Origin of the sequence: Pseudomonas sp. HN11 (assembly GCF_021390155.1) — a bacterium.
GTDB lineage: Bacteria > Pseudomonadota > Gammaproteobacteria > Pseudomonadales > Pseudomonadaceae > Aquipseudomonas.
The window spans coordinates 342,530-400,200 of the sequence record NZ_CP089985.1 but is presented as its reverse complement, the minus strand read 5'-3'; the positions used below and the strand labels follow the sequence as shown (position 1 = coordinate 400,200).

The 57,671-nt window shown below is 60.6% G+C and carries 47 protein-coding genes and 1 pseudogene (2 of these 48 running past the window's edge); 14 read left to right on the top strand and 34 right to left on the bottom strand.

Annotation, left to right across the window (positions count from 1 at the left end; all coding sequences use genetic code 11):
* From LVW35_RS29040 to LVW35_RS01825, 3 genes and pseudogenes are all read left to right on the top strand, one after another.
* Positions 1-1,038, top strand: a pseudogene (locus LVW35_RS29040) (methyl-accepting chemotaxis protein); its annotated part reaches 21 nt to the left of the window's first position; the annotation flags it as partial.
* Positions 1,024-1,896, top strand: a complete 873-nt coding sequence (locus LVW35_RS29035) for a methyl-accepting chemotaxis protein (protein ID WP_392396927.1) — start codon at positions 1,024-1,026, stop codon at positions 1,894-1,896. The pseudogene LVW35_RS29040 and the gene LVW35_RS29035, both read left to right, overlap by 15 nt.
* Positions 1,897-2,002: 106 nt before the next feature.
* A complete protein-coding gene (locus LVW35_RS01825) occupies positions 2,003-3,910 on the top strand; it encodes a methyl-accepting chemotaxis protein (protein WP_233893431.1) in 1,908 nt (635 codons plus the stop codon).
* On the opposite strand, the gene LVW35_RS01820 is transcribed toward LVW35_RS01825, so the two are convergent.
* The 22 genes from LVW35_RS01820 to hutC form a co-directional block, all read right to left on the bottom strand.
* Complete coding sequence (locus LVW35_RS01820; protein WP_233893430.1) at positions 3,905-4,639, bottom strand: amino acid ABC transporter ATP-binding protein; 735 nt, start codon at positions 4,637-4,639, stop codon at positions 3,905-3,907. The genes LVW35_RS01825 and LVW35_RS01820 overlap by 6 nt on opposite strands.
* The gene (locus LVW35_RS01815) at positions 4,632-5,591 is read right to left on the bottom strand and encodes an amino acid ABC transporter permease (protein ID WP_233893429.1); all 960 of its coding nucleotides are present in this window, start codon (positions 5,589-5,591) and stop codon (positions 4,632-4,634) included. The genes LVW35_RS01820 and LVW35_RS01815 overlap by 8 nt, the downstream gene beginning before the upstream one ends.
* 141 nt (positions 5,592-5,732) lie before the next feature.
* Positions 5,733-6,530 carry a transporter substrate-binding domain-containing protein gene (locus LVW35_RS01810; protein WP_233893428.1) on the bottom strand — a complete coding sequence of 266 codons (798 nt, stop codon included), beginning with the start codon at positions 6,528-6,530 and terminating at the stop codon, positions 5,733-5,735.
* A 219-nt stretch (positions 6,531-6,749) separates the two neighbouring features.
* Positions 6,750-7,550 (bottom strand): transporter substrate-binding domain-containing protein, encoded by an 801-nt coding sequence (locus LVW35_RS01805; RefSeq protein WP_233893427.1) that lies wholly within the window; start codon positions 7,548-7,550, stop codon positions 6,750-6,752.
* Positions 7,551-7,736: 186 nt separating this feature from the next.
* Positions 7,737-10,307 (bottom strand): glucans biosynthesis glucosyltransferase MdoH, encoded by a 2,571-nt coding sequence (mdoH, locus tag LVW35_RS01800; protein ID WP_233893426.1) that lies wholly within the window; start codon positions 10,305-10,307, stop codon positions 7,737-7,739.
* Positions 10,300-12,036 (bottom strand): glucan biosynthesis protein G, encoded by a 1,737-nt coding sequence (locus LVW35_RS01795; RefSeq protein ID WP_326489598.1) that lies wholly within the window; start codon positions 12,034-12,036, stop codon positions 10,300-10,302. Before LVW35_RS01795 ends, mdoH begins: the two co-directional genes overlap by 8 nt.
* A gap of 267 nt (positions 12,037-12,303) precedes the next feature.
* Positions 12,304-12,741 (bottom strand): D-aminoacyl-tRNA deacylase, encoded by a 438-nt coding sequence (dtd, locus tag LVW35_RS01790; RefSeq protein ID WP_233893425.1) that lies wholly within the window; start codon positions 12,739-12,741, stop codon positions 12,304-12,306.
* The gene (gene pip, locus LVW35_RS01785; protein ID WP_233893423.1) at positions 12,738-13,709 is read right to left on the bottom strand and encodes a prolyl aminopeptidase; all 972 of its coding nucleotides are present in this window, start codon (positions 13,707-13,709) and stop codon (positions 12,738-12,740) included. The genes dtd and pip overlap by 4 nt, the downstream gene beginning before the upstream one ends.
* Positions 13,710-13,812: 103 nt before the next feature.
* Positions 13,813-14,742: an alpha/beta hydrolase gene (locus LVW35_RS01780; protein WP_233893422.1), complete on the bottom strand. Its 930-nt coding sequence runs from the start codon at positions 14,740-14,742 to the stop codon at positions 13,813-13,815.
* Positions 14,743-14,879: 137 nt separating this feature from the next.
* Positions 14,880-15,815 (bottom strand): choline ABC transporter substrate-binding protein, encoded by a 936-nt coding sequence (locus LVW35_RS01775; protein WP_233893421.1) that lies wholly within the window; start codon positions 15,813-15,815, stop codon positions 14,880-14,882.
* Between the two features lie 129 nt (positions 15,816-15,944).
* On the bottom strand, positions 15,945-16,745 hold the full coding sequence (gene hutG / locus LVW35_RS01770) for an N-formylglutamate deformylase (RefSeq protein WP_233893420.1): 801 nt from the start codon (positions 16,743-16,745) through the stop codon (positions 15,945-15,947).
* Positions 16,746-16,756: 11 nt separating this feature from the next.
* Positions 16,757-17,962: an imidazolonepropionase gene (hutI, locus tag LVW35_RS01765; protein WP_233893419.1), complete on the bottom strand. Its 1,206-nt coding sequence runs from the start codon at positions 17,960-17,962 to the stop codon at positions 16,757-16,759.
* A gap of 15 nt (positions 17,963-17,977) precedes the next feature.
* Positions 17,978-19,387, bottom strand: coding sequence for an amino acid permease (locus LVW35_RS01760; RefSeq protein WP_233893418.1), 1,410 nt, complete (start codon positions 19,385-19,387; stop codon positions 17,978-17,980).
* Between the two features lie 98 nt (positions 19,388-19,485).
* Positions 19,486-21,024 (bottom strand): histidine ammonia-lyase, encoded by a 1,539-nt coding sequence (hutH, locus tag LVW35_RS01755; RefSeq protein WP_233893417.1) that lies wholly within the window; start codon positions 21,022-21,024, stop codon positions 19,486-19,488.
* Between the two features lie 32 nt (positions 21,025-21,056).
* The gene (gene hutH, locus LVW35_RS01750; protein WP_233893416.1) at positions 21,057-22,565 is read right to left on the bottom strand and encodes a histidine ammonia-lyase; all 1,509 of its coding nucleotides are present in this window, start codon (positions 22,563-22,565) and stop codon (positions 21,057-21,059) included.
* A gap of 127 nt (positions 22,566-22,692) precedes the next feature.
* Entirely contained in the window at positions 22,693-23,517 is an 825-nt protein-coding gene (locus LVW35_RS01745) for a quaternary amine ABC transporter ATP-binding protein (protein WP_050572407.1), read from the bottom strand.
* A complete protein-coding gene (locus LVW35_RS01740; protein ID WP_233893414.1) occupies positions 23,514-24,365 on the bottom strand; it encodes an ABC transporter permease in 852 nt (283 codons plus the stop codon). The genes LVW35_RS01745 and LVW35_RS01740 overlap by 4 nt, the downstream gene beginning before the upstream one ends.
* 72 nt (positions 24,366-24,437) lie before the next feature.
* Complete coding sequence (locus tag LVW35_RS01735; RefSeq protein WP_233893413.1) at positions 24,438-25,403, bottom strand: ABC transporter substrate-binding protein; 966 nt, start codon at positions 25,401-25,403, stop codon at positions 24,438-24,440.
* 69 nt (positions 25,404-25,472) lie between these two features.
* The gene (locus LVW35_RS01730) at positions 25,473-26,918 is read right to left on the bottom strand and encodes a purine-cytosine permease family protein (RefSeq protein ID WP_233893412.1); all 1,446 of its coding nucleotides are present in this window, start codon (positions 26,916-26,918) and stop codon (positions 25,473-25,475) included.
* 80 nt (positions 26,919-26,998) lie between these two features.
* Positions 26,999-28,669 (bottom strand): urocanate hydratase, encoded by a 1,671-nt coding sequence (gene hutU, locus LVW35_RS01725; protein ID WP_233893411.1) that lies wholly within the window; start codon positions 28,667-28,669, stop codon positions 26,999-27,001.
* Between the two features lie 344 nt (positions 28,670-29,013).
* Positions 29,014-29,574 carry a HutD/Ves family protein gene (locus tag LVW35_RS01720; RefSeq protein ID WP_233893410.1) on the bottom strand — a complete coding sequence of 187 codons (561 nt, stop codon included), beginning with the start codon at positions 29,572-29,574 and terminating at the stop codon, positions 29,014-29,016.
* The gene (gene hutC, locus LVW35_RS01715; protein ID WP_232920667.1) at positions 29,571-30,281 is read right to left on the bottom strand and encodes a histidine utilization repressor; all 711 of its coding nucleotides are present in this window, start codon (positions 30,279-30,281) and stop codon (positions 29,571-29,573) included. The genes LVW35_RS01720 and hutC overlap by 4 nt, the downstream gene beginning before the upstream one ends.
* Before the next feature lie 146 nt (positions 30,282-30,427).
* Between hutC and LVW35_RS01710 the strand changes: the two genes are divergently transcribed.
* A complete protein-coding gene (locus tag LVW35_RS01710) occupies positions 30,428-31,792 on the top strand; it encodes a formimidoylglutamate deiminase (RefSeq protein WP_233893409.1) in 1,365 nt (454 codons plus the stop codon).
* 54 nt (positions 31,793-31,846) lie between these two features.
* On the opposite strand, the gene LVW35_RS01705 is transcribed toward LVW35_RS01710, so the two are convergent.
* From LVW35_RS01705 to LVW35_RS01680, 6 genes are all read right to left on the bottom strand, one after another.
* Positions 31,847-32,416, bottom strand: a complete 570-nt coding sequence (locus LVW35_RS01705) for a lipocalin family protein (protein ID WP_038841684.1) — start codon at positions 32,414-32,416, stop codon at positions 31,847-31,849.
* 30 nt (positions 32,417-32,446) lie between these two features.
* Positions 32,447-32,701, bottom strand: a complete 255-nt coding sequence (locus LVW35_RS01700) for a lipoprotein (protein ID WP_033897714.1) — start codon at positions 32,699-32,701, stop codon at positions 32,447-32,449.
* A gap of 176 nt (positions 32,702-32,877) precedes the next feature.
* Positions 32,878-33,888, bottom strand: coding sequence for a class 1 fructose-bisphosphatase (locus LVW35_RS01695; RefSeq protein WP_003187818.1), 1,011 nt, complete (start codon positions 33,886-33,888; stop codon positions 32,878-32,880).
* Positions 33,889-33,997: 109 nt separating this feature from the next.
* Positions 33,998-35,341, bottom strand: coding sequence for a DUF3999 domain-containing protein (locus LVW35_RS01690; RefSeq protein ID WP_233893408.1), 1,344 nt, complete (start codon positions 35,339-35,341; stop codon positions 33,998-34,000).
* On the bottom strand, positions 35,341-38,412 hold the full coding sequence (locus LVW35_RS01685) for a DUF2339 domain-containing protein (protein WP_233893406.1): 3,072 nt from the start codon (positions 38,410-38,412) through the stop codon (positions 35,341-35,343). The genes LVW35_RS01690 and LVW35_RS01685 overlap by 1 nt, the downstream gene beginning before the upstream one ends.
* 154 nt (positions 38,413-38,566) lie before the next feature.
* Positions 38,567-41,017: a glycogen/starch/alpha-glucan phosphorylase gene (locus LVW35_RS01680; RefSeq protein WP_233893405.1), complete on the bottom strand. Its 2,451-nt coding sequence runs from the start codon at positions 41,015-41,017 to the stop codon at positions 38,567-38,569.
* Positions 41,018-41,255: 238 nt separating this feature from the next.
* On the opposite strand from LVW35_RS01680, the gene LVW35_RS01675 reads away from it, so the two are divergent.
* Positions 41,256-41,690 (top strand): YkgJ family cysteine cluster protein, encoded by a 435-nt coding sequence (locus tag LVW35_RS01675; RefSeq protein ID WP_017529542.1) that lies wholly within the window; start codon positions 41,256-41,258, stop codon positions 41,688-41,690.
* A 139-nt stretch (positions 41,691-41,829) separates the two neighbouring features.
* On the opposite strand, the gene typA is transcribed toward LVW35_RS01675, so the two are convergent.
* Positions 41,830-43,650 (bottom strand): translational GTPase TypA, encoded by a 1,821-nt coding sequence (gene typA, locus LVW35_RS01670; RefSeq protein WP_058423717.1) that lies wholly within the window; start codon positions 43,648-43,650, stop codon positions 41,830-41,832.
* A 139-nt stretch (positions 43,651-43,789) separates the two neighbouring features.
* A complete protein-coding gene (gene thiI / locus LVW35_RS01665; RefSeq protein WP_233893404.1) occupies positions 43,790-45,244 on the bottom strand; it encodes a tRNA uracil 4-sulfurtransferase ThiI in 1,455 nt (484 codons plus the stop codon).
* A 334-nt stretch (positions 45,245-45,578) separates the two neighbouring features.
* On the opposite strand from thiI, the gene glnA reads away from it, so the two are divergent.
* The 5 genes from glnA (at position 45,579) to ntrC (ending at position 50,978) form a co-directional block, all read left to right on the top strand.
* A complete protein-coding gene (gene glnA, locus LVW35_RS01660; RefSeq protein WP_233893403.1) occupies positions 45,579-46,985 on the top strand; it encodes a type I glutamate--ammonia ligase in 1,407 nt (468 codons plus the stop codon).
* 148 nt (positions 46,986-47,133) lie between these two features.
* Positions 47,134-47,670: a chorismate mutase gene (locus LVW35_RS01655; RefSeq protein WP_233893402.1), complete on the top strand. Its 537-nt coding sequence runs from the start codon at positions 47,134-47,136 to the stop codon at positions 47,668-47,670.
* Positions 47,671-47,746: 76 nt separating this feature from the next.
* Positions 47,747-48,172 carry a cupin domain-containing protein gene (locus tag LVW35_RS01650; protein WP_233893401.1) on the top strand — a complete coding sequence of 142 codons (426 nt, stop codon included), beginning with the start codon at positions 47,747-47,749 and terminating at the stop codon, positions 48,170-48,172.
* Between the two features lie 287 nt (positions 48,173-48,459).
* On the top strand, positions 48,460-49,545 hold the full coding sequence (gene glnL, locus LVW35_RS01645) for a nitrogen regulation protein NR(II) (protein WP_016979130.1): 1,086 nt from the start codon (positions 48,460-48,462) through the stop codon (positions 49,543-49,545).
* Positions 49,542-50,978, top strand: a complete 1,437-nt coding sequence (ntrC, locus tag LVW35_RS01640) for a nitrogen regulation protein NR(I) (RefSeq protein WP_233893400.1) — start codon at positions 49,542-49,544, stop codon at positions 50,976-50,978. The genes glnL and ntrC overlap by 4 nt, the downstream gene beginning before the upstream one ends.
* Positions 50,979-51,374: 396 nt before the next feature.
* Here the strand turns inward: ntrC and LVW35_RS01635 are convergent, their stop codons facing one another.
* Positions 51,375-51,815: a hypothetical protein gene (locus LVW35_RS01635; protein WP_233893399.1), complete on the bottom strand. Its 441-nt coding sequence runs from the start codon at positions 51,813-51,815 to the stop codon at positions 51,375-51,377.
* Here LVW35_RS01635 and LVW35_RS01630 point away from each other — a divergent pair.
* Positions 51,814-52,269 carry a tRNA (cytidine(34)-2'-O)-methyltransferase gene (locus tag LVW35_RS01630; RefSeq protein ID WP_010213874.1) on the top strand — a complete coding sequence of 152 codons (456 nt, stop codon included), beginning with the start codon at positions 51,814-51,816 and terminating at the stop codon, positions 52,267-52,269. The two genes, LVW35_RS01635 and LVW35_RS01630, sit on opposite strands and share 2 nt — an antisense overlap.
* A 121-nt stretch (positions 52,270-52,390) precedes the next feature.
* On the opposite strand, the gene secB is transcribed toward LVW35_RS01630, so the two are convergent.
* The 3 genes from secB to LVW35_RS01615 are packed head-to-tail and all read right to left on the bottom strand — an operon-like array spanning position 52,391 to position 53,581.
* Positions 52,391-52,870, bottom strand: coding sequence for a protein-export chaperone SecB (gene secB, locus LVW35_RS01625; RefSeq protein ID WP_233893398.1), 480 nt, complete (start codon positions 52,868-52,870; stop codon positions 52,391-52,393).
* A 41-nt stretch (positions 52,871-52,911) separates the two neighbouring features.
* Positions 52,912-53,166 (bottom strand): glutaredoxin 3, encoded by a 255-nt coding sequence (grxC, locus tag LVW35_RS01620; RefSeq protein ID WP_010213876.1) that lies wholly within the window; start codon positions 53,164-53,166, stop codon positions 52,912-52,914.
* 1 nt (position 53,167) lies between these two features.
* On the bottom strand, positions 53,168-53,581 hold the full coding sequence (locus LVW35_RS01615) for a rhodanese-like domain-containing protein (RefSeq protein WP_034108758.1): 414 nt from the start codon (positions 53,579-53,581) through the stop codon (positions 53,168-53,170).
* Between the two features lie 151 nt (positions 53,582-53,732).
* Here LVW35_RS01615 and gpmI point away from each other — a divergent pair, with 151 nt between their 5' ends.
* The 3 genes from gpmI to LVW35_RS01600 all read left to right on the top strand — a co-directional run.
* Positions 53,733-55,259: a 2,3-bisphosphoglycerate-independent phosphoglycerate mutase gene (gpmI, locus tag LVW35_RS01610; protein WP_233893397.1), complete on the top strand. Its 1,527-nt coding sequence runs from the start codon at positions 53,733-53,735 to the stop codon at positions 55,257-55,259.
* A 164-nt stretch (positions 55,260-55,423) separates the two neighbouring features.
* A complete protein-coding gene (locus LVW35_RS01605; protein WP_061434945.1) occupies positions 55,424-56,719 on the top strand; it encodes a murein hydrolase activator EnvC family protein in 1,296 nt (431 codons plus the stop codon).
* Between the two features lie 30 nt (positions 56,720-56,749).
* Positions 56,750-57,671, top strand: the 5' portion of a protein-coding gene (locus tag LVW35_RS01600; RefSeq protein ID WP_233893396.1) for a S41 family peptidase. It continues 395 nt past the right edge of the window; 922 of the gene's 1,317 nt are visible here — the first part of the coding sequence; the start codon lies at positions 56,750-56,752; its stop codon lies beyond the right edge, outside the window.

The window sequence follows — 57,671 nt, the reverse complement described above, 5'->3', positions numbered from 1 at the left end:
AAGCTGGGGAATGTCAGCGTCAAAACCAAACTCGGCGTGGGCTTCGGCCTGGTGTTACTGCTGACATTAATGATCACCTTCACCGGCTGGACCGGCCTGGGCGATGTGATCAGTCGCGGTGACAAGCTGGGCTATATTTCCAGCCTCAACGGGATGACCAAGGACCTGCGCCTGGCGCGCCTGGACTTCGAAATGCGTCGCGGCGAACAAGGCACGGACGCGGTCAATAACCTGATCGCCAAACTGGATAGCGGCCTCAAAACCGCCGCCGACCTGATTGAGCAACCCGACGACAAGGCTCTGGTGGAACAGCAACAGGACGCCCTGAACCAATACAAAAAAGCCTTCGGCGCCATGGTCCAGGCCGGACTCAAGCGCGAAGGCGCGCGCAGCAGGCTGGGCGACACGGCCGACAACGCGGTGGCCAAGATCAGTGAGGTAGAAAAGTCCCTGCTGCAAGGCGACAGCGTCACGCAGTTCAACAGCGTGGTCGACCTGAGCAAACTGATCCAGCAAGCGCGCTTCCAGGTGCGTGGCTACACCTACAGCGGCAAGGTTGAGGCCGAGCAACCGGCCCTGGATGCCATCGACAATGCCCTGAAGAAAATCACCGAACTTGAAGGGCAACTGCCGGCGCAGTACCAGGCCAACCTGCAAGAGGCCGGCACCTCGCTGCAAGCCTACCGCGCTGCCGTCAGCCAGTACCGCGACTCCCAGACGGCCGCCGCTGCCGCGTTGAAGATCATGAGTGCCCAGGGCGACACCCTGCTGAGCCACAGCGAACAACTCACCACGTCGCAAACCGTGGTACGCGACACCGACGCCGCGCACGCCAAACAACTCTTGCTGCTGGCGACCGTGCTGGCGCTGATCTTTGGCCTGGTGGCTGCCTGGGCGATCACGCGCCAGATTATCATCCCGCTGAACCAGACCCTCCAGGTGGCCGAGCGCGTGGCCTCGGGTGACCTGAGCCACAACCTCACCTCCATGCGCCAGGATGAGCTGGGCCAACTGCAACGCGCCATGCAAAGCATGACCGTCGGCCTGCGCGAGCTGATCGGTGGGATCAGCGACGGCGTCACCCAGATCGCCAGCGCTGCCGAGCAATTGTCGGCGGTCACCGAGCAGACCAGCGCCGGGGTCAACAGTCAGAAGGTCGAAACCGATCAGGTCGCCACCGCCATGAACGAAATGGCCGCAACCGTGCAAGAAGTCGCACGTAATGCCGAGGAAGCCTCCGAAGCTGCCGTAGCCGCTGACCAACAGGCCCGTGAAGGTGACAAGGTCGTCGGCGAAGCCATCGCGCAGATCGAACGACTGGCCACCGAAGTGGGTAACTCCACGGTCGCCATGGGCGATCTGAAGCGTGAAAGCGACAAGATCGGCAGCGTGCTCGACGTGATCAAATCGGTGGCCCAGCAAACCAACCTGTTGGCCCTCAACGCTGCGATTGAAGCCGCACGCGCAGGCGAAGCCGGGCGTGGTTTTGCAGTGGTGGCCGACGAGGTGCGCAGCCTGGCCCAACGCACGCAAAAGTCCACCGAAGAGATCGAAGAGCTGATCGTCGGCCTGCAAAACGGCACCCAGCAGGTCGCCACCATCATGGACAACAGCCGTGGCCTGACCGACAGCAGTGTCGAGCTGACCCGCCGGGCCGGCAGTGCCTTGGCGAGCATCACCCGGACAGTCTCGACCATCCAGGCGATGAACTCGCAGATTGCCACCGCCGCCGAACAGCAAAGCGCGGTGGCTGAGGAAATCAACCGTAGCGTGCTTAATGTGCGTGATGTGTCGGAGCAGACCTCTTCGGCCAGTGAAGAGACCGCCGCGTCCAGTGCCGAACTGGCCCGCCTGGGCATTTACCTGCAAACGCTGGTGGGGCGCTTCCGGATCTGACCCACACTTTATGAAACGTCCTACGTAGTTATCAGCCCAGCATCACCCCGAATCGAATTAGCGTTTCCTTTGTTGCGAAACGCTTTTTCAGATTCGGAGGTTCATCATGTTTTCTCGGCTGACCCGCTTGCTGGACAATGCCAGCGTCCGTCTCAAGCTCGCCCTGGGCTTCGGCCAAGTGCTGATCCTCAGCTTCGTCATTGCCATGACAGGCTGGCAAGCGCTGAACGCCGTGCTGTTCCGTTCAAGCAACCTGACGGCCTTGAACCAACTGGCGGTTGTCGCCGAGGCCCTGCGTGCGGACCGTATCGTTTACCGAACGCTTGCAGACACCGCAAGCCTGGGCAAAATGAAGCTGCAGATTGCACAAATCGATCAACACCTCGGCTACCTGTCGAACCACCTTAAAGATTCCGCCGACCTGCAGCGCATCATGGACGCCGAGCGTTTGGTGTCCCGCTTCAAAGCCGGCCTGGTGGAACTGCCACCGTTGCTTGAGCAGCGCGAAAACATCCGTCCTGCGCTCCATTCGGCCGCACTGCAAGCCAGTGACACGCTCGCACAGCTGGCCAGCGACTTGCCTGACCAGCAAGACGAACAGGCGCTGGATGCCATTGAAAACCTGCGCCAGGCCATGGAGCGGGCCGAGGATCGTGCCCAGAACCCCGCCTGGGCTGCCGAGTCACTGCAAGCCTATGCCGAAGCACTCGATAAGACACTCCAGGCCATGGACATCGCTCAGTCCGCCGTGGCCAGCCTACCAGTCGACTCCGCCCCGCTTGGAACCGATCTGGCGAACTATCGCGCTCAGTTGATAAAACTCAAGGAGGCTCAACTGACCACCGAAACCGCCCAGAACCGGTTGGAACAACAGCTCAACCAGTTGCTCGAACACAGCGAATCGGTGAGCCAAAGCCAGACACTCAAACGCGACACCGAAGCGGACCATACGCGCACGCAGCTCATCAGCGTCACGATGGCGGCGTTGCTATTCGGTGCCCTGGCTGCCTGGTGGATCGCCCGGCAGATCACACTGCCCCTTCGCCAGGTACTGGCGTCCGCCAATCGCATCGCCCAGGGCGATCTCAGTCAAGATATCCAGGCGCAACGCAGCGATGAGTTGGGCCAACTGCAACTCACCATAGGCGACATGTCCCGCAACCTGCGAAGCCTGATCAGCGGCATCGGTGACAGCGCCCGGCAAATCGCCAGCGCCGCCACACAGCTGTCGGCGGTGACGGAGCAGACCCGCGCCGGGATCAGCAATCAGAAAGACGAAACCGACCAGGTCGCGACAGCGATGAATGAAATGCTCGCCACCGCCCAGGAAGTTGCGCGGCACGCCGAACAAGCCTCGGTGGCGGCCAATGAGGCCGATGAACAAGCCACTGCAGGGGACAAGGTTGTCGGGCAGGCCGTGGAGCAGATTGGCCATCTGGCCCACGAAATGGCGCGCGCCAGCCAGGCGATGGTTGCTTTGCAACAGGAGAGCCAAAAGATCGGGGGCGTGCTGGATGTCATCAAGTCCGTGTCGCAGCAGACCAACCTGCTCGCCCTGAACGCCGCCATTGAAGCCGCGCGGGCTGGCTCGGCAGGCGAAGGGTTCGCCGTGGTCGCCGATGAAGTGCGTAGCCTGGCTTTACGCACGCAGGAATCCGCTGAAGAGATCGAAGGGCTGATACTCGGGTTGCACACCGGCACCCAGCAGGTGGCCGATATCATGGACGCCAGCCGCGCGCTGACTGACTACAGCGTCGACCTGAGCCGCGACGCGGGCGATGCCTTGGTGGCGATTATCCGTACAGTCTCGATCATCCAGGAAATGAACCCGCAGATCGCCGCTGCCGCTGAAGAGCAAAGCGCGGTGGCAGAAGAGATCAATCGCAGTGTGTTGAAGGTGCGCGATGTATCCGAACAAACCGCCACCGCCAGTGAGGAAACGGCAGCGGCGAGTGTTCAGTTGTCCCGGCTGAGCCTGGATCTACAGGCGCTGGTGGGTAAATTCAGGTTATAGGACCTGGCGCAGGAAGGCCTGGGCACGCGGGTCTTTCGGCGCATCAAAGAACTCGGCCGGGGCGGCGTCTTCAAGCAACTTGCCATGATCGAAGAACAGCACCCGATCGGCCACTTCACGGGCGAAGCCCATTTCGTGAGTGACGCAGACCATGGTCATGCCTTCCAGGGCCAGGGTTTTCATTACGTCCAATACTTCGCCGACCATTTCCGGGTCCAGCGCCGAGGTGGGTTCGTCGAACAGCATGACCTTGGGGTCCATTGCCAGGGCCCGGGCAATCGCGACCCGTTGCTGCTGACCGCCGGACAAGCGTGACGGAAACTCATTGGCCTTCTGCGCAATGCCGACCTTTTCCAGCAACGCCAGGGCCTTGGCCTCGCGCTCCTTCTTGCCGCGCTTGCGCACGACTTTCTGCGCCAGGCACAGGTTTTCCAGCACGGTCATGTGCGGGAACAGGTTGAAGTGCTGGAACACCATGCCGACTTCGCGGCGATAGGCGTTTACGTCAGTCTTGGGGTCGGCCAGTTGCAGGCCGTCGATGCTCACCGAACCCGAATCGAACGCTTCCAGGCCATTGAGGCAACGTAGGAAGGTCGACTTGCCGGAGCCGGACGGGCCGATCACCACCAGCACTTCGCCCTTGGCCACCTGGGTGGTCACATTGTCGACCGCGCGGACTACCTGGCCACGGGTGTCGAAGACTTTTACCAGGTCGCGGACTTCAATCACTTTGCGCGAGCCTCCGCTCAAGCCGGCTGGCCATTTTCGACAGCGGCAGGTTGATCAGCAGGTACAGGCCTGCGACGCAGAACAGGATTTCAAACGGCGAGAACGAGGTGGTGATCACTTCGCGGCCGCTCTTGAGCAGTTCAGTAATCGCAATCACCGAGACCAGCGACGTGTCCTTCACCAGGCTGATAAATTGCCCAGCCAGCGGTGGCAGCACGCGCTTGAAGGCTTGCGGCAATACCACGTGACGCATCGACTGACTGGCACTCAAGCCCAGGGATCGCGCGGCTTCGTTCTGGCCACGGGCGATGGACTGCACACCAGCGCGGACGATTTCCGCTACATAGGCGCCAGTGAACAGCGACAGCGCGGCGATCCCGGCAAATTCCCGGGACAGATTGAGCACCGTGCCGATAAAGAAATAGAAAATGAAGATCTGCACCAGCAGCGGCGTACCGCGCACCAGTTCGACGTAGATCGTCGACAGATCCCGCAGGGTCGGGTTGCTGGACAAACGGCACAGGCCGGTAGCCAGGCCTATGATCAAGCCGAGGATGCCGGAGACCACCGACAGCCACAGCGTGGTCCACAAACCCCACATCAGCGGGCCCAGCGCCCAGTGGCGGGTTACGCCAACCACGTCGCCCTCGGCCACGTCGTCACCACGTGCCACTTGCAGGCTGTTGTCGGCAACGGTCAGCTTCTGTTCGACGCCTGCGTCGTTGCGCAGGGTTACTTCGGCGACATCGCCTTTGCGCACCAGCTCAACGACCGTGGAGATATCAGCGGCGCGCTGGGAGGTCTCGGCCTGGTAGGCGAAGTACTGCGGCACGCGGTTCCAGCGCCACTCGTAGGACATCAACGAGGTGGCGTAGTACAAGGCGCCAGCCAGGCTGACCAGCACGACCACGGTCAGCAGGTGCCAGGGCCATTGGGCTTTTTTCTGTTTCATTTCAGGTTCCGGGATGTGTATCGCCTGTCAGCCCGCCTTCGCGAGCAAGCCCGCTCCACACTTGACCGAGTTCCAACATGAGAATGCAGTCAAAATGTGAGAGCGGGCTTGCTCGCGAAGGGCGCGACTCGGTCTAAAGCCTTATTCCATGTCCTTGAGCCACTCAGAACTCTTGAACCACTTGTCATGGATGCGATCGTAGGTGCCATCGTTGCGGATCTGGTGCAGGAAGTTGTTGATGAAGTTGATGCTGTCGTAATCGCCTTTCTTCAGGCCGAACGCCAGGGGTTCGAAGGTGAAGGGTTCTTCCAGGTACACCAGCTTGCCGTTACCGACTTTTTTCTCGGCAACCACGTTGTAGGGCGCGTCATACACAAAAGCATCGGCCTTGCCGTTGACCACGTCCAGCACGCCTTCCTGCTCGTTGTCGTAGCCGTGATACTTGGCCTTGGAGATCAACTTCTTGGCGACCATTTCACCGGTGGTGCCCAGCTTGGAGGTCAAGCGATATTTCTCGTCGTTCAGGTCTTTGTAGGACTTGATGGTGCCTTCCAGTTCCTTGCGGATCAGCAGGGTCTGGCCAACCACGATGAAGGGTTCGCTGAAGTTCAGGCGCAGGTTGCGTTCCTGGGTCAGGGTCATGCCGCTGCCGATCATGTCGAACTTATTGGTCAACAGGGCGGGGATGATGCCGTCGTAGCCGGTAGAAATCGGCTCTAACTTGACGCCCATGGACTTGGCCATGGCCTTGAGGATGTCGACTTCGAAGCCAATGATTTCGCCGCGCTTGTTGGTCATCTGGAACGGCATGTAGGTCGGGTCCATGCCGACTTTCAGCGTGCCACGCTTGACGGCATCATCGATCGCGCCGGCCTGGGCCACATTGGCCGCCACGAACGCGGTGACGCCAAGCAGCAGCATCGAAAGATACTTTTTCATCATCAAGTCCCCTGAACGATTCTTATAAGGTCGGTGCGAAAAAGGGCTGCACCATTTCGGGGTGCGATCCTAACCCACTCGCCTGCTGTCACAAAGGTTTCACGGCTATTTGTTGTCGGCGTATGTCGGAAAAGCCCCACAAGGGTGCAGCGAAGCGCAGGGATAGACCGGTGCGTAGACGACCCGGGCAAGGGATTGATGTGTAAGCAGTTATTGCTTTCAGTCGATTTCCGTCAGCCATCCAGTGTCTCTGAACCACTTGTCGTGCAAGCGATCGTAAGTCCCATCTTGGGCAACCTGGTTGAGGAAGTGGTTGATCCAGTTGAGGCTGTCGAAATCACCTTTATTCAAGCCAAATGCCAGGGGCTCGAAGGTGAAAGGTTGCTCCAGCGCCAGCAGTGCGCTGTTTTCCGGACGCCCCAGGGCAATAAGGTTATAGGGTGCGTCATGAATAAAGGCATCCGCCTTGCCTTGCACCACCTCGCGTACCCCCTCCTCCGGCGTTGCAAAACTGCTGAGTCGGGCCGCCCCCAGAAACCGTCGGGCCGCCGCCTCGCCGGTGGTGCCTTCGGTTGTCGCGATTCGAAAGCTGGCATCGTCCAGGTCTTCGACACTGGTGACCTTGCCCGCAAGGCGTGGATGCAACAGCACGGACTGGCCAACCACGATGAACGAGTCGCTGAAGTTCAGCTTGAGGTTGCGCTCCTGGGTGACGGTCATGCCGCTGCCGATCAGGTCGAACTGTTTCGCCTGCAGCCCCGCCACCAGTTCGGTGTAAGGCACCGCAATCAACTCAAGCTCCACGCCCAGGGCTTGGCTCATGACATTGAGCAGGTCGATTTCAAAGCCAACGATACGGCCCTGTTTGTCAGTCATTTCGAAGGGTACATAAGTGGGCGTAGTGCCGACTTTCAGTACGCCGCGTCGAACGGCGTCGTCAATCGCGCCGGCCTGTGCCAAACCTATGTGAATCAATGCGACAGCGCTTATTAGCAGCGCCGAACAATAGCCTTTGCTCATGAATACCCCAGTGGCGAGTCAAATCCGGGGGGCGATGCTAACTCAGCGACGGGCACGGAAATACGCCTCAATGAGGGTCTTTTGTTTCGAAAAAACAAGAGGTTAGCGCGAGAGAGGACGAAGCGGGCAACGCTGTAGGACCAGCGCTTCGACGCCCCCCGAGGTGAGCCCTCGGGGGCGTCTGAATCAGGCGGGTTGGGCCTGGGACGACAGCGGTTGCAGCGGCAGCAACGGCGCGTGCGGATCAGCCTTGACCGAGTCACGCCAGGCAGCGAGCCATTCGGCATGGCCCTCGCTCCAGACGTGCTCGTGCAGGCGAGCCAGGGCGACCGGGTCACTGAGCAAGGCCAGGCGCTCGCCGTTGTTGAGACCGGCAGGGCCGACTTTCAACGCATGGCGAACACGCTCGGCGCGCAGGTACTCGATCGGCTCGGCCTGACCGTGACGCGAGGTCGCCAGGGCGCAGGCCAGGGCGTTCTGCTGCGGGTCGACCACCGAGCGCACGAAACCGTCATTCAACGCGTGCCAGCGGTTTTCGTGGGTGTACTGGTCGGTAGACAGCAGCGCCTGCGGCGGATTGTATTCCTCAGGGATCAGGAACAGGCTCTCATCACGAGACTTGAGGCCCAGATTGACCCGGCTGGAAATCACCGACACCGGAATCGACAGCATCAACGACCCGACAATCGGCACCAGCCACCACAGAAAGCTTGGGTTCAACCAGACCACCAGCAACGCCCAGAGGAAGCCGAGCAGGGTCTGGGTGCCATGGCGTTTGAACGCCTCACCCCAGGTGGTGGAGTCGTCATCGCGCTTGGGCGAGTTCCAGGTCGCCGCCCAGCCGAGGAACGCTGCCAGTACAAAGCGGGTGTGAAAAATCATCCGCACCGGTGCGAGCAGCATGGAGAACAGCATCTCCAGCAGCATCGACATCGTCACCTTGAACTTGCCGCCGAACTCTTTCGCGCCCTTGGCCCAGATCAGGATGATGCTCAGCAGTTTCGGCAGGAACAGCAACACGATGGTGGTGGAGAACAGCGCCACTGCCTTGTCCGGATGCCATTGCGGCCACAGCGGGTACAACTGGCGTGGCGCCATGAAGTACTGCGGCTCCATCAGCGTGTTCACCGCCAACAGGGCCGTGGACAAGACCAGGAACAGGAACCATAACGGCGCCGACAGGTAAGACATCACGCCGGTCAGGAAAACCGCGCGGTGCACCGGGTGCATACCTTTAACCAGGAACAGGCGGAAGTTCATCAGGTTACCGTGGCACCAGCGACGGTCACGCTTGAGTTCATCCAGCAAGTTCGGCGGCAGCTCTTCATAGCTGCCCGGCAGGTCGTAGGCAATCCACACGCCCCAGCCGGCGCGGCGCATCAGCGCAGCTTCAACGAAGTCGTGGGACAGAATCGAGCCGGCGAACGCGCCTTTACCCGGCAATGGCGCCAAGGCGCAGTGCTCGATGAACGGCTTCATGCGGATGATTGCGTTGTGACCCCAGTAGTGGGATTCACCCAGCTGCCAGAAGTGCAAACCGGCGGTGAACAGCGGCCCGTACACGCGGGTAGCAAACTGCTGCATACGCGCATACAAGGTGTCCATGCCCGACGCACGCGGCGCGGTCTGGATGATCCCGGCATCCGGCGTGGCTTCCATCAGGCGCACCAGGCTGGTCAGGCATTCGCCGCTCATCACGCTGTCCGCGTCGAGCACGACCATGTACTTGTAATCCCCGCCCCAACGGCGGCAGAAGTCGTCGAGGTTGCCACTCTTGCGCTTTACGCGACGGCGGCGACGGCGATAGAAGATCTTGCCGAAGCCACCGGCTTCGCGGCACACGTCGAGCCAGGCTTGCTGTTCGGCAATGCAGATGTCGGCATCATTACTGTCGCTGAGCACGAAGAAGTCGAAGCGATCCAGATCGCCGGTGGCGGCCACCGACTCGAACGTGGCGCGCAGGCCGGCGAATACCCGAGGCACGTCTTCGTTGCAGATCGGCATCACCAGCGCGGTGCGAGCGTCTTTGGGAATCGGCTCGTCACCGGCACTTTTACCGGAGATCCGGTATTTATCGTGCCCGGTCAGCAATTCCAGGAAGCCCATCAACGCGGTCCAGAAACCAGCCGACACCCAACAGAACAAGATCCCGAACATGATCAGGATGCTGGTTTGCAGGGCATAGGGCAGCACCTGGGTAGCGGTTTGCAGCAGGGTCTGGTTGCGGATTTCGTCGAAGTCGACCAGCGACCAGCCCTGGTACGGCATGATGCCTTTCATGTACCAACCGGCAACGATGGTCTGGCCGAGCATCAGCACCAGCAGGATGTACCGGCGGATCGAACCCACGGTACGCCAGCGCGCGGCCGGCAATACGCGCTCATCCTTCGGCGGGGCCGGAGGGTTGCTGCGCCCGGTGATACGACGCCAGCCGCGCACCAGAATATTGGTGCGCCACGGCTCCGGGACCACGCGGGTACGACGGATCGGCGGCGTGGCCTTCAGACACACGCGGCCAGCGGCGTCGACCGCCAGCATTTCGGCGTCTTGCAGCTCTTCGGCGGTGTTGAGGGTCAATCGGCGGCCAACCGATGCCTGGGCGGCATCGATGGGCGCGTCGAACGTCGACGACGACAAGCGTTCGTGCAACTCGGTGAAGGATGTGCAACCCGCCAGTTCGGCGCGCTGCTCAGCGGTCATCGGTAGATGCGCCAGATACTCGTGCAGAGTCTCTGGCTGGACTTGAGAGTTACTCATCGGCAGGCAACTGATAGCTCCAGGTTTCGGTCAGGACTTGCTCGGTCTTGATCGGCTCCGGTGTGGCTGGGGCAGCTTCTGGCTGCTTGGCTTCCTTGTCTTTCGCGTCTTTCTTGGCCTGTTTCTCGTGTTGCTTGGCCAGGACCTTGTCAGCCTTGAGTACGTGACTCGAGTCTTGCTCAGGAGCCGGCGGAGGTACATCTTGCACCAGCGCGGCGCGCATTTCGGTCGGCTTGCCTGCGTCCTTGATCTTCATGCGCAGGGTCAGGCGCCAGCCCTTGGTGTGTTCGTTGTAGCGCACGCTGTTCTCAACCAGCTCGGCGTTGTCGCTGACACTCACCTGGCTGCGCACTGCGGCGTCCGATGGCAGGGCCTTGAGGGACGGGCCCTCGAAGTCAACGAGGTAGGCCACGCTGCCGTCAGGCTGGCGGATCAGGTTGGATTGCTTCACGTCACCGGTGGAACGCAGGGTCTGCTTGACCCAGGCGCTGTCGGCCGGGTGCAGCGACTTTTCGTCCATGGTCCAGTGCAGGCGGTAGGAAACGTCGAGAGGCTGGCCCACTTCCGGCAGTTTTTCCGGGCTCCAGAAAGCAACGATGTTGTCATTGGTTTCGTCGGCAGTCGGGATCTCTACCAGGTTGACGGTGCCTTTGCCCCAGTCGCCCTCGGGTTCGATCCAGGCGCTTGGACGCTTGTCGTAGTTGTCGTCGAGGTCTTCGTAGTGGCTGAAGTCGCGACCGCGTTGCAGCAGGCCGAAACCACGCGGGTTCTCTACGGTGAAGTTGCTGACCGACAGGTGTTTAGGGTTGTTCAGCGGGCGCCAGATCCACTCGCCGTTGCCGGCATGGATCGACAGACCGCTGGAATCGTGCAGTTCACGACGGTAGTTCAGCACTTTGGAAGGCTGGTTCGCGCCGAACAGGTACATGCTGGTCAACGGGGCAACGCCCAGTTTGCTGACCTTGTCGCGCAGAAACATCTGGGATTTCACATCGACAATGGTGTCGGTGCCTGGGCGCAGGACCAGGCGGTACGCGCCGGTAGCCCGTGGGGAGTCCAACAGGGCAAAGATCACCAGTTGCTTCTCGCCCGGTTTTGGACGCTCGATCCAGAACTCGGTGAAACGCGGGAATTCTTCGCCGGACGGCAATGCGGTGTCGATCGCCATGCCACGGGCAGACAGGCCATACGCCTGGCCCTTGCCGACGACGCGGAAGTAGCTCGCGCCCAACATGGTCATGATTTCGTCTTGCTTGTCGGCCTTGTTGATCGGGTACAGCACACGGAAGCCGGCATAACCCAGCTGTTCGGTGGCTTTAGGATCAAACTTCACGTCGCCGAAATCGAAGCGCGTCGGGTCGTATTTGATTTCCTGGACGCTGTCGGCGGTGACTTCGTTGATTTTCACCGGTGTATCGAAATGCATACCCTGGTGATAGAAGGACAGCTTGAATGGGGTGTTCTGATCGGCCCACTCGGCTTTTTCGTTGCGGAAACGAATCTTCTGATAGTCCGCGAACTTCATTTCGCGGAATTCGTTCGGCAGATTGCTGCGCGGAGCTTCGTATTTCTGCCCGGCCAGCTCTTTTGCCTTGGCCGACACATCATCCAGACTGAATGCCCACAGTTGACCCGCGCCGAACAGGCAAAACAGGGCGGAGCCCGTCACCAGTGCGTTTCGTAACCGTTTGGCAGACAATTTTGGTGCATTACAGGGACTAACAATCACGAGCAACCCTCGCCGAAAACAGATCAAAAAACCAACGGCCAGCTATCTATATGCCAGGTTGGCGAGCATTGTTCCGACTCCCCTGGGACAAAATGATTCCCCATTGGTTGTCGGACAAGTCTCTACCTAAGTCAAAAATGGACCAAACAACGCTGATCCCCGTAGCGCGCGATTATCTAGTAGCCCGCGAGACAACGCATCAGGGATAACGAAGTATTTGTAGCGAAACCCCGCGTTTTTAGGCATTAAAAGTCGTTTTTAATACATTCATGTCTGTAAGAGGAAGGTCACAGGGCCATCATTGACCAAATGCACCTGCATATCGGCGCCAAAACGCCCTGAGGCCACCTTGCCATGCAATTGTTGCGCTTGTAACAACAAGTGATCAAAAAGCGCCGCTCCCAGGGCTGGCGGGGCCGCCGTGGAGAAGCTTGGCCGCAGCCCGCTCTTGGTATCCGCCGCCAGGGTGAACTGCGACACCAGCAGCAAACCACCGTCAATATCCTTCAACGACAGGTTCATCTTGCCTTCGTCGTCGCTGAACACCCGATAGTTCAACAGCTTGTGCAACAGTTTATCGGCACTCTGCGGCGTATCCGCAGGCTCGACAGCTACCAGCACCAGCAAACCCTGGTCGATGGCGCCGACGATTTCGCCCGCCACCTCGACCCGGGCGCCGCGCACCCGTTGCAACAGACCCTTCATGCTTCTTCAGGCGGCAGGTCAAGCAAGCGCCGCGCCATTTCACTGGTCGCACGCACCAATGCATCGGTGATGCCGGGTTCGGACGCCGCATGGCCGGCCTCGCGAATCACCTGCAGCTCACTGTTGGGCCATGCCTGGTGCAACTCCCAGGCGTTGTCCAATGGGCAGATCATATCGTAGCGTCCATGGATGATTACGCCAGGCAGATGAGCGATCTTGTGCATATCGCGAATCAGCTGGTTGGGTTCCAGGAACGAGTTGTTGGTGAAGTAGTGGCACTCGATCCGTGCGATGGACAAGGCGCGTTGCGGCTCGGAAAACCGCTCCACATGCTGAGGGCTCGGGCACAGGCCCAGCATGCGCCCTTCCCAGCCGGACCAAGCCTTGGCAGCGTGCATCTGGGCGATCTGGTCGTTGCCGGTGAGGCGCTTGTGGTAGGCCGCGATCATGTCGTGGCGCTCTTCCGGCGGAATCGGCGCGAGGTAGTCCTGCCAGTAATCCGGGAACAGGCGGCTGGCCCCTTCCTGGTAGAACCAGTGAATGTCCTGCGGGCGGGCCAGGAAAATGCCGCGCACGATCAGGCCGTGCACACGCTCGGGGTGGGTTTGCGCGTAGGCCAGGGACAGGGTGGAACCCCACGACCCACCGAACAACACCCATTTTTCGATGCCCAGGTGTTCGCGGATGCGCTCAAGGTCGGCGACCAGATCCCAGGTGGTGTTGTTCTCCAGGCTGGCGCGCGGGGTAGAGCGGCCGCAGCCACGCTGGTCGAAGGTGACGATGCGGTACAGGTTCGGGTCGAAATAACAGCGGCTCTGGGCATCGCACCCGGAACCGGGGCCGCCGTGGATGAAGACAACGGGCAAGCCTTCGGGAGAGCCACTTTCATCGACGTACAGGGTATGGATGTCATCGACGGCCAGATCGTGCCGGGCGTAGGGTTTGATCTGCGGGTACCAAGTCTGCATTGCGCGCTCCGTAGGGGTTCGGGTTCATCCCTGGGGGGACGTCTATTATTCTGCCGTCTGGCACTATAAACCCGAATTGTGCAATGAGCATGTCCTAGAGCACTTAGACCTGTGTCAGCCCTTCGCTCCACAGGTAATCCAGCAGGTAGTCGTAGAGCCGGTCCACTTCCGGCACCTGCCGCCGCGCCCGCAGGCAGCCGTGCACCAGGCCTTTGCCGGGATACAGCACAGCGGCCACGCCTGCCGCTTGCAGGCGTTCGGCGTAGAGCATGCCGTCGTCGCGCAATGGGTCGAACTGGGCCACGGCGATGAATGCCTTGGGTAAACCGCTGAAGTCTGCGGCCAGCAGCGGCATGGCGTAGGGCGACGGTTTGCCGCTGCCCTGCAGGTACAGCGCCAGGTAGTAGTCGGTGTCGGCGCTGCTGAGCAACGGCGCGTCCATGCAGTCACGCCGAGACGGCAAGTCGGAAGGACCGCCCAACCCCGGATAGATCAATACCTGGGCCCGAGGCAGTGGCTGCCGGTGGTCACGCAACCCCAGGCACAATGCCGCCGCCAGGTTGCCGCCGGCGCTGTCGCCAATCACCACCAGACGCTGCAGATTGATCGCATGAAGCCCCTGCCCTGCCTGGATCGCTTGCCACACGGCGCGGCAATCTTCATAGGCGGCAGGAAACGGATACTCAGGCGCCAAGCGATAATCGATAGCGATCACCAGCACCTGCAGGGCGCTGGCCAGTTCAAAGCAGATGAAGTCGTGGGAATCCAGCCCGCCCACCACCCAACCGCCGCCGTGCATATATAGAAGGCATGGCCAGCCATCAGGAGGAGTAGGCACGGTGGGCAGATAACTGCGCACACGCACGCCCGCCAGGGTGAAGTCCTCGACCTGCAAGCCTTCGGGTTGCGTCGGGGTGAATGCACAGCACATGCGGTCATAGCCTGTGCGCAGCCCAACCAGCGACGAGTCGTCGCTGGCGAAGGATTCGGTCTCGGCGACGAAGGCGGCGAGCTGAGGAGAAATCGGGTACATGCGCAAATATCCCTGACGGTGGACATCAAACTGTGGGAGCGGGCTTGCTCGCGAAGGCGGCGTGTCAGGCAGCTATTTGATACCTGATACCCCCCCCTCGCGAGCAAGCCCGCTCCCACATTTGTCCGGTGTTGTCCTCAAGGCTTGAGGCTGGCTTGCACAGCCGCCACGCCGTCGCTGCCATCAAACGCCTTGACCCCCGCCAGCCAGCGCTGCAAATCCTCGGGATGATCACGCAACCATTGCTTGGCCACGTCCTGAGGGGATTTGCGCTCCATGATCGGCACCATCAACTGGCTTTCCTGGGCGGCGGTGAAGGTGAGGTTCTCCAGCAAGCGATTGGCGTTGGGGCAGCGCTCGGCAAAATCAGGCGCGGTGACAGTAGAAACAGTAGCGCGGCCTTCGTCGGGGCCGAACACGTCTTCACTGCCGGTGAGGTAGGCCATCTTCATGTTGATATTCATCGGGTGTGGAGTCCAACCGACGAACACCACAAACTCCTTGCGATTCACCGCACGCTGCACCGCCGCCAGCATCCCTGCTTCACCGGAGGCGACCAGCTTGAAGCCGCCAAGGCCGAAGCGGTTGGTGTCGATCATTTTCTGGATATCGGTGTTGGCGCCACTGCCCGGCTCGATGCCATAGATCTTGCCGCCCAGCTTGTCCTTGAAGCGGGCGATATCGGCAAAGGTCTTCAAGCCGGCATCGGCCACGTACTGCGGCACGGCCAGAGTGGCCTGGGCGTCGGCGAGGCTGGGCGTGTCGAACACCTTGACCTGCTTGGCCGAAAGGAAGGGCGCGATGTTGTTGTCCATCGCCGGTTTCCAGTAGCCGAGGAAGATATCCAGGCGTTTGTCGCGGATGCCGGCAAAAATGATCTGCTGCACGGCGCTGGTCTGTTTGCTGTCGTAGCCCAGACCATTGAGCAGCACGTCAGCCATGCCGGAGGTGGCGACCACGTCAGTCCAACTGACCACGCCCATGCGGATGTTCTTGCAGGAGGCCGGCTCGGCGGCCATGACATTGGCGCTGAGCAACGCGGCGCCGGTGAGGGTCAACAACAGTTTTTTCATGGAAAAGGTCTCACTCGGCAGCTTTATTGTAGGAGTGGCGTCTGACGCGCCGTATCCACAACCTTACCCAGCGAGACCTCGATAAAAACGACCTGTGGCGACCGGGTTTTGCACCCAGGCGACAGACGGTCAGCCGTAGCGCTTCTGCCCCCACGCCAACAAACCCTGCATCAGTTGTTTCAACACCACCCGTGTCGGCTCGGCCAGATCCGGTCGATAACGGAACGGCTCAACCTCTTCCATATAGGTGCTCTGACACAACTCCAGCTGCACCGCATGGATATCCTGCGCCGGGTCGCCATAGTGCCGGGTGATGTGGCCACCCTTGAAGCGCCCGTTCAGCACATGGGTGTACTGCGGATGCGCCGCGCAAATGGCCTCCAACTGGCTGGCCAGCCCCGGATCACAGGCGGCGCCGTTAAAGGTGCCGAGGTTGAAGTCCGGCAGCTTGCCTTCGAACAGGTGCGGGATCACCGAGCGGATCGAGTGGGCATCGAACAGCAAGGCGTAGCCGAATTCAGCCTTGAGCCGCGCCAACTCTTCTTGCAGGGTTCGGTGATACGGGCCCCAGATTTTTTGCAGGTAGGTCACGCGCTCTTCTTCAGACGGCTCATGCCCTTCACGAAACAAGGGCACGCCATCGAACAGCGTGGCCGGGTACAGGCCGGTGGTGGCGCCCGCGTACAGCGGCTTGTCGTCGGAGGGACGGTTAAGGTCGATGACGAAGCGCGAGTACTCGGCCGCCAAAGTGCTGGCGCCCAGTTCTTCGGCAAAGTCATACAGCGTGGGGATGTGCCAATCGGTGTCCGGCAGGCTTTGCGCCTCGGGGATCAACCCATCCTGCACCGCTGGTGTCAGGCGCAGACCGGCGTGGGGCATGCTGATCAGCAGCGGCACACGGCCTTGTTTGAAGTTCAGAACCTTATCCACAGCAACACTCCTCAAACAGTGACATCGACGCCATGGCGCACGACGCGTTTATCCAGCTCGCCGCCCAGCCAATAGGCCAGGTCGGCGGGACGATCAATCTGCCAGGCGACAAAATCCGCGACCTTGCCCACTTCCAGCGAACCGTGGGTGTCGCCCATGCCCAACGCGGTAGCCGCATGTTGGGTGGCGCCGGCCAGGGCTTCTTCCGGGGTCATACGGAACAGCGTGCAGGCCATATTCAGCATCAGACGTACCGACAATGCCGGCGAGGTGCCGGGGTTGAGGTCGCTGGCGATGGCGATCTTTACGCCGTGCTTGCGCAGGGCGTCCATCGGCGGCAACTGGGTTTCGCGCAGGAAGTAGAACGCACCCGGCAGCAGAACCGCGACGGTGCCGGAGGCGGCCATGGCGATGGCGTCTTCTTCGGTCATGAATTCCAGGTGGTCCGCCGACAGCGCCTGGTAGCGCGCGGCCAGGCTGGAGCCATGCAGCGACGAAAGCTGCTCGGCGTGCAGCTTCACCGGCAGGCCGAGTTGCTGGGCGACTTTGAACACGCGCTCCACCTGTTCAGTGGAAAACGCCAGGTATTCGCAGAAGGCATCCACTGCGTCAACCAGCCCTTCGGCCGCCAACGCCGGCAGCATCTCGGCACAGATGTAGTCGATGTAATCGTCGGCACGGTCCTTGTACTCCGGCGGCAAGGCGTGGGCCGCCAGGCACGTGGCGCGTACGCTGACCGGCAGCGCTTCACCGAGGCGACGCGCCACCCGCAGCATTTTGCGTTCGTTGGCCAGGTCCAGGCCATAGCCGGACTTGATCTCCACGGTGGTCACGCCGTCGCGCAGCAGACTGCGCAGGCGCTTTTCAGCACTGGCGAACAGTTCATCTTCCGTCGCCGCACGGGTGGCGCGCACGGTGCTGGCGATACCGCCGCCCTTGGCCGCGATCTCGGCGTAGCTCACGCCTTCGAGGCGCTGCTCGAATTCGCCGCTGCGGTTGCCGCCGAACACCGTATGGGTGTGGCAGTCGATCAGCCCGGGGGTGACCCACGCGCCTTGCAGGTCATGCACGTGGGCGTAATCCGCCGTGGGTGCCTGGCTGCGGGGGCCGATCCACTCGATGAGCGAATCCACTGTGACCATGGCGGCATCCTCGATGATCGAGTATTTGCCCTGTGCCATGGTTGCGACGTGGCAGTGTTGCCAAAGCGTTTTCATCAACGCCTCCCTAGATTAACGATGAGACAAAGCCGGGTCGTGATGAGCCTTGGCCGCTTGCCCGGCCACGGGTTTGACCCACAGCAGGTAGGCCAGCACCAGCAGCACGATCCACACGGCACCGACCAACAATGCGGCCTGAGTGTCCGGGAAGTAACCCAGCACGCCAAACACGAACAGCATGAAGACAATGGCGGCTGCCGGCGCATAGGGCCAGAACGGCACGGGGAATTTCAGCTCGGTCACCTGCTCTTTGCTCATCGCTCGGCGCATGGCGACCTGGGTGAACAGGATCATCAGCCATACCCAAACGGTGGCGAAGGTGGCAATCGAGGCGATCAGCAAGAACACGTTTTCCGGGATCAGATAATTGAGTACAACACCGCCGAGCAGCGCCGCGCCCATCACCACCACGGTCATCCACGGCACGCCGTGTCTGGACAACTGCGCGAAACCCTTGGGCGCCTGCCCTTGCTGGGCCAGCCCGTACATCATGCGTCCGGCGCCGAAAATGTCACTGTTGATGGCCGAGACCGCCGCCGAGATCACTACGATGTTGAGGATGGTCGCCGCCGAGCCGATGCCGAGGTTGCTGAATATCTGTACGAATGGGCTACCCTGGCTGCCGATCTGCGGCCATGGATAGATGGCCATCAGCACAAACAGGGTCAGCACGTAGAACAGCAGGATGCGCAGCGGCACCGCGTTGATCGCCTTGGGGATCACGCGCTGAGGGTCCTTGGCCTCACCAGCGGTGATGCCGATGATTTCGATACCGCCAAAGGCAAACATCACCACCGCGAACGAGGCGATCAGGCCGCCGATGCCGTTGGGCATGAAGCCGCCATGGGCCCACAGGTTGCTGAGGCCGCTGGCGTGGGGTTCACCGGCCGAATGGATACCGAACAGCATGATGCCGAAGCCACCGAGGATCATCGCCACGATGGCGCCGACCTTGAGCAGCGACAGCCAGAACTCCATTTCGCCAAACACTTTGACGTTGCACAGGTTCAGGCCGCCGATCAGAAACACAATGCCGAGCACCCAGACCCAACGCGCGACGTCGGGAAACCAGAAGCCCATATAGATACCGAAGGCGGTCACGTCGGCCAGGCAGACAATGATCATTTCAAAGGCATAGGTCCATCCGAGGATAAACCCGGCCATAGGGCCAAGGTAAGTGCTGGCGTACTGGCCGAAGGAGCCGGAAACCGGATTGTGCACGGCCATTTCGCCGAGGGCGCGCATCACCATGAACACGGCGGCGCCGCCGATCAGGTAGGCCAGCAGCACAGCGGGGCCGGCCATCTGGATGGCGGAAGCGGAGCCATAGAACAGCCCGGTGCCGATCGCGGAACCGAGTGCCATGAAGCGAATATGTCGGGCGCTGAGCCCGCGTTTCAATCCTTTCTCTTGCTGGTGCATTTCTCGTCCTTAATTATTTTTATCCTGAGAAAAATCCGAACCTGGCGCCTGACAACTGTAGTGAGCGGGCTTGCCCCGCTCACTACAGGGTGTTGCGGTTACAGGCTCGGAAGGAGATTGGCCGGCACCAGCTCATTCAGGCAGCGAGTGGCGAGCAATTCGCTGGCGGCGTTGATGTCCGGGGCGAAGAAGCGGTCCTTGTCGTAGAACGCCACTTTGTCGCGCAGAATCCCACGTGCCTTTTCAAGCGCAGGCGAGGTTTTCAGGCCGTCGCGCAGGTCCAGGCCCTGGCACGCAGCCAGCCATTCCACAGCGAGAATGCCACGGGTGTTCTCGGCCATTTCCCACAGGCGCTTGCCCGCAGCCGGGGCCATGGACACATGGTCTTCCTGGTTGGCCGAAGTCGGCAGGCTGTCGACGCTATGGGGATGGGCCAGCGCCTTGTTTTCGCTGGCGAGCGCGGCAGCGGTCACCTGGGCGATCATGAAACCAGAGTTCACCCCGCCATTGCCCACCAGGAACGGCGGCAGTTGCGACATGTGCTTGTCCATCATCAGCGAGATACGACGCTCGCTGAGAGAGCCGATTTCAGCGATGGCCAGCGCCATGTTATCAGCGGCCATGGCCACCGGTTCCGCGTGGAAGTTACCGCCGGAAATCACGTCGCCTTCGGCGGCAAATACCAGCGGGTTATCCGACACGGCGTTGGCTTCTACCACCAGCACTTCAGCGGCCTGGCGGAACTGGGTCAAGCACGCGCCCATGACTTGTGGCTGACAACGCAAGGAGTATGGGTCCTGCACTTTGTCGCAGTTCTGGTGCGACTGGGACACCTGGCTGCTTTCACCCAGCAGGTGACGATAGGCCGCTGCCGAATCGATCTGCCCTTGCTGGCCGCGTGCGGCATGGATCCGCGCGTCGAACGGCGAGCGCGAACCCAATACCGCTTCCACGGTAAGCGCGCCGCACGCCAGGGCGCCGGCGAACAGGTCTTCGCCTTCAAACAGCCCACGCAGGGCATAGGCGGTGGACACTTGGGTGCCGTTGAGCAACGCCAGGCCTTCTTTGGCGGCGAGGGTCAGCGGCGTGAGGCCGGCGACCTTCAGCGCTTCGGTGGCTTCCAGCCATTCGCCCTTGTAGCGCGCCTTGCCTTCGCCCAGCAGCACCAGGGACATATGTGCCAAAGGCGCCAGGTCGCCGGAGGCACCGACCGAGCCCTTCAACGGAATATGCGGGTACACCTCGGCGTTGATCAGCGCGATCAACGCGTCGATCACCTGGCGGCGGATCCCGGAGAACCCACGGCTGAGGCTGTTGACCTTGAGCACCATGACCAGCCGCACCAGCGCATCGCTGATCGGCTCACCGACGCCGGCGGCGTGGGACAACACCAGGGAGCGCTGGAGGTTTTCCAGGTCTTCGCTGGCGATGCGGGTCGAGGCCAGCAGGCCGAAACCGGTGTTGATGCCGTAGGCGGTGCGGTTCTCGGCGAGAATCTGCTCCACGCAGGCGACACTGGCTTCGATCTGCGCCGTGGCGCTGTCATCCAGACTGAGGGTTACCGGCTGCTGGTAGATGGCTCGCAGTTGGGCAAGGCTCAGTTGGCCTGGAATCAGGTTTAGCGCAGTCACATTCATACTCCTTTTGAATTGTTCTTTTGAATAAGTCTTCAGTGCAAATTCGGTAAGTCGGTGTCTTTGAGCAGCGTGGCGGCGGCCGCAATGTCCGGTGCCAGCCAGCGGTCCTGCTCATAAGCCGGCACCACTTCACGCAGCAGGCGCCAGGCGCGGTCGGTGCCGGCGCCGAAGCGTTGGTCCTTGAGGAACTCGAACGCCTGGGCCGCCAGCAAGTACTCGATGGCGAGGATCTGCGTCACGTTGGCCAACACCTGGTGCAGCTTGAGCGCGGCATTGGTGCCCATGCTCAGATGGTCTTCCTGCAGGCCCGAGGTGACGAAGTTATCGAGCACTGCCGGCTGCGCCAATTGGCGGTTTTGCCCACACAATGAGGCGGCGACGTACTGCACGATCATCATCCCGGAGTTGACCCCGGGGTTGCTCACCAGGAATGCCGGCAAGCCATTGACGTGCGGGTTGATCAGGCGGTCCAGGCGGCGTTCGGCCACCGAGCCGATTTCGGCCATGGCAATCGTCAGCATGTCTGCCGCCAGTGCGACCGACTGTCCGTGCGGGTTGGCCTGGGACACCACGCGGTAGCTGTCCGGTGTGCCGAGTACCAGCGGGTTGTCGGTGGCGCTGTTGAGTTCGGTCTCGATCTGGCGCGTGGCATGTTCCACCTGGTCGCGGGCAGCGCCATGGATCTGCGGGATCGAGCGGATGCTCAGGGCATCCTGGGTGCGGATGCCTTTGCTGCTGGCGATCACTTCGCTGCCATCGAGCAGGGCGCGCAGGTTGACGCCGACTTGTTGCATGCCTGGGTGCGGTTTGAGGGCGATGATTTCTTCGTCGAAGGCATCGATCTGGCCGCGCTGGGCTTCGAAGCTCATGGCACCGATCACGTCGGCCCATTGCAGCAAGTGATGAGCGTCGGCCAGGGCCAGGCAGCTCAGGCCGGTCATGCACGGCGTGCCGTTGACCAGACACAGGCCGTCCTTGGCGCCGAGGACTACCGGATGCAAACCTTCCGCGCTTAAGGCCTCTTGAGCCGGAACGATGCGGCCTCGATAACTCACATTGCCCACACCCAGCAAGGCCACGCCTACATGGGCCATATGGGTCAGGTAACCCACCGAACCCTGGGACGGCACGTGCGGTGTGATGCCATGGTTGAGCAGCGCCAGCAACGAATGCACCACCTGCGGATGCAAGCCGGATTTGCCGTGGCTGTAGTTGATGATCGCCGCGCAGATGATCGCGCGGGTCTGCTCGTCACTCAGCACCGGGCCGACGCCGCAGGCATGACTCAGCAGGGTGTTGCGCGACAGCTGGCTGAGTTGTTCGCCCTTGAGCGACACATTGCACAACGCGCCCAGGCCGGTGTTCACGCCATAGGCGCGCTCACCACTGGCGACGATACGCTGCACGATGGCCTGGGCGTTGTCGATGCGCGCCCAGGCCTGGCCCGAGAGTTCGAGCACGGCGCCGTGGCGGGCGACGGCGACGACGTCCTGCCAGCGTAGTGGCATATCGGCGAGGGTGATTTTTGTTGCCTGGGACATCTTCATTCCTTCTTGAATTCTTTCGCAGCCTTAGCGGCCTCTTCGCGAGCAAGCCTGCTCTCACAGGGGGCGCTGTGGGAGCGGGCTTGCTCGCGAAGAGGCTAGCCAAATCACCACATAATCCGGATCAGACCACCGCCGCCCGCCGCTGAACAAACCGGTCCACATACTCGTCCGCCGGCGAATGCAGGATCTCCCGAGGCGTACCTACCTGGATCAGCTTGCCGTCCTTGAGGATCGCAATGCGGTTACCAATGCGCACGGCCTCGTCGAGGTCGTGGGTGATGAACACGATGGTTTTGTGCAGGGTCTTTTGCAGCTCCAGCAACTGGTCCTGCATCTCGGCGCGGATCAGCGGGTCGAGAGCACTGAAGGCCTCGTCCATCAGGATGATGTCGGTGTCGGCCGCCAAGGCGCGAGCCAGGCCGACGCGCTGGCGCATGCCACCGGAGAGCTGGTGCGGGTATTTGTTTTCGTAGCCCTTCAGGCCCACGGTTTCGATCCAGTGCAGGGCGCGTTCGGCGCAGACCTGCTTGGTTTCACCGCGCACTTTCAGGCCGTAGGCGACGTTATCGAGCACGCTCTTGTGGGGCAGCAGGCCGAAGCTCTGGAACACCATGCTGATCTTGTGCCGACGGAATTGGCGCAGGGCTTCCATGTCCAGTTGCAGGATGTCTTCGCCGTCCACCAGGATCGCGCCGCTGGTAGGATCGATCAGGCGGTTGAAGTGGCGCACCAACGTGGACTTACCGGAACCCGACAGACCCATGATCACGAAAATCTCGCCCGTGCCGATGCTCAGGGACAGATCGTTCACGCCAACCACGCAGCCGGTCTCGGCCAGCACCTGATCCTTGGTCTTGCCTTGGCCGATCAGCGACAGCGCGTCCTTGGAGCGAGCGCCGAAGATCTTGAACACGTTTTTAACTTCGATTTTGCTGACAGTAGTCATTTGCTCGCCTCATGCCGTGGACGACCATAGGCCTGGGTAATGCGGTCAATGACCACTGCGAGAATCACGATCGCCAGGCCAGCCTCAAGGCCACGCCCGACGTTGAGGGTCTGGATGCCGACGAGGACATCTTCGCCCAAGCCACGGGCGCCGATCATCGAGGCGATCACCACCATCGACAGTGCCATCATGGTGGTCTGGTTGATACCGGCCATGATGCTCGGCAACGCCAGCGGCAGTTGCACGCCGAACAGTTGCTGCCAGCGGTTGGCACCAAAGGCGTTGATGGCTTCCATGACTTCGCCGTCGACTTGACGAATCCCTAAGTCGGTCAGGCGGATCAGCGGCGGCGCGGCGTAGATCACCGTGGCGAAAATCGCCGGGACCTTGCCCAGGCCGAACAACATCAGCACCGGAATCAGGTACACGAAACTCGGCATGGTCTGCATGATGTCGAGCAGCGGCATCAGCACCGAACGCAAGCGATTGCTACGTGCCGACAGGATGCCCAGCGGCACGCCGATCAACACCGAGATCACCGTGGCCACCATCATCAAGGCCAGGGTCTGCATCAGCTTGTCCCACAGGCCAACCGCGCCAACGAGGAATAGCAAACCGACGATCACCGCCGTGGTCACCACCTTGCGGGTGGCGTGCCAGGCGACACCGCCGACAATGGCCAGCATCAGCCACCAGGGCGCTGCGCGCAGCACCCCTTCCAGGTTGACGATGGCCCATAACAGGGTGTCGGAAATGTGCCGAAACACATCACCGTAGTTGGTGACCAATGAGTCCACCCAACCGTTGACCCAGTCGGCGATGGAAAACGTAAAACTCTCAGGAAACATATCGTGCTCTCGATCCAGTGGGTTGTGGCCGGCTGTCCGACTAGCCCCTCAGGGTAGCCGGACAGACTTGACCTACAAGGCCGCGTCGATTTTTTTGGCTGCGTCGTCGCTCACCCAGGCGTGCCAGACTTCAGGATGTTCCTTGAGGAAAATTTTCGCCAGTTTTGGCGACTCAATTCGCTCCTTGGCCATGCGGCCCAGGTTCTGGTTCAGCAGGTCGATGGGCAGGTTGACCTTTTCCAGCACGGCTACCAGCTCCGGGGCTTGCTCGTGGAAGGTCTTGGACAGGCCGACCTTGATGCTCACGCTTTTATCCACACCAGGTTTTTCTTCCAGCTTGACCAGGTCAACCTGGCCCATCAGCGGCGTTGGCGACCAGTAGTAGAACAGGATCGGCTCGCCACGCTTGTAGCTCGACAGCACCGCCGCATCCAGCGCCGGGCCGGTGCCTGGGCGAAAGTTGGTGTAGGAATTTTCCAGGCCGTAGCTTTTCAGCATCTCGCTGTTGTCCAGCTCGCAGGTCCAACCGGCAGGGCAGTTGTAGAATCGGCCTTTGGACGGCTCTTCCTGGTCCTTGAACACGGAGGCGTACTTGGCCAGGTCAGCGATATTTTTCAGGTCCGGCGCCTTGGGTTCCAGCTTGCGCTTGGCGTCGCCTTCGATCACATAACGCGGCACGTACCAGCCCTCGATCGCACCCACCACCGGGGCGCCGACGCCGACGACTTTGCCGGCCTTCTCGGCCTTGTTCCAGACCTCACTACGGCCCACCCACTCTTCGGCGAAGACCTGGATGTCATTGCTGCTCAGGGCGTTTTCCATGGTGATGGAGTTGCCCGGCAGGCTGTCGGTTTTGCAGTCGTAGCCTTTTTCCAGCACGGTTTGCAGGATGTCGGTGAGCAACATGCCGCTTTCCCAGTTCAGGCCTGCGAATTTCACCGGCTTGCCGGATTCGCACCAGCCGGCCGCCTGGGCGCCAGCACTTGCCAGCAAACCCGCAGAGAGCATGGTGGCCATCAGGGTCTTATGCATTTTCATTGTTGTGACGCTCCCAATCTTGAAATGGATTACGGCAGTCAGTAGGCATCCTGCCCTGTCCACGTCCCATCAGGCTTGTGCAGCCAGCCCGTTTGCTCTTGGTATAGCGCCCTGCTCTGTTGGCAGGATCAGGTGATCGGGCACCGTGCCGTGCCATTTTTTTGCGCACAGGTAATACAGTGCGGCCGGCAGCACCAGACCGATGATCCAGGAAATGTCCACATCACCCAGCGCGACCACCAAAGGGCCGGTGTAGAACTTGGTGGAGATGAACGGCAATTGCACCAGCACGCCGAACACGTACACGCTGATCCCCAGCAGGTTCCAGCGACCGTAGCGGCCGTTGGGATCGGCCAGCGCCGGCACGTCATAGCGCTCGCGGGTGATGCAGTAGTAGTCCACCAGGTTGATCGCGCTCCAGGGCGTGAAAAACGCCAACAGGAACAGGATGAAAGACTTGAACGCCCCGAGGAACGAGTGCTGGCCGAGCAAGGCGATCAAGGTCGCAGTGCCGACAATCACCAGCACAAACATCAGGCGCTGCAAACGCGTGACCTCCAGGCGACCCCGGAAGCCGCTGATGATGGTCGCGATGCACATAAAGCTGCCATAGGAGTTGAGCGTGGAGATGGTGACCTTGCCGAACGCGATGCTGAAATACAGCAGCGCAGCGGTGGCTCCCGTACCACTCAAGCCCACGATGTAGGCCACTTCGTGACCGGCGAATTGCCCGTTGGACATGGCCGCGGCAAACACGCCGAGGATCATTGCCACCTGCGCGCCAATCACCGAACCCGCACCTGCGGCGAGAAAGGTTTTCACCGAAGAGGTCTTGCTCGGCAGATAGCGTGAGTAGTCCGCCACGTAAGGGCCGAATGCGATCTGCCAAGAGGCCGCGAGCGACACCGCCAGCAGGAAGCTGCTCCAACTGAAGTGGCGTATCTGCAAGAGTGCGCCAACGTCGGTCTGGCCTATCAGACGGCTGAACAGGTAGACAAAGGCGATCACGCCAATGACGCTGGCCACTCGGCCAATGAAGTGGATCACCCGGTAACCAAGCACCGTGACCAGCACGATGACGCTGGCGAAGATCAGGATGCCGGTGCTGTCGCTGACACCGAACAACTGGCCCAGCGCCTGACCGGACAATACGGTGCCGGTGGCGGTGAAGCCCAGGTACATCAGGCACACCAGCACGATCGGAATCGCCGCGCCGTACACCCCGAACTGCACCCGGCTGGAAATCATCTGCGGCAGGCCGAGCTTGGGCCCTTGCGCCGCATGCAAAGCCATGACGCCACCACCGATCAGTTGACCGACCAACAGGCCGATCAACGACCAGAACACATCACCGCCCAGCACCACGGCCAAGGCCCCGGTGACAATTGCGGTGATCTGCAGGTTGGCACCCATCCACAGGGTGAACTGGCTAAATAGACGACCGTGTCTTTCCGCTTCCGGGATGTAGTCGATCGAACGTCTCTCGATCAACGGGGTGGTGTCATTTGCAGCCATGTTGTTCAACCTCTGATGGATTGCTTTCTGGTCCACTGCAGATCAAATGTGGGAGCGAGCAAGCCCGCTCCCACATTTAGTTACTTGATCATCGGGAGATTGAGGCCCTGCTCTTTGGCGCAATCAATCGCGATTTGGTAACCGGCATCCGCGTGACGCATCACCCCGGTGGCCGGGTCGTTGTGCAGGACGCGGGCAATGCGTTCAGCCGCTTCGTCAGTGCCGTCGCACACGATCACCATGCCGGAGTGCTGGGAGAAGCCCATGCCTACGCCACCACCGTGGTGCAGCGAAACCCAGGTCGCGCCGCTGGCGGTGTTGAGCAAGGCGTTGAGCAGCGGCCAGTCGGACACGGCGTCGGAACCGTCCTGCATGGCTTCGGTTTCGCGGTTCGGGCTGGACACCGAGCCGGAGTCGAGGTGGTCACGGCCGATCACCACCGGTGCCGACAACTCGCCGCTGCGTACCATCTCGTTGAACGCCAGGCCGAGCCTGGCGCGCTGGCCCAGGCCGACCCAGCAGATACGCGCCGGCAGACCCTGGAAGCTGATGCGCTCGCGGGCCATGTCCAGCCAGTTGTGCAAGTGGGCGTCGTCCGGGATCAGCTCTTTGACCTTGGCGTCGGTCTTGTAGATGTCTTGCGGGTCGCCGGACAGTGCCGCCCAGCGGAACGGGCCGATGCCACGGCAGAACAGTGGGCGGATGTAGGCCGGTACGAAACCTGGAAAGTCGAATGCGTTTTCCACGCCCTCTTCCTGGGCCATCTGGCGGATGTTGTTGCCGTAGTCGAAGGTCGGGATGCCTTGCTTCTGGAATTCCAGCATGGCTTTGACGTGCACGGCCATCGACTGCTTGGCGGCCTTGATCACGGCGGCCGGCTCGGTCTTGGCGCGGGCGCGGTATTCGTCCCAGGTCCAGCCGGCGGGCAGGTAACCATTGAGGGGGTCGTGGGCGCTGGTCTGGTCGGTGACCATGTCCGGGCGCACGCCACGCTTGACCAGTTCCGGCAAGATTTCTGCGGCGTTACCCAGCAGGGCGATGGAGATAGCCTTGCCTTCCTTGGTGTACTTGGCAATACGCGCCAAGGCATCGTCGAGGTCGGTGGCTTGCTCGTCGACATACCGGCTGTTCAGGCGGAAGTCGATGCTGACCTGCTGGCACTCGATGTTCAGCGAGCATGCACCGGCCAGGGTCGCGGCCAGAGGCTGTGCACCGCCCATGCCGCCGAGGCCGGCGGTGAGCACCCAACGGCCTTTGAGGTTGCTGTCGTAATGCTGGCGACCGGCCTCGACGAAGGTCTCATAGGTGCCCTGGACGATGCCCTGGCTGCCGATGTAGATCCAGCTGCCGGCAGTCATCTGGCCGTACATGGCCAAGCCCTTGGCATCCAGTTCGTTGAAATGTTCCCAGCTCGCCCAGTGCGGCACCAGGTTGGAGTTGGCGATCAGCACACGCGGGGCGTTGTTGTGGGTCTTGAACACGCCGACCGGCTTGCCGGATTGCACCAGCAGGGTTTCGTCGTCATTCAGATTAGTCAGGCTCTCGACGATCTGGTCGTAGCACTCCCAATTACGCGCCGCACGGCCGATACCGCCGTACACCACCAGTTCTTTCGGGTTCTCGGCCACTTGCGGGTCGAGGTTGTTCATCAGCATGCGCAGCGGCGCTTCAGTCAGCCAGCTTTTGGCAGTGAGCTTGTTACCGTGGGCGGCACGGATTTCGACGTCACGGTACTTGGTTGGCTTAGTCACGAAAAACTCCTCGGCGATTGATGCACATACTTGATTGGTACGAAGTGGACTCTTACGCACACATCTCTACTTGTACATACAAGCATATGCAATCAAGCGGCCAACTTTGTGACAACGCCATCAGGATTTTTTTGGAATGGGCATGCAAGCCTGGAAAAATCGGGCTTTGAGACTAAATGAAATTTCTTACGTAGGAGTTTTGCTGCGGGGGAGACTTGTCACGATAGCGTGGCCTTGCGCCACGCTGGGGCATTCGGTAACAAATTGGTGCAGAGGCAAGAAACAGTATTTGTGCTCAACACAAAACAAATGTGGGGGGGCGAGCAAGCCCGCTCCCACATTTTTTAACCGCGTGCGGTCAGTTCGATGATGCAGCTGCGGCCCACGACGCAAACGTCCAACAGGCCAGTGTTACCGTCCACTTGCAGGCAATCGTGATGGCCCAGCTTCTGGTCTAGCACCTTTACCTCATCCGCGACACTGAACACCAACACGGTCTGCGCCGTGCTGAAAAAACGCTGCACACCGTCGATCCACTGCAGCCGTGCGTGGTAACGCTGGGGCGAGTAGATCAGATTGAAGTCGCGGATCGGACCAGTGATAAGCCGGCAGGACACCTGGCTGTCACCCCTGAACGCAAAGGGTTGCAGCGGTAACAACCCGCGCTGCTCCTCGCCATCCACGGTCAACACCATGCCCGCGCCTTTGATCACAGTGATCACACGCTGGTAGCCCGCAAAGGTGGAAAAACCTCCCGACTCCGCGATATCCGCTATCGACAAGCGCCAGCCAAAGCCATCCAGCCCGGCGCCGGCATCACGAGTGATTTCTTCAGTGCTGCCACCGCCGTTTTTCCACGGCATGCGGATGTAATCAGCGGCGCGCCAGACTTTCACGGTACTCATTTACTGAAACGTCCTTCGAGGCTGTGACGGGAACCAGGGTGGATCAAACGCGCGGCGGTCACCGGCTGGCGCCCCGACCAGGTACGCCTGCGAATCAAAAGGCACGGTTCAGTGGGTTCAATCTGCAGCAACTTGCACTCGGCGGCGTCGGCGAGGATAGCTTCGACCACGTGCTCGCCTTCGGTCAGCGGTGCCACCTGGTTCAGGTAGGCATACGGCGTTTGCTGGGTGAAATCCTGCTGCAGGTATTCCGGCGCGACCAGGGCGTTGACGAAACGGTCTTCGATTTGCACGGGGATATCGTTTTCGAAGTGCACGATCAAGGAATGGAAAACGCGCCCGCCTTCACGCATCTCCAGGGCAACGGCGCGCTCGGAACCGGCAGCCTCTTCGCCCAGGTGGATAACCTGACACGTGTGTCGATGGCCGCGTGAGGCGATCTCATCGGCAATGTTGTGCACTTCGAACAGGGCAGACTGGCTCTTGGGCTCGGCGACAAAGGTGCCGACGCCTTGCATGCGCACCAGCAACCCTTCGGCGGTGAGTTCGCGCAGGGCGCGGTTGATGGTCATGCGGCTGAAACCCAGCTGGCTGACCAGTTCGCTCTCGGACGGCACGCGGTAATGGGGCGGCCAGTTGCCGTTGAGAATTTGCTGGCTGATCATCTGTTTGACGCGGGCATACAAGGGCGCCGGACTTTCGTCCATGTGGGCAGCCAGCGAAGACTTGGCAGGCGGAGTCGGCACAGGGAATCCTTGCAGGGGGAAAAGATGCATAGATTGCCGGAGTTTACCGAGCAGGCAAACGTCTGTATATGTATATACAAACAAACACACGACGGGGTGCCTTGATCATGTCCGCTTTCTTTGCCGAACGCGCGCTGCTGCCTAATGGATGGGCCAATGATGTACGTCTTGAAGTCAGCGCCGAGGGCCTGCTGACAAAAGTTGAGGCCGATGCCAGCGCAGAGGCTGCCGAACGGCTGAGAGGCCCGGTTTTAGCGGGCATGCCGAATCTGCATTCCCACGCATTCCAGCGTGCCATGGCCGGTTTGGCGGAAGTCGCCGGCAACCCGAATGACAGCTTCTGGACATGGCGCGACTTGATGTATCGCATGGTGGGCAAGATCAACCCGGACCAATTGCAGGTAATCGCGCGCCAGCTGTACATCGAGATGCTCAAGGTGGGATACACATCGGTGGCCGAATTTCACTATGTGCACCATGACGTCAGTGGGCAGCCGTATGCGGATCGAACGGAACTGTCGCGGCAGATCAGCCAGGCGGCCGTCGGCAGCGGGATTGGTCTGACACTGGTGCCTGTGCTTTACACCCACTCCGGGTTTGGCGGCCAGGCACCGAATGAAGGCCAGCGGCGCTTTATCAACAGTACCGAACAGTACCTGGACCTGCAGGCGCAGTTGAAACCTATCCTCGCCGCGCAATCGGCACAGCAGCTGGGGCTGTGTTTCCACTCGTTGCGCGCGGTCACGCCCGAGCAAATCAATGACGTGCTGGCCGCCAGCGACAAGGCGTGCCCGGTGCATATCCACATCGCCGAACAGCAAAAGGAAGTCGATGACTGTCTGGCCTGGAGCGGCAAGCGCCCGCTGCAATGGCTGTATGACAACATTGAAGTGGATGAGCGCTGGTGCCTGGTGCATGCCACGCATGCCGATGCTGATGAAGTCGCACGCATGGCCAAGAGCCGCGCGATTGCCGGCTTGTGCCTGACCACCGAGGCCAATCTCGGCGATGGTATTTTCCCGGCGGTGGACTTTCTCGCTCAAAGTGGGCGTATGGGTATCGGGTCCGACAGTCATGTGTCACTGAGCGTGGTAGAAGAGCTGCGCTGGTTGGAATACGGCCAGCGCCTGCGCGATCAGCGGCGTAATCGCTTGTATCGCAGTGACCAGCCTATGGTGGGTCGCACGCTGTTTGACGCCGCGCTGGACGGCGGCGCACAGGCGTTGGGCCAGCCGATTGGTCGCCTGGAAGTGGGCAAGCGTGCAGATTGGATTGTGCTGGACGGTAATGATCCGTACCTGGCCACGGCGACCGAGGATGGGATCCTCAACCGCTGGTTATTTGCCGGCGGGGATCGGCAGGTGCGGGATGTGCTGGTCAACGGCAAGTGGGTGGTGCGCGATGGGCGTCATGCTGGTGAAGAGGAAAGCAGCCGGGCCTTCACGCACGTATTGAAGGAGTTGCTCGGTTAAAACGGTGGGAGCGGGCTTGCCCGCTCCCACATATTAGTCCGCATTGACTCAGCGTTATTGTGAGGTCTTCGCCATCTGCTTGTCCGACGTACGCCAGATCAACCGCGTGGTGTCATATCCCTGTTGACGCGCCCTGCTCAGCAGGTCTTCGCGGGTGTCCGCACTGACCGTTGGCGTGCGCGACAATATCCACATATAGCGCCGGCTCGGACTGCCCACAATCGCGGTTTTGTAGTCATCACTGACATACAATACCCAGTAATCGCCCTTGGCAACGCCCGGCAACAATGCGGTAAACCAGTTATTGAATTCCACCCATAGCTTGTCGGTCTTGCCCGGCACTTGCGGGGTAGCGGTGCCCTTGGCTTCTTCCCACTTCCATTCGGTTGTCAGGCAGCGGTTGAACACCGACATGTCGCCGTCGGGCAACAGGGTGTAGCGGGCTTCGGACTGCGCGCAGTTGCGCTGGAAGTACATCGGTAATCGAGCCAACTCATACCAGGTGCCCTGGTAACGTTTGAGGTTGACGTTGCTTGCAGTCTTGGGTTGCAGATCATCGCCAGAATGGCTGGCGCAGCCTGCCAAAAACAGGCTGGCACAAAGGAACAAAACAAAACGGATCATTCTTCTTCTCCCGCAGGCTCTCGCCCCGGTTTACTTCAGGCCTTGCCCGGAAAACATCAGAACCTTGTCACCGGCATATTGAACGCTGATAAAGCTGTTTTTATCGCCCCAGGTGCAACTGGACATACCCAGCGCGCCGGAACAGTCGGTCGGCTTGCCCAGCAAAGACTCCACCTCTGCCTTGGCCATGCCAGCCGACAATTTTTGGTAGTTTTCTTGATTGACCTTGCTGCAAGCGGCCAACAGCACGCAAAAAGCCAGCAAAGCGAGACGGCGTAACGACATGGAAAAACTCCTGGAGGGACGAAGCAGCATGGGTATCTGCCAGAAGCTTAGAAGGGAAAAGAGGTGTCTGGTTCCCGACGAACGAAAACAAAAAAGCCCCGAAAACGCTGAAACGTTTCGGGGCTTCTTCAAGGGTGAAACGGCTCACAACAACGCCGATCACTTATCGCCGCAGCTTACTTCTTGTGATAGGCCGTCACACGCTCAACTTCTTCCTTCGAACCCAGGAACACGGCCACACGCTGGTGCAGGCCTTCAGGCTGGATGTCGAGGATGCGCTGGTGGCCATCGGTGGACGCACCGCCCGCCTGCTCAACCAGGAACGACATCGGGTTGGCTTCGTACATCAGGCGCAGCTTGCCCGGCTTGGATGGCTCGCGGCTGTCCCGTGGGTACATGAACAGGCCACCACGGGTCAGGATGCGGTGCACGTCGGCAACCATCGCGGCCACCCAGCGCATGTTGAAGTTTTTCTTCAACGGGCCTTCTTCGCCTTCCATCAGTTCGTTGACATAGCGCTTTACCGGTTCTTCCCAGTGACGCTGGTTGGACATGTTGATCGCGAATTCCTGGGTGGAAGCCGGGATGGAGATGTCTTCGTGGGTCAGTACGAAGCTGCCCATTTCGCGGTCCAGGGTGAAGCCTTTGACGCCGTCGCCCAGGGTCAGTACCAGCATGGTCTGCGGGCCGTAGATGGCGTAACCGGCAGCGACCTGCTCGGTGCCAGGCTGCAGGAAGGCCTTTTCGTTCAGGGCTTCGTTCTGGCTCAGGTATTCGTTCGGGCAACGCAGTACCGAGAAGATGGTGCCGACCGGTGCGTTGATATCGATGTTGGACGAACCGTCCAGTGGGTCGAACACCAGCAGGTACGCGCCTTTCGGGTATTTGCCGGGGATCTGGTAGGCATTGTCCATTTCTTCGGACGCCATGCCGGCCAGGTGACCGCCCCATTCGTTGGCTTCGAGGAGGATCTCGTTGGAAAGTACGTCGAGCTTCTTCTGCACTTCGCCCTGCACGTTTTCGGTGCCCATGCTGCCCAGGACACCACCCAGTGCACCTTTGGACACGGCGTGGCTGATTTCCTTGCAGGCACGCGCCACCACTTCGATAAGGAAGCGCAGATCGGCAGGCGTGTTGTTGCTGCGGGTCTGCTCAATCAAATAGCGACTCAAGGTAACGCGGGACATGTAAGGCTCCGGAAAATGGGGGGCTTGAAAACCCGCGCAGTTTAACGCGAGTCGGGGCGTATTTCCTCCTATCAGAGGATTTAAACCCAATAGAGTTCATGGACTTTATTTAACGTGCCACCGACGGCTTGCGCAGCAAACTGTAGGCCATGGCGCCCAGTGCCGCCACGCCGAGCAGCAATACGGCCCAGAGGCCGAGTTGTTTCCAGTCTGTTCCACTATCGACCGCGTGCGGTGCAGTGGCGATTTCCCCGGTGACCGAGGCCTGCCCTAGCATCTTGAGACGCTCGGCGCTGTAGTCGGGAATCAGGGTCGAGAGCGGAAGATTCGCCGCCTTGACCGACGCATTGCCCAGCGCCAGCGTGAATGGCGGCTCACCCCGCGCAAGAAACACCAACTGCGTGGCGCGTACCGCAAAACGCAACGTCGGTGCCTCGATACCCAGGCCGCCACCGCGCTCATCTACGGCCAACTTGAGCTCGGCAACCATCTGGCCCGGCAGCTGCAATTCATCCTGCACCACGTCCCGGCCATTCTGGGTCAGGCGATACAGCACGCCATTGCTCAGGGGTTGCCAGGCCTGCTTGCTGTCCCTGCGCCCCGCCAGCATCACGGGCGCCAAGGTGTTGGGTTGTTTCAACTCGATGCGCAGCCGCTCTAGACTCAGCCCCGCGGGTAACTGCCAGCTGTACTCCCCGGCCTTGAGCCGCGTACCCGCCAAGGGTTGCGACCACACCAAAGGCAGCGGCACGCTGCTACTGGTGACACTCACCAACTGGGCAGAGGTCAGCAAAGGCGCCTCCTGGCCTTGCCAGACCAGGCGCAGGTAACGCGCTGCTTGCCCAGGCAGGCTCACGTCATGCTGCTCGACCCGTTCGTCGGCGAACGACAAACGCGCCACCTGCCCATCGCCCCAGGCTCGCCAGTGCTGCAAGTCATCACTGGCTTCAATGCTGAAACGCTGGAAGCCCTCTTGTTCATGGCTCCAGTCCAGGCTCAATTGCTGCAAAGGCGCCTTTATCGCACTGGCGTCCAACACCCAGCCGCGCAGCACTTGCTTGCCGGGTGTCGGTGCAGTGGCTGAGGTGATTTGCACCAGGGTGCCTGTGGTGGTGGCCTTCATCACCACGTCGGGCAAGGCTTGCTCAGTGTCGGCGGCGTAAAGCGGGAACCATTTCACGTCGGTAACGTTGCGATTCTCGGTGCGCTGCGCGGACTGGCGCGACAATGCATAGGCCTGGGATTCACCGGCGGCGTTGAACACCCGCACATCGCCGAGATCGGCCTGGCGTGCGTTCAATTGCACGGCCAACGGCAGTTCCAGGCGGTACCAGGGGCCAGTACCGCTCACGGCCAGCGGCACCTGGGTGGTGAAGTCAGCCGGACGTTCTTGAGCAAACGCCGCCGAGCACAGCATCCATACCGTCAACCCACTCAGACTCAGCTTGCCCATCAAGAAGATGCCTCCTCAGTTTCAACGCGTTTAGGCGGCAGCGGCGCAAAGTAGCCCACCACCAGCAACAAACCGCCCACGCCGATAAACGACACGATCCGCGCCAAGCCGCCACGGTTACTCAGCTCGACAAAGAACAGCTTGGCCACCACCACGGCGATCAGGGCTGCGCCGATCAGCCACACTTCGCGACGATGGCGCAGGTGACCGCCGATCATCAGGCTGAGGGCGATCAGGGTCCAGATGATGGACAGGCCCGCTTGCACCAGCATGGACTCCAGCAACGCCTCCAAATAAAACGGCACGCCGCCCCAATGATGGGCGGTACGCATCACCAGCGCGGTAAAGAAGGCGAACAGCGAGGTGCCGGCCACGCCCTGGGCGATCAATTCAACGCGCGGCCCACGCTGCGGCGTTGCACTGCGCGACCACAGGTAAATGCCCAGCAGCGCAAACAGCAGGCCCAGGTCCAATGGGTTGAGCAGCGGCACATAAGGCAACGGCTTGGCCGTGCCGTCACTAAAGATGTTCGCCAGCCAGAACCAACCGAGCATCAGCACCGCCAGCGGCAGTGCGGCGAGCACACGGTATGCCCTTGGGTATGCCGAAATGGGCCACGGCCAGCTGCGCGGCGCGGCGGCCAGCACCAGGTACAGGCTCGGCAGAATCGCCCAGCCCAACCAACGCCAGGCGTTGTATTCGCTCGACAGCAACAGCAAGCCGTAACGCAGCTCCAGCGCCAGCACGCCGATCAGCATCCAGCAGCCCAGCACGTGAGCCGCGCCCAAGACTTTTCCAGGCACCAGTGCGGCCAAACGTCGTAGCGAGATGAAATGCACCACGAACACCGCCAGCCAGGCCAGCCAGCCGAACTGCGCGGCCGGGTGGTAATAATCGGTCCACGCGCCCCACAATACGAGGCCCACCGCTGGCATCAGCAACGTGCTGGCGATACCCAACGCCGTCCAGCGCAAACGCAGCGCCAGTGCCGTCCAGATCACCCCGCTCAGCGCAACCGCCAGCAGCAACAGCGCAACGTGCAAGGCCGCAGGTGCCAAGCGCCACACTTCAATGATCACCGCCAACGCCCACCAGGCCACGCCCCACGCCAGCAGACCTGCAGACAAGCGGCCACGGGGCAAGCGCCAGGCGCCGAGCATCGCCGCCAAGGCAATGATCAGCGGCGTCCAGGCATTATTCACGGGATCGAGCGCAAACAGCGCACCGGCAAGCACCTGCACAGCAACGCCACAGCGCACGACCACTGGCGAGCCAATACGCTGGCCCGCCCACAAGGTCGCAAGGCCAGCAACAACCCAACCGACGATGCTGCCTTGGGTTGAAAACAACAGCGGCGCCAGCAGGTAAGCGCAGCCCAGACCAAGCACGGCGAGCACTGGAGCACCGAGGCGCTCCCAACGCCGGGTCTGTTCCGGCGCGGCTTTGTGTAGTTGATAAAAGCTGAACAACAGTGCCGCGCCCAGCAACAGCGCCCCCAATGGCGGCCCCTGCAGTAAAGTGTCCTGGCCATCGCGCAGTTCGCTGAGGAAGGCCAGCAGCGAACCCAGTTGCAGCAACAAGGCGAACGCCCGCGCCACGGGTCGATGTTGGCGTAGACCGAGCCAGAAAATCCCGGCGCCTTCGACGGCCCACGCCGCAGCCGTCCAGCGTGCGTCGAGGCCCAAAGGAATAGTCAGGCTGGCGAAAATCACGCCCAGGGCCAGGCACGTTTCCGTCAGGAGCAAGGCGCGCCCGCCACTGAGTAAACGGGCCAATACCATGTAAATAATGCCTAGGCCCAGCGCGCTGAACGCAGCAGCAAATTCAAGGTGTTGCACCAGTGCGAACTGCAAGCCAAAGCCCACCAGGGGCGGGCCGAATAACAAGGTACCGTCGACATAATCCCCCCTGGCCGCCGACGAGCGCAGTTGCGCGCCACGGCTGGCACCCTCGGAGGCGTCGGGGAATTCCAGCAATTTGCGCCGAGCAAACAGCAGGCCGATAGCCAGGTACATCAGGAAAAACAGGATCAGGAACGGCTCGGTACTCCACAACAGCTCCGGCGTGTAGGAACGCATGCCCCAGGCGAAACCGATACCAAAGGTGCCCACAAAACCGATCACGTTCAGCAGACGCCAGGCCTTGAACCAGGCAATCGTGAGGATGCCGGCGTTGAGCAACGCAAAGTAGCTGAACAGCGCCACATGGCTACCGACGCCGGTCGACACCAGGATCGGTGCCGCAAACCCGCCCAACGCCGCCGCACAGGCCAGGCCGAGCGCATCCTGGGTGATCGCCAGGATCGCCGAACATACCGTGACGGCGACCAGCAACCCCATTGCGGCACCGGGATCAATCAGCGGATGCAAACGCATCGCCGCAAATACCGTGAGGTACAACACTGCAATGCCCGCGCCTTGCAGCATCAAGCCGTAGTTGCTGTTACGCAGCCGCAGCCACCAGCCCAAACCCAGCAAGCCCAAGGCAGCAGCGGCAACACCGGCGTAACGCAGTTCGATCGGCACCACAATGCCTTCAGTGGCATAACGCAGCAGGAACGCCAGGCCGAGGAACAACAGCACCACGCCGACGCGCAGCACGGTGTTGCCGCCAAACAGCCAATTGCGCGCGCCGCTGATGGCGCGCTCGATCAGGCCAGGGCCGCGCGGGGTTGCAGGCTTTTTAGGAGAGGGCGTCGGAGCCCACACGTCATCCGGCAGCGGCTGGCTCGGTTCGGCGACCCTGGCAACAGGTGCCAATTCGGCAGGCAGCTCCCACACCAGCTCGGGCGGCTTGACGACAGGTGCTGGCTCAGGGACGGAGGGTTCGACAATCACACTGCCAGTGGGCGCGGGCACCTCCAACTGCCGCAGGCGTTCGCCCAACGCAATCAGCGACTTCTGCGTGGTTTCCAACTGACGCGCCTGCTTGTCTGCCTGGGCCGCCAACTGCGCCAGGCGAATCGCCTGGCCAATGCCCAAACCCAACAGCGCACCGATGCCCGCATCACTGAACGACTCGTCGAGTGTCCAGCCGAGCACTAGGCCAATCAGCATGAAAATCCATTGCATGGTCGATATCCCTAAGCAAACCGTCGCTCAGTATATCGACGCAGAACCAATGTGGGAGCGGGCTTGCTCGCGAATGCGGTGTTCCAGTCGACATATTCGCTGACTGATACACCGCATTCGCGAGCAAGCCCGCTCCCACAGGGAATTGCTGCGTTTAGTCGAGGGCTTTCCAGATCTCCGTAGCGTACTCGCGGATCGTCCGGTCCGACGAGAACCAACCCATCCGCGCCGTATTCAGCACCGCCGAACGCCACCACGCCTTGGAATCATGCCAATGCGCCTCGACCCGCGCCTGGGCGTCCCAGTACGAATCAAAGTCGGCACAGACCAGGAAGCGATCGTAGTCGATCAACCCGTCGATCAGCCCCACATAGCGGCTCGGATCATCCGGCGAGAACACCCCGCCCCGGATCGCTTGCAGCACATCGTTAAGGCGATGGGATGCTGCAATGTCCTGCCCGGCGTTGAATTCACCGGCGTGTTTACGCGCTTCCACCTGCTGCGCGCTGAGACCGAAGATAAACATGTGCTCGGCGCCGACACGCTCGTGCATTTCCACGTTGGCGCCGTCCATGGTGCCGATGGTCAGCGCGCCGTTGAGGCCGAACTTCATGTTGCTGGTGCCCGAGGCTTCGAAGCCGGCGGTGGAGATTTGCTCCGACAAGTCAGCCGCCGGAATGATGCTTTCCGCCAGGCTCACGTTGTAGTTGGGCAGGAACACCACCTTGAGCAAACCGCGCACGGTCGGGTCGTTGTTGACCGTGCGGGCGATGTCGTTGGTCAACTTGATGATCAGTTTGGCCTGGTGATAACTGGCGGCAGCCTTGCCCGAGAAGATCTTCACGCGCGGCACCCAGTCGGTGCCCGGCTCAGCCCGGATCGCCTGGTACAACGCCACGGTGTGCAGCAGGTTAAGCAGTTGGCGCTTGTATTCGTGGATACGCTTGACCTGCACATCGAACATCGCGGCCGGGTTGACCGCAATGCCCAGGCGCTCATGAATGATGTCCGCCAGCGCACGCTTACTGTGCAGGCGTTGCTCGGCAAACGCCTTGCGGAACGTCTGTTTTTCGGCAAATGGCTCCAGCTCCACCAGCCGCTCTTCGGGCTTGTCGAGAATGTCCGGGCCGAGCGCTTCCACCAGCATGGACGTCAGCTTCGGGTTGGCCTGGTACAGCCAGCGGCGGAAGGTAATACCGTTGGTTTTGTTGTTGATGCGCTCTGGGTACAGCTTGTGCAACTCGGAGAACACCGTGCTGCGCATCAGTTGTGTATGCAGGCCGGATACGCCGTTGACGCTGTGGGAGCCGAGGAATGCCAGGTTGCCCATGCGCACCCGGCGGCCGTTGTCTTCTTCGATCAGCGACACGGCACGCAGCACATCAAAGTCGTGGATGCCCTTGGCGCGCAGCGAGTCGATGTGCTGGGCGTTGATCAGGTAGATGATCTGCATGTGCCGTGGCAACATGCGCTCCATCAGGCCCACAGGCCAGGTTTCCAAAGCCTCGGGCAGCAGTGTGTGGTTGGTGTAGGAAAGGGTTTCAACCGTCACATCCCACGCGGCTTCCCACGGAATGTCGTGCAGGTCGACCAGTTGGCGCATCAACTCGGCCACGGCGATGGACGGGTGGGTGTCATTGAGCTGGATGGCGGCGTGCTCGCCCAGGCTCAGTACCGAGCCGTGCATATTCTTGTGGCGGCGCAGTAAATCCTGCAGCGATGCAGAGACGAAGAAGTATTCCTGGCGCAGGCGCAGTTCCTGCCCTGCTTCGGTGCTGTCAGCCGGGTAAAGCACCCGGGAGATGCTTTCGGCACGTGCCACTTCGGCGACGGCTCCCAGGTGGTCACCGGCGTTGAAACGCTCCAGATGCAGGTCTTCCACGGCCCTTGCACGCCACAAACGCAAGGTGTTGACGCTGGCTCCGCGCCAGCCGACCACCGGCGTGTCGTAAGCAACAGCACGGACGGTTTCATTCGGCGACCACACCTGGATCATTTTGCCGGAGGCGTCCGCCAAAGTTTCGACGCTACCGCCAAAGCCAATCGGGTAGATCACTTCGGCCCGTTCAAACTCCCACGGGTTGCCGAAATCCAGCCAGCGCTCGGTCTGTTCCTGCTGCCAGCCATCGACAATCGCCTGGCGGAACAAGCCGTGCTCATAACGAATGCCATAACCATGGCCGGCAATGCCCAGGGTCGACATGCTTTCCATGAAGCACGCCGCCAGACGGCCCAGGCCGCCGTTGCCAAGCGCCGCGTCGGGCTCGAGCAAGCGGATGCGTTCAAGGTCGACGCCCAGCTCCAAAAGGGCTTCGCGGGCAATTTCCAGCACGCCGAGGTTGCTCAAGCTGTCATAGAGCAAGCGGCCGATGAGGAATTCCAGGGAAAGGTAATAAACGCGCTTCTGGCCTTTGCGGTAAATACGCCGGGTGTGATCCATCCAGTGATCGACCATCTGGTCGCGGGCGGCCAGGGCAATGGCTTCGAACCAGTCATGGTCGAAGGCGTGATCCGGGTCCTTGCCCACCGCGTAGGTGAGTTTGGTCAAGACGGCATCGCGGAATGCGGCTACCTCTGCTTCTCGTGCAAGTGGTTCCTGAGACATCAATTGCGACCTCGGGCGAGATAGAAGGAGTTGCTAGAGCCTAGACGGTCTGACAGACGGTAGACGCTCTGGTTCGGCAGTTTTTTAACGCATTTACCTTTACAGGGTTTTAATGCATTGGCCGTGCCTGCTTTGGATGGAAACGAACCTTCCGGCCGAAACCCACAAAATATTGTTCAAAAAAGCACCAATCCCGGTATGATCGCGCGCCCTGATACCGCCTCACCCTGGAACCTTGATGAAGCCTCAACTGATCGCCGCCGCGGAACTCGACCGTCTCGAAACGTGGCAGAAATATTCCGCGCACATGTGCGGTGGTTGCGTGTCGAGCTGCTGCACGCTGCCGGTCGAAGTGAAGATCAAGGACCTGATCCGCATTGGTATCGTCGATGAATTCGAGCGCGGCGACCCGCCGAAGAACATCGCCAAGCGGTTGCAGAAAGAAGGCATCGTCGAGCGCTTCAATTCCAAATCCGAGATTTTTACTCTGCAGCGCATGAGCAACAACGACTGCCTGTACCTGGATCGTAAGACGCGCTTCTGCACTATTTATGACAAGCGTCCGGATACCTGCCGCAACCACCCGAAAATCGGGCCGCGGCCGGGGTATTGCGCGTATAAGCCGAAGGAAGTGGTGCGCGAGACCAAGTTCAAGACCCTCGATAAGTTCTGATCCGAGTTTTGCGGGGCTCTCAAGGGCCTCATCGGGTAAGCCCCCGATGAAGCCAGTAAAGCCACCACACAAAATGCAGGCACAAAAAAACGCCCCCGGCCTTTCGACCGGGGGCGTTTTTCATTCAGCCTGAGTTAACTCAGTTCTTGGCTTTCTTGGCAGCGCGGGTACGCTCGCCTTCGTCAAGAATCTTCTTACGCAGACGAATGGACTTAGGCGTCACTTCGCACAATTCATCGTCCTGGATGAATTCCAGGGCCTGTTCCAGGGTGAAGCGAACAGGTGGTACCAGAGCGATGGTTTCGTCTTTACCCGAAGCACGCATGTTGTCGAGCTTCTTGCCTTTGGTTGGGTTGACGCCCATGTCGTTGTCACGGCTGTTCAGACCAACGATCTGACCGTTGTAGATCTCTTGACCGTGTTCAACGAACAGCTTGCCACGTGCCTGGAGGGTTTCCAGGGAGTAGGTCAGTGCCTTGCCGGTTTCTACCGATACAAGGACACCGTTCTGACGGCCGGACATGTCGCCGGACTTCATGGTGTCGTAGCGATCAAAGATCGAGGTCAGGATGCCAGCACCGTTGGTCAGGGTCAGGAACTGGTTACGGAAACCGATCAGACCACGCGCAGGGATGTTGTATTCCAGACGCACACGGCCTTTGCCATCCGGCACCATGTTGGTCAGGTCGCCTTTACGCAGCCCCATCTCTTCCATCACCTTGCCCTGGGATTCTTCAGGGGTGTCGATGGTGACGTTTTCGAACGGTTCCTGCTTCACGCCGTCAACCTGACGGATGATCACTTCCGGACGACCAACGCCCATTTCGAAGCCTTCGCGACGCATGGTTTCGATCAGTACCGAGAGGTGCAGCTCACCACGGCCGGAAACCTTGAACTTGTCAGCCGAGTCGCCTTCTTCAACGCGCAAAGCAACGTTGTACAGCAGCTCTTTGTCCAGACGCTCCTTGATGTTACGGGAGGTCACGAACTTGCCTTCTTTACCGCAGAAAGGCGAGTCGTTTACCTGGAAGGTCATGGAAACGGTTGGCTCGTCAACAGTCAGAGGCTTCATCGCTTCGACCGCGTCCGGGTGGCACAGGGTGTCGGAGATGAACAGCGAGTCCATGCCGCTGATGCACACGATGTCGCCAGCTGCAGCTTCTTCAACGTCGATACGGTGCAGACCGTGGTGACCCATCAGCTTCAGGATACGACCGTTACGCTTCTTGCCGTCGGCGCCGATGGCAACAACCGGGGTGTTCGGCTTGACGCGACCACGAGCGATACGGCCAACGCCGATAACACCCAGGAAGCTGTTGTAGTCCAGTGCGGAGATCTGCATCTGGAACGGACCGTCACGGTCAACAGCCGGCGCAGGTACGTTGTCGACGATCGACTGGTACAGCGGGGTCATGTCTTCAGCCATGTCGGTGTGGTCCAGACCGGCAATGCCGTTCAGGGCCGAGGCGTAGACGACTTTGAAGTCCAGCTGTTCTTCGGTGGCGCCCAGGTTGTCGAACAGGTCGAAGATCTGGTCCAGAACCCAGTCCGGACGCGCGCCTGGACGGTCAACCTTGTTGATGCACACGATCGGACGCAGGCCGGCTTCGAACGCCTTCTTGGTCACGAAACGGGTTTGCGGCATAGGGCCGTCTTGGGCATCAACCAGCAGCAGAACGGAGTCAACCATCGACATTACGCGTTCTACTTCGCCGCCGAAGTCGGCGTGGCCCGGGGTGTCCACGATGTTGATGTGGTAGCCGTTCCAGTTGATAGCGGTGTTTTTTGCCAGGATGGTAATACCGCGCTCTTTTTCCTGGTCGTTGGAGTCCATCACGCGCTCGTCGTTGAGCTCGTTGCGCTCCAGGGTGCCGGATTGACGCAGGAGTTTGTCTACCAGGGTGGTTTTACCATGGTCAACGTGAGCAATGATGGCGATGTTACGTAGATTTTCGATCACTTGTGTATCTCGATCAGAGGATTCGGTGTGCTGACAGGTCGTGGCAGCGATTTACAGTAGAGTCAGGCCTTGCCGTTACAGCTTGACGGCAGAGTCGGGGGGCCGGTGACGCAGGCCACAGGCAAACAGCCCCGGGCTCTTAGCTCGGTCGATAAACGCGCACATTGGCATGCCCCTCACTGAGCAAATGGTGGGCATGCAGGCGACTCATCACGCCTTTGTCGCAATACAGCAGGTACTGACGGCTGTTATCCAGTTCCTTGAAACGCGCATTCAATGCATAGAACGGCAGCGTTTGTACGTCGATGCCGGCGATGTCCAGCGGCTCATCTTCAGCGGCGTCCGGGTGACGGATGTCGATGACGATCTGGCCGGCCAGGGCTTCGCTGACTTCTTCGATCTTTACATCCTGGCCCAATTCGTCGATCACGCGATCGATCGGAACCAGCTTGGCGTTCTCGAGCGCACGCTCCAGAATCGCCATGTCGAATTCTTTCTCTTCATGCTCCACGCGGTGGCGCTTGGCGTGGGTCTTGGGGTTCACAGAAATGACCCCGCAATACTCGGGCATGTGTTTGGCAAAGTCGGCTGTACCGATCTGTTCTGCCAGGTCGATGATGTCCTGCTTGTGGCTGGCGACCAGCGGGCGCAGCACCAGCTTCTCGGTGACGCAATCGATGATCGACAGGTTCGGCAGCGTCTGGCTGGACACCTGGGAGATCGCCTCACCGGTTACCAGTGCGTCGATCTGCAACTTGTCGGCGATCCGCGAGGCAGCGCGCAACATCATACGCTTCAATACCACGCCCATATGACCGTTATCGACTTTGCCGAGAATTTCCCCCAGCACTTCCTCGAACGGTACGCTCACAAATAGCACGCGTTGGGAGCTGCCGTACTTCTTCCAGATAAAGTGCGCGACTTCCATCACGCCCAATTCGTGTGCACGCCCGCCCAGATTAAAGAAGCAGAAGTGACTCATCAGGCCGCGGCGCATGATCTGGTAAGCGGCAACGGTGGAATCGAAACCGCCGGACATCAATACCAGGGTCTGTTCCAGGGCGCCCAGCGGGTAGCCGCCGATGCTGTTGTGCTGGCTGTGGATCACAAACAACCGTTGGTCGCGAATTTCCATGCGCACTTCAATTTGCGGCGCTTTCAGGGAAATTCCGGCTGCGCCGCACTCGCGACGCAGCTTGCTGCCGACATACTTTTCGACATCCATGGAGCTGAAGCTGTGCTTGCCGGCACGCTTGCAGCGCACCGAAAAGAGCTTGCCGGTAAGCGAGTCGCCGTAGTGCTGTTTGCACTTCTCGGTGATGTCGTCGAAGTCGCCCAGCGGGTACTCATCGACCTGCAGGAAATGCGCGATGCCCGGCATGCAGCTCAGGCGCTCGGTCATGTCCTTCAAGGCTTTGGGCTCGGTGATACGGGTTTCCAGCTCGAGGTTATCCCACACGCCGTTCACCACCACAGCCGGGTCCAGATCGCGGAGCACGGCACGGATGTTCTTGGCCAACTGACGGATGAAACGCGTCCGTACGGGTCGGCTTTTGATGGTGATCTCGGGGAAGACTTTAACGATTAATTTCATGGAAACAGCGCGCGCCGGGCCTGCTGAAAAAGGGGGGCGCGGATTATAGCGGAAATCGCTCAAGGTTTAACCAGTTAATATGCATCGCACGCACCACGCACTAAAGAGGTGCATTTACGCACCCTTACGCTACATTGCGGTGCGCTATTTTTGGGCATTTGTCGCAATGCACCTTTATAGGGTCGTTTTTGGAGCAGAAAACCCATGTTGGCGCACTGGCATGCAATTTGCTCTCTTGTGAGGCAGGTTGCCATGGCGGAGTATCCGCGCCGGCATCACCCACATTCTTAGGGCTAACTCCACTACCCCAGCCCGAAGCCACCCGGAGGACACTATGTCGAAGTCGGTTCAACTCATCAAAGATCATGACGTTAAATGGATTGATCTGCGCTTCACGGACACCAAAGGCACTCAGCACCACGTGACCATGCCGGCTCGCGACGCGCTGGATGAAGCTTTCTTCGAAGAAGGCAAAATGTTCGACGGTTCCTCCATCGCTGGCTGGAAAGGCATTGAAGCCTCCGACATGATCCTGATGCCGGACGACAGCACCGCCGTGCTGGACCCATTCACCGAAGAGCCGACCCTGATCCTGGTCTGCGACGTGATCGAGCCCTCGACCATGCAAGGCTACGACCGCGACCCACGTGCGATCGCCAAGCGCGCCGAGGAATACCTGAAGTCGACCGGTATCGGTGACACCGTATTCGTGGGCCCGGAGCCAGAATTCTTCATCTTCGACCAGGTCAAGTTCAAGTCCGACATCTCCGGTTCCATGTTCAAGATCTACTCCGAACAAGGCTCCTGGATGTCTGACCAGGACGTGGAAGGCGGCAACCATGGCCACCGTCCAGGTATCAAAGGGGGTTACTTCCCAGTTCCGCCGTTCGACCACGACCACGAAATCCGTACCTCCATGTGCAACGCCATGGAAGACATGGGCCTGGTCATCGAAGTGCACCACCACGAAGTGGCCACTGCCGGTCAGAACGAAATCGGTGTGAAGTTCAACACCCTGGTTGCCAAGGCTGACGAAGTACAGACCCTGAAGTACTGCGTACACAACACTGCCGTTGCCTATGGCCGTACCGCTACCTTCATGCCTAAGCCTCTGTATGGCGATAACGGTTCGGGTATGCACGTTCACCTGTCCATCGCCAAAGATGGCAAGAACACCTTCGCTGGCGAAGGGTATGCCGGCCTGTCCGACACCGCCCTGTACTTCATCGGCGGTATCATCAAGCACGGTAAGGCCCTGAACGGCTTCACCAACCCGTCGACCAACTCCTACAAGCGTCTGGTCCCAGGCTTCGAAGCTCCAGTGATGCTGGCCTACTCGGCGCGTAACCGTTCCGCTTCGATCCGTATTCCTTACGTGTCCAGCCCTCGCGCTCGCCGTATCGAAGCGCGCTTCCCGGATCCAGCAGCCAACCCGTACCTGGGCTTCGCTGCACTGCTTATGGCTGGCCTGGACGGCATCCAGAACAAGATCCACCCAGGCGACGCCGCCGACAAGAACTTGTACGACCTGCCGCCTGAAGAGGCCAAAGAGATCCCACAAGTGTGCGGCAGCCTGAAAGAAGCCCTGGAAGAGCTGGACAAGGGCCGTGCGTTCCTGACCAAAGGCGGCGTGTTCAGCGACGACTTCATCGATGCCTACATCGCTCTGAAAAGCGAAGAAGAAATCAAGGTCCGCACCTTCGTACACCCACTGGAATACGAGCTGTACTACAGCTGCTGATCCGGTAGCGCTGCTCAATGTAGCGTGATGAAAAAAAGACCTCCTTCGGGAGGTCTTCTTTTGTCTGGGATAGCGCACTCCCTGTCTCCTGGTGTATGACTGACCCACCGCCATCGCGGGCAAGCCCGCTCCTACAAGGAGATCTCCATTGAAACATCGACTTGCATTAGCCCTACTGCTAGTCAGCACTTGTGCATCCGCCGCGCCACCCACACTCGAACCTCTGCTCAACAGCATCGCCGAACGCCTGGAGATCGCTGACCAGGTCGCCCTGAGCAAATGGGACAGTAAAAAGCCTGTAGAGGACAAAAAGCGCGAACAGGAAGTGATCGCCAGCGTCGTAGCCCAGGCACCGAGCTACAAATTGGCGCCTGCCGCCGTCGAGCAGTTTTTCTCGGCGCAGATCGAAGCGAACAAACTGGTGCAGTACACCCACCTGTCCGACTGGCAATTCCAGGGCAAGGCGCCTGACGATCCGCGCCTGGACTTGGTGAAGCAGATCCGTCCGCAGTTGGACGAATTGCAAAAACGCCTGCTGCAGCAATTGGCTGACTTCACCCCGCAGCGCACCGACCCGCAGTGCCCACAGTGGCTGACCGACGCCGTGCATGAGCCACTGAACGATCCGCTGCGCCAACTGGCGATGATCCGTGCCACCGCCGAACTATGCGTTCGACCTACTTGATTTGAGGAACCGTCCTGCATCCTCACCTGAGCCCACAGCCATAGCCTGAGCGTTCACTCACAGAACAGGATGGACCATGGACATCTTCAAATGCTTGATTGCAGCAGGGATAGGTTTGTCGTTGCTGGGCTGCGGCACCCAGGCAAAGGTTGCAACACAGATCGAGAAAGAGGTCTTGCTTGAACGCAGCGAATCATGGGACGGCGCGCCCTACAAAGCCTACCCGTCCGGCCCGCCGCAAATCACGCTGATACGCCTGAAAATCCCCGCCCATACACAACTGCCATGGCACACCCACCCCATGCCTAACGCCGCCTACATCGTTTCGGGTGAGCTAACCGTTGAAGCCCGCAGCAGCGGGGTCACACGGACCTTAAGGCAGGGACAAACCCTGGCCGAGATGGTGGGCACTGAACATCGCGGCATTACCGGAGACACCCCGGTTGAGCTTCTGGTCTTTTACGCGGGCACTCCAGGCATGCCGCTGTCAGAGCAACACTGACCGTCCCGGATCGTTTTCACCCCGCCTTGAAAACGGTCCGCTCACCACTTCCTGAACAACCTTCACAAAACCGCACTATATTGGTGCAACAGGCTGCACTCTTCCCATCCGTTCAGCCCATTTTGGTTCGAAACTTCCCCAACAAGCTGGCAGAACGCCACAGTTTCGCGCCTAAAATCCTTATTTCAGGGCTTGCACGCTTCTTTTCGGAGCCTTGGTTTGGTTTTTGCATTTTCCTTGTATCAGCGTGTGCCTCAAGCTCGCGCCTTGCTCCAAAAGAGGTCCTGATGACCATCAGCGATGCACTGCACCGTTTGCTACTCGACAACCTGACCACCGCGACCATCCTGCTCAATGACGACCTGCGTCTTGAGTACATGAACCCGGCGGCGGAGATGCTCCTGGCCATCAGCGGCCAGCGCAGCCATGGGCAGTTCATCAGCGAATTGTTCACCGAGTCAGCCGAAGCCCTGAGTTCGTTGCGCCAGGCGGTGGAGCAGGCACACCCGTTCACCAAGCGCGAAGCGATGCTCACGGCCCTTACCGGCCAGACACTGACCGTCGACTACGCTGTGACCCCAATCCTGAGCAACGGCGCCACCCTGCTGCTGCTGGAAGTGCACCCCCGCGACCGCCTGCTGCGTATCACCAAGGAGGAAGCGCAGCTGTCCAAGCAGGAAACCAGCAAGATGCTGGTGCGCGGCCTGGCCCATGAGATCAAGAACCCACTCGGCGGCATCCGTGGCGCGGCACAACTGCTGGCCCGCGAGCTGCCGGACGAGAACCTCAAGGACTACACCAACGTCATCATCGAAGAAGCCGACCGCCTGCGTAACCTGGTGGACCGCATGCTCGGCTCCAACAAGCTGCCGTCGCTGGCGATGACCAATGTGCACGAAGTGCTGGAGCGCGTCTGCCAGTTGGTCGAGGCTGAAAGCCAGGGCTGCATCACCTTGGTGCGTGACTACGACCCAAGCATTCCCGATGTATTGATCGACCGCGAACAGATGATCCAGGCGGTGCTCAATATTGTGCGCAACGCCATGCAGGCCATCAGCAGCCAGAACGAGCTGCGCCTGGGCCGCATCAGCCTGCGCACCCGTGCCCTGCGCCAGTTCACCATCGGCCACGTGCGCCATCGCCTGGTGACCAAGGTCGAGATCATCGACAACGGTCCGGGCATTCCTGCAGAACTCCAGGAAACCATTTTCTTTCCCATGGTCAGCGGCCGTCCGGACGGTACCGGGCTGGGCCTGGCCATTACCCAGAACATCATCAGCCAGCATCAGGGCCTGATCGAGTGTGAGAGCCATCCGGGTCACACCACGTTCTCGATCTTTCTGCCACTGGAACAAGGAGCCCCTTCGACATGAGCCGTAGTGAAACCGTCTGGATCGTCGATGACGACCGTTCCATCCGCTGGGTCCTCGAGAAAGCCTTGCAACAGGAAGGCATGACCACCCAGAGCTTCGACAGCGCCGATGGGGTGATGAGCCGCCTTGCGCGTCAGCAGCCCGACGTGATCATCTCCGACATCCGCATGCCTGGCGCCAGTGGCCTGGACTTGCTGGCGCGGATTCGCGAACAGCACCCGCGCTTGCCGGTAATCATCATGACCGCGCATTCGGATCTGGACAGCGCTGTCGCGTCCTATCAGGGCGGCGCCTTTGAATACCTGCCCAAGCCGTTCGACATGGACGAGGCAGTGGCGCTGGTCAAGCGCGCCAACCAGCACGCCCAGGAACAACAGAACCAGGAAGCCCCGCCGGCCCTGACCCGCACCCCGGAAATCATCGGCGAAGCGCCGGCGATGCAGGAAGTGTTTCGCGCCATCGGGCGCTTGAGCCATTCCAACATCACCGTGCTGATCAACGGCGAGTCGGGCACCGGTAAAGAGTTGGTGGCCCACGCCCTGCACCGCCACAGCCCACGGGCGGTCTCGCCATTCATTGCGCTGAACATGGCGGCGATTCCCAAGGACTTGATGGAGTCCGAGCTGTTCGGCCATGAGAAAGGCGCATTCACCGGCGCGGCCAACCTGCGTCGCGGCCGTTTTGAACAGGCTGATGGCGGCACCTTGTTCCTCGATGAAATCGGCGACATGCCGGCCGACACCCAGACCCGCCTGCTGCGCGTGCTGGCCGATGGTGAGTTCTATCGCGTCGGCGGGCACACGCCGGTCAAGGTCGACGTGCGGATCATCGCGGCAACTCATCAGAACCTGGAAACCCTGGTACACGCAGGCAAGTTCCGTGAGGACTTATTCCACCGCCTCAACGTGATCCGCATCCACATTCCGCGCATGTCGGACCGTCGCGAAGACATTCCGACCCTGGCCCGCCACTTCCTCAGCCGCGCCGCTCAGGAGCTGGCTGTTGAGCCAAAGCTGCTGAAAAGCGAGACCGAGGAATACCTCAAGAACCTGCCTTGGCCAGGCAACGTGCGCCAGTTGGAGAACACCTGCCGCTGGATCACAGTGATGGCGTCCGGGCGGGAAGTGCACATCAGCGACCTGCCGCCGGAGCTGTTGAGCCTTCCGCAGGATTCGGCGCCAGTGACCAACTGGGAACAAGCGCTGCGCCAGTGGGCCGACCAGGCTCTGGCACGCGGCCAGTCGAACCTGCTGGACAGCGCCGTGCCGGCCTTTGAACGGATCATGATCGAGACCGCCTTGAAACACACCGCCGGACGCCGTCGCGACGCCGCCGTGTTGCTGGGCTGGGGCCGCAATACCCTGACTCGTAAGATCAAGGAGCTGGGGATGAAGGTCGACGGTGGCGACGATGATGAGGGTGATGAAGGCTAAGGCTGCACCGCTTCAATGCACCATGAACCGGCATTGGGCATGGATCCAACACCTAAAGTCTCAGCCTTATTGATAAAAACCTGAAAGCCAAAAACACCAAAGCCCCGTATTCCGGGGCTTTGCGCTTTCTGTAGAAATTTTTTTGCACAACTCGAGCACTCTGGCACGCGCCCTGCAATAACCCTTGTACTACCCAGTTTCGGGGACCTTGGTACAGGCAGGCCGAGAATCCCCTCTTTACACCCGGGGTGCTTGATGCGAACCGCATCGCGCTCCACACCGCTTTGGGGAACCCCGGTACAGGCAGGCCGGGGATTCCCTCTTTAAATACCGAAGCCCTCAAAGCTTCACCCCGTTTTGGGAGCCCTGGTACAGGCAGGCCGGGAACTCCCTCTTTTATTGCTCTTGGAGATGGATCTCCAGCCGCCAGCGGCCGTCAGCCTTCTCCCCTTTCCATTCCCCGCGCAACGGCCGAGCCGCCACCAAGTTCAGCAGCAAACCGCCATCGGTCTTGCGCACGCGCCAGTTCACGTCCTTGTCATTGACCTTGAGTTGCCCACTGGCAGCCTGGCCCTGTGCGTCGAACAGCAGCGCCACAGTGCCGTCGATATGCTCGCCGTGCAGCTTGGGTTCGCTGTCGAACCACACCACCACGCCGTCCGCCGCGGTCTCGACCTGCTGCAGTTCGATCGGGTCCGGGGTGGTCAGGCGACCGATCATCAGGCCCACCATCATGCCGACAATCGCCAATGAGCCCATGACCCTTGGCATTAGCTTCGGTCTTGGGTCCTCTTCGAGGGTAGAATGCAGCGCATCTTTGCCTTCGGAGCCGTGCATGTTTCACGTCATCCTTTTTCAACCAGAAATTCCGCCGAATACCGGCAACGTTATCAGGCTATGCGCCAACAGTGGCTGCCACCTGCATTTGATCGAGCCTCTGGGCTTCGACATGGACGACAAGCGCCTGCGCCGCGCCGGGCTGGACTACCACGAGTACGCCACGCTCAAGCGCCACGCCGACCTGGCCAGTTGCCTGGAAAGCCTGGGGCATCCGCGGCTGTTCGCGTTTACCACCAAGGGTTCGCAGCCGTTCCATGATGTCAGCTTTGCCGAAGGCGACGCTTTCCTGTTCGGCCCGGAAAGCCGGGGACTGCCGGCCGAGGTACTTGACGCCCTGCCCGACGGCCACCGCCTGCGTTTGCCGATGCGCGAAGGCTGCCGCAGCCTGAACCTGTCCAACACCGTAGCCGTTGCCGTCTACGAAGGCTGGCGCCAACTCGGCTTTAAATAACACCGCAAACAAATGTGGGAGCGGGCTCGCTCGCGAAAGCGGAGTACTTCAGTCGATATCTTCATTGACTGACATACTGCTTTCGCGAGCAAGCCCGCTCCCACATTTTTTCCGCGTCGACTTATTGAACGGTCGACGTACCTTCACCTTGCATGCGCTGCAGCTCTTGAGCGTACAGGGCATCGAAGTTCACCGGAGCCAGCATCAGCGCAGGGAACGAGCCACGGGTGACCAGGCTGTCCAGGGTCTCACGGGCATACGGGAACAGGATGTTCGGGCAGAACGCGCCCAGGGTGTGGCTCATGGACGCTTCGTCCAGGCCCTGGATCAGGAAGATACCAGCCTGTTGCACTTCAGCGATGAAGGCCACTTCTTCGCCGTTCTTGACGGTCACGGACAGGGTCAGCACCACTTCGTGGAAGTCGCCTTCCAGTGCCTTCTGGCGAGTGTTCAGGTCCAGCGCAACGCTTGGGGTCCATTCCTGACGGAAGATGGCCGGGCTTTTCGGCGCTTCGAACGACAGGTCACGTACGTAGATGCGCTGCAGCGAGAACTGTGGCGCTTGGGCTTCTGCAGCTTCGGTGTTCTGTTGGTCAGTCATCGCAGATCCTTGTGATCTTGGGGTCTTTTAGGGTTTAGGAGTCAGACGAGCAGCAGCGCATCGAGTTTACCGGCGCGCTCAAGGGCGAACAGGTCGTCGCAACCACCGATATGCTTGGCGCCGATCCAGATCTGCGGCACAGACGTGCGCCCCGCCTTCTGGGCCATTTCGGCGCGCACCTGGGGTTTGCCGTCGACCTTGATTTCTTCGAAGGCAACGCCCTTTTTCTCAAGCAAAGCCTTGGCCCGCATGCAGTAAGGGCACCAATCGCTGGAATACACGACAACCTGGCTCATATCACTTCACCAGCGGCAGGTTATCGGCGCGCCAGCTGCTGATACCGCCAGACAGCTTGGCAGCGGTGAAACCGGTCTTGAGCATTTCGCGGGCGTGGGTGCCGGCGTGCTGGCCTTGGGCGTCGACCAGGATGATGGTCTTGGCCTTGTGCTTTTCCAGCTCGGCCAGGCGCGCGATCAGCTTGTCCTGCGGAATGTTCAAGGCACCGACGATGTGGCCGGCGGCGAAGTCCTTGGCTGGGCGGATGTCCACGACAACGGCCTCGTCCTTGTTGACCAGCGCGGTCAGCTCCGCCGTGCTCAGGCTGCGGCCACCGCGGCTCAATTCGTGAGCGATCAACAGCGCCAGCAGGATGACGAAGGCACCCACGAGCAGGTAGTGGGCAGTGGCAAATGCAATCAGGTGATCAACCATCAAGGAGGTTCCAGGGCGTTAAAATGGCGGTAAGTATACACAGCCGTCAGGGGGGGCCAACCCCCGTAAAGCGGTGACGTGGTCGGAACTTCGCTTTAAACTGCCACTCCCTTTTCAATTGTCTTCCTTTATTACCGCCGCGAGAGGATCTATGACTACTACGCCTAAACCTTTGGTCCTGATAATTCTCGATGGCTTCGGACACAGTGAAAGCCACCATGACAACGCGGTGTACGCGGCCAAGAAGCCGGTACTCGACCGCCTGACCGCCACCGTACCCAACGGCCTCATCTCCGGCTCGGGCATGGATGTGGGCCTGCCAGACGGCCAGATGGGCAACTCGGAAGTCGGCCACATGAACCTCGGCGCCGGACGAGTGGTATACCAAGACTTCACCCGTGTGACCAAAGCGATCCGCGACGGCGAGTTCTTCGAGAACCCGACCATCTGCGCCGCGGTAGATAAAGCAGTGGCTGCCGGCAAAGCCGTGCACTTCATGGGCCTGCTGTCCGATGGCGGCGTCCACAGCCACCAGGATCACCTGGTCGCCATGGCCGAACTGGCCTTCAAGCGCGGCGCCGACAAGATCTACCTGCACGCCTTCCTTGACGGCCGCGACACCCCGCCGAAAAGCGCGCAATCGTCCATCGAACTGCTCGACGCCACGTTCGCTGCCCTCGGCAAAGGCCGTATCGCCAGCCTGGTGGGCCGCTACTTCGCCATGGACCGCGATAACCGCTGGGACCGCGTCTCCCAGGCCTACAACCTGATCGCAGAAGGCCAGGGCGAATTCCACGCCGCCACCGCCCAGGAAGGCCTGGAAGCCGCCTATGCACGTGGCGAGAGCGATGAATTCGTCAAAGCCACCACCATCGGCGAGCCGGTCAAAGTCGAAGACGGTGACGCGCTGGTGTTCATGAACTTCCGCGCCGACCGTGCCCGTGAGTTGAGCCATGTATTCGTCGACGCCGATTTCAAAGACTTTGAACGCGCGCGCCAGCCAAAAGCCGAGTTCGTGATGCTCACCCAATACGCCGCCAACATTCCGGCCCCTTCAGCGTTCGCGCCGGGCAGCCTGGAAAACGTGCTGGGCGACTACTTGGCGAAAAACGGCAAGACCCAGTTGCGCATTGCCGAAACCGAAAAATACGCCCACGTGACCTTCTTCTTCTCCGGCGGCCGTGAAGAGCCGTTCCCAGGCGAAGAACGCATCCTGATCCCATCGCCGAAGGTCGCCACCTACGACCTGCAGCCAGAAATGAGCGCACCCGAAGTCACCGACAAGATCGTCGACGCCATCGAACACCAGCGTTACGACGTGATCGTGGTCAACTACGCCAACGGCGACATGGTCGGCCACAGCGGCAACCTGGAAGCCGCCACCAAGGCCGTTGAATGCCTGGACCTCTGCGTCGGCCGCATCGTCGACGCCCTGGAAAAAGTCGGCGGCGAAGCGCTGATCACCGCCGACCATGGCAACTGCGAGCAGATGTCGGACGAATCCACCGGCCAGGCCCACACCGCCCACACCACCGAGCCGGTACCGTTCATCTACGTCGGCAAGCGTGATTTCAAGGTGCGGGAAGGCGGCGTGCTGGCGGATGTGGCACCGACCATGTTGAAACTGATGGGGCTGGAGAAGCCGATGGAGATGACGGGGACTTCGATTCTGGTTTAATTCCAGCTCCACCACAAAACCAGTGTGGGAGCGGGCTTGCTCGCTCCCACACTGGTTTTGCGCTGTCTGGAAGATATCTTGGCCCCCAGCCCGAATTGGGCGTTTTTTTTGCGGCGCTTGGCGGGCATACTAGACCGTCCATTTCCCTGGTGTCGCCCGCCTCTATGCTTCGCGCCTTGATTACCCTTGCTCTGGTCTGCCTGCTCCAACCGGCGTTTGCCGATGAGCGCGCACAAACCCAACAACAGTTGGACGCTACGCGTCAGGATATTACCGAGCTGAAAAAACTGCTCGGCAAGCTCCAGGAAGAGAAATCCGGGGTGCAGAAAGACCTGCGCGGCACGGAAACCGAGATGGGCAAGCTGGAAAAGCAGGTCCAGGAGCTGCAAAAAGAATTAAAGAAGAGCGAGTCGGAACTGGAGCGACTCGACGCTGAGAAAAAAAAACTCCAGAGCGCACGCGTTGAACAGCAACGCCTCATCGCGATCCAGGCCCGTGCCGCCTACCAGAACGGCCGCCAGGAATACCTCAAGCTGCTGCTCAACCAGCAGAACCCCGAGAAATTCGCGCGCACCCTGACCTACTACGACTACCTGAGCAAGGCCCGCCTGGAGCAACTGAAAAGCTTCAATGAGACCCTGCGCCAGTTGGTCAATGTCGAGCAGGAAATCGGCAACCAGCAATCCCAGTTGCAAGATCAGAAAGTCGCCCTCGACACTCAGCGCAACGAATTGGACAAGGTCCGCAAGGAACGCCAACTGGCCCTGGCCAAACTCAATGACGACGTGAAAGCCCGTGACGCCAAGCTGCAGGCCCGTGAGCAGGACCAGGCCGACCTGGCCAAAGTGCTCAAGACCATCGAAGAAACCCTGGCTCGCCAGGCTCGTGAGGCCGAAGAGGCGCGGCAAAAAGCGCTGATCGCCCAGCAGGAAGCCGAAAAAAAGCGCCAGCGTGAGGCCGAGCTGGCTGCCACCTCGGACGCCCCGGCACCGCGTAAACCAGCGCGTGCAGCGCCTGGCCCACTGGTTTCCAGCGCCGGCGAGAACTTCGGCGGCCCTTTTGCTTCAGCGCGCGGCAAACTTCCATGGCCAGTTGATGGTCGATTACTGGCACGCTTTGGGGAAACCCGTGGCGATGACACCCGCGCGAAGTGGGATGGCGTGATGATCAGCGCCTCCGCCGGCAGCCAGGTGCACGCCGTCCACGGTGGGCGCGTGGTGTTTGCCGATTGGCTGCGGGGCGCCGGTTTGTTGGTGATTCTTGACCACGGTAATGGCTATTTGAGCCTTTACGGCCACAATCAGACTTTACTCAAATCGGCAGGTGATGTTGTAAAAGCCGGTGAATCCATCTCCACTGTCGGTAACAGTGGTGGCCAGGACACGCCGGCGCTGTACTTCGCTATTCGTCAGCAGGGCCGCCCGAGCGATCCTGCACAATGGTGCCGTTCCCAAGGATAGGGCTGCATCTACATTAGGAGTTCGTTCGACATGCTGCATTTGTCCCGCCTCACTTCGCTGGCCCTGACGATCGCCCTGGTGATCGGCGCGCCTCTGGCATTTGCCGACCAGGCTGCCCCGACGGCGCCCGCCGCCTCGGCCGCGACCACCAAGGCGCCGTTGCCGCTGGACGAGCTGCGCACCTTTGCCGAGGTCATGGACCGCATCAAGGCTGCCTATGTCGAACCCGTAGACGACAAAACCCTGCTGGAAAATGCCATCAAGGGCATGCTCAGCAACCTCGACCCGCACTCCGCCTACCTGGGCCCGGAAGATTTCGCCGAGTTGCAGGAAAGCACCAGCGGTGAGTTCGGCGGGCTGGGCATCGAAGTCGGCTCCGAAGACGGCAACGTCAAGGTGGTCTCGCCAATCGATGACACCCCGGCGTCCAAGGCCGGTATCCAGGCCGGTGACTTCATCGTCAAGATCAACGGCCAGCCGACCCGTGGCCAGACCATGACCGAAGCCGTCGACAAGATGCGCGGCAAGATCGGCCAGAAGATCACCCTGACTCTGGTACGCGACGGCGGTAACCCGTTCGACGTGACGCTGACCCGCGCGACCATCGTGGTCAAGAGCGTGAAGAGCCAGCTGCTGGAGTCGGGCTACGGCTACATCCGCATCACCCAGTTCCAGGTCAAGACCGGCGATGAAGTGGCCAAGGCCCTGGCCAAGCTGCGCAAAGACAACGGCAAAAAGCTCAATGGCATCGTGCTCGACCTGCGCAACAACCCAGGCGGCGTGCTGCAGTCGGCGGTGGAAGTGGTCGACCACTTCATTACCAAGGGCCTGATCGTGTACACCAAGGGCCGCATCGCCAACTCCGAGCTGCGCTTCTCGGCCACCGGCAATGACCTGAGTGAAAACGTGCCACTGGCCGTGCTGATCAACGGCGGCAGCGCTTCGGCCTCGG

Excerpts from the sequence above, each read along its gene's own strand:
- LVW35_RS29035 (WP_392396927.1), top strand. The coding sequence starts at position 1,024 with ATGCAAAGCATGACCGTCGGCCTGCGCGAGCTGATCGGTGGGATCAGC.
- LVW35_RS01825 (WP_233893431.1), top strand. The coding sequence starts at position 2,003 with ATGTTTTCTCGGCTGACCCGCTTGCTGGACAATGCCAGCGTCCGTCTC.
- LVW35_RS01815 (WP_233893429.1), bottom strand. The coding sequence starts at position 5,591 with ATGAAACAGAAAAAAGCCCAATGGCCCTGGCACCTGCTGACCGTGGTC.
- LVW35_RS01810 (WP_233893428.1), bottom strand. The coding sequence starts at position 6,530 with ATGAAAAAGTATCTTTCGATGCTGCTGCTTGGCGTCACCGCGTTCGTG.
- LVW35_RS01805 (WP_233893427.1), bottom strand. The coding sequence starts at position 7,550 with ATGAGCAAAGGCTATTGTTCGGCGCTGCTAATAAGCGCTGTCGCATTG.
- mdoH (WP_233893426.1), bottom strand. The coding sequence starts at position 10,307 with ATGAGTAACTCTCAAGTCCAGCCAGAGACTCTGCACGAGTATCTGGCG.
- dtd (WP_233893425.1), bottom strand. The coding sequence starts at position 12,741 with ATGAAGGGTCTGTTGCAACGGGTGCGCGGCGCCCGGGTCGAGGTGGCG.
- pip (WP_233893423.1), bottom strand. The coding sequence starts at position 13,709 with ATGCAGACTTGGTACCCGCAGATCAAACCCTACGCCCGGCACGATCTG.
- LVW35_RS01780 (WP_233893422.1), bottom strand. The coding sequence starts at position 14,742 with ATGTACCCGATTTCTCCTCAGCTCGCCGCCTTCGTCGCCGAGACCGAA.
- LVW35_RS01775 (WP_233893421.1), bottom strand. The coding sequence starts at position 15,815 with ATGAAAAAACTGTTGTTGACCCTCACCGGCGCCGCGTTGCTCAGCGCC.
- hutI (WP_233893419.1), bottom strand. The coding sequence starts at position 17,962 with ATGAAAACGCTTTGGCAACACTGCCACGTCGCAACCATGGCACAGGGC.
- LVW35_RS01760 (WP_233893418.1), bottom strand. The coding sequence starts at position 19,387 with ATGCACCAGCAAGAGAAAGGATTGAAACGCGGGCTCAGCGCCCGACAT.
- hutH (WP_233893417.1), bottom strand. The coding sequence starts at position 21,024 with ATGAATGTGACTGCGCTAAACCTGATTCCAGGCCAACTGAGCCTTGCC.
- hutH (WP_233893416.1), bottom strand. The coding sequence starts at position 22,565 with ATGTCCCAGGCAACAAAAATCACCCTCGCCGATATGCCACTACGCTGG.
- LVW35_RS01745 (WP_050572407.1), bottom strand. The coding sequence starts at position 23,517 with ATGACTACTGTCAGCAAAATCGAAGTTAAAAACGTGTTCAAGATCTTC.
- LVW35_RS01740 (WP_233893414.1), bottom strand. The coding sequence starts at position 24,365 with ATGTTTCCTGAGAGTTTTACGTTTTCCATCGCCGACTGGGTCAACGGT.
- LVW35_RS01735 (WP_233893413.1), bottom strand. The coding sequence starts at position 25,403 with ATGAAAATGCATAAGACCCTGATGGCCACCATGCTCTCTGCGGGTTTG.
- LVW35_RS01730 (WP_233893412.1), bottom strand. The coding sequence starts at position 26,918 with ATGGCTGCAAATGACACCACCCCGTTGATCGAGAGACGTTCGATCGAC.
- LVW35_RS01720 (WP_233893410.1), bottom strand. The coding sequence starts at position 29,574 with ATGAGTACCGTGAAAGTCTGGCGCGCCGCTGATTACATCCGCATGCCG.
- hutC (WP_232920667.1), bottom strand. The coding sequence starts at position 30,281 with ATGGACGAAAGTCCGGCGCCCTTGTATGCCCGCGTCAAACAGATGATC.
- LVW35_RS01710 (WP_233893409.1), top strand. The coding sequence starts at position 30,428 with ATGTCCGCTTTCTTTGCCGAACGCGCGCTGCTGCCTAATGGATGGGCC.
- LVW35_RS01705 (WP_038841684.1), bottom strand. The coding sequence starts at position 32,416 with ATGATCCGTTTTGTTTTGTTCCTTTGTGCCAGCCTGTTTTTGGCAGGC.
- LVW35_RS01700 (WP_033897714.1), bottom strand. The coding sequence starts at position 32,701 with ATGTCGTTACGCCGTCTCGCTTTGCTGGCTTTTTGCGTGCTGTTGGCC.
- LVW35_RS01695 (WP_003187818.1), bottom strand. The coding sequence starts at position 33,888 with ATGTCCCGCGTTACCTTGAGTCGCTATTTGATTGAGCAGACCCGCAGC.
- LVW35_RS01690 (WP_233893408.1), bottom strand. The coding sequence starts at position 35,341 with ATGGGCAAGCTGAGTCTGAGTGGGTTGACGGTATGGATGCTGTGCTCG.
- LVW35_RS01685 (WP_233893406.1), bottom strand. The coding sequence starts at position 38,412 with ATGCAATGGATTTTCATGCTGATTGGCCTAGTGCTCGGCTGGACACTC.
- LVW35_RS01680 (WP_233893405.1), bottom strand. The coding sequence starts at position 41,017 with ATGTCTCAGGAACCACTTGCACGAGAAGCAGAGGTAGCCGCATTCCGC.
- LVW35_RS01675 (WP_017529542.1), top strand. The coding sequence starts at position 41,256 with ATGAAGCCTCAACTGATCGCCGCCGCGGAACTCGACCGTCTCGAAACG.
- thiI (WP_233893404.1), bottom strand. The coding sequence starts at position 45,244 with ATGAAATTAATCGTTAAAGTCTTCCCCGAGATCACCATCAAAAGCCGA.
- glnA (WP_233893403.1), top strand. The coding sequence starts at position 45,579 with ATGTCGAAGTCGGTTCAACTCATCAAAGATCATGACGTTAAATGGATT.
- LVW35_RS01650 (WP_233893401.1), top strand. The coding sequence starts at position 47,747 with ATGGACATCTTCAAATGCTTGATTGCAGCAGGGATAGGTTTGTCGTTG.
- glnL (WP_016979130.1), top strand. The coding sequence starts at position 48,460 with ATGACCATCAGCGATGCACTGCACCGTTTGCTACTCGACAACCTGACC.
- ntrC (WP_233893400.1), top strand. The coding sequence starts at position 49,542 with ATGAGCCGTAGTGAAACCGTCTGGATCGTCGATGACGACCGTTCCATC.
- LVW35_RS01630 (WP_010213874.1), top strand. The coding sequence starts at position 51,814 with ATGTTTCACGTCATCCTTTTTCAACCAGAAATTCCGCCGAATACCGGC.
- LVW35_RS01635 (WP_233893399.1), bottom strand. The coding sequence starts at position 51,815 with ATGCACGGCTCCGAAGGCAAAGATGCGCTGCATTCTACCCTCGAAGAG.
- secB (WP_233893398.1), bottom strand. The coding sequence starts at position 52,870 with ATGACTGACCAACAGAACACCGAAGCTGCAGAAGCCCAAGCGCCACAG.
- grxC (WP_010213876.1), bottom strand. The coding sequence starts at position 53,166 with ATGAGCCAGGTTGTCGTGTATTCCAGCGATTGGTGCCCTTACTGCATG.
- LVW35_RS01615 (WP_034108758.1), bottom strand. The coding sequence starts at position 53,581 with ATGGTTGATCACCTGATTGCATTTGCCACTGCCCACTACCTGCTCGTG.
- gpmI (WP_233893397.1), top strand. The coding sequence starts at position 53,733 with ATGACTACTACGCCTAAACCTTTGGTCCTGATAATTCTCGATGGCTTC.
- LVW35_RS01605 (WP_061434945.1), top strand. The coding sequence starts at position 55,424 with ATGCTTCGCGCCTTGATTACCCTTGCTCTGGTCTGCCTGCTCCAACCG.